Source organism: Moritella sp. F3, from assembly GCF_015082335.1.
In the GTDB taxonomy this organism is placed as follows: Bacteria; Pseudomonadota; Gammaproteobacteria; order Enterobacterales; family Moritellaceae; genus Moritella.
This window is the reverse complement of record NZ_BLRL01000021.1, coordinates 1-55,138: the sequence shown is the minus strand read 5'-3', so window position 1 is coordinate 55,138 and position 55,138 is coordinate 1. Positions and strand designations below refer to the sequence as shown.

51 protein-coding genes are annotated in these 55,138 nt (G+C 40.7%); 36 read left to right on the top strand and 15 right to left on the bottom strand.

From position 1 onward, the window contains the following. Positions 1-193: hypothetical protein (locus JFU56_RS22910; protein ID WP_206759252.1), on the top strand; the 193-nt coding region annotated here is incomplete at its 5' end. Between the two features lie 178 nt (positions 194-371). Here JFU56_RS22910 and hemG read toward each other — a convergent pair. From hemG to JFU56_RS21390, 3 genes are read right to left on the bottom strand one after another with little or no spacing between them, the layout of a single operon-like run. Then, entirely contained in the window at positions 372-887 is a 516-nt protein-coding gene (gene hemG, locus JFU56_RS21400; protein WP_198439272.1) for a menaquinone-dependent protoporphyrinogen IX dehydrogenase, read from the bottom strand. Positions 888-899: 12 nt separating this feature from the next. Continuing rightward, positions 900-2,357 (bottom strand): TrkH family potassium uptake protein, encoded by a 1,458-nt coding sequence (locus tag JFU56_RS21395; RefSeq protein WP_198439271.1) that lies wholly within the window; start codon positions 2,355-2,357, stop codon positions 900-902. Positions 2,358-2,378: 21 nt separating this feature from the next. Continuing rightward, positions 2,379-2,999, bottom strand: coding sequence for a YigZ family protein (locus JFU56_RS21390; protein ID WP_198439270.1), 621 nt, complete (start codon positions 2,997-2,999; stop codon positions 2,379-2,381). Between the two features lie 497 nt (positions 3,000-3,496). On the opposite strand from JFU56_RS21390, the gene fadB reads away from it, so the two are divergent. The 6 genes from fadB (at position 3,497) to yccS (ending at position 12,642) form a co-directional block, all read left to right on the top strand. Next, positions 3,497-5,641: a fatty acid oxidation complex subunit alpha FadB gene (fadB, locus tag JFU56_RS21385; RefSeq protein ID WP_198439269.1), complete on the top strand. Its 2,145-nt coding sequence runs from the start codon at positions 3,497-3,499 to the stop codon at positions 5,639-5,641. A 21-nt stretch (positions 5,642-5,662) separates the two neighbouring features. Beyond that, entirely contained in the window at positions 5,663-6,832 is a 1,170-nt protein-coding gene (gene fadA / locus JFU56_RS21380; RefSeq protein WP_198439268.1) for an acetyl-CoA C-acyltransferase FadA, read from the top strand. A gap of 151 nt (positions 6,833-6,983) precedes the next feature. Then, positions 6,984-7,697, top strand: coding sequence for a response regulator (locus tag JFU56_RS21375; protein ID WP_019442461.1), 714 nt, complete (start codon positions 6,984-6,986; stop codon positions 7,695-7,697). Then, on the top strand, positions 7,687-9,156 hold the full coding sequence (locus JFU56_RS21370; protein WP_198439267.1) for an ATP-binding protein: 1,470 nt from the start codon (positions 7,687-7,689) through the stop codon (positions 9,154-9,156). The genes JFU56_RS21375 and JFU56_RS21370 overlap by 11 nt, the downstream gene beginning before the upstream one ends. 65 nt (positions 9,157-9,221) lie before the next feature. Continuing rightward, positions 9,222-10,439, top strand: coding sequence for an ABC transporter substrate-binding protein (locus JFU56_RS21365; RefSeq protein ID WP_242066048.1), 1,218 nt, complete (start codon positions 9,222-9,224; stop codon positions 10,437-10,439). Between the two features lie 40 nt (positions 10,440-10,479). After that, positions 10,480-12,642: a YccS family putative transporter gene (gene yccS / locus JFU56_RS21360; RefSeq protein WP_198439265.1), complete on the top strand. Its 2,163-nt coding sequence runs from the start codon at positions 10,480-10,482 to the stop codon at positions 12,640-12,642. 64 nt (positions 12,643-12,706) lie between these two features. On the opposite strand, the gene JFU56_RS21355 is transcribed toward yccS, so the two are convergent. Then, complete coding sequence (locus tag JFU56_RS21355) at positions 12,707-14,557, bottom strand: beta-ketoacyl synthase (protein WP_198439264.1); 1,851 nt, start codon at positions 14,555-14,557, stop codon at positions 12,707-12,709. 190 nt (positions 14,558-14,747) lie between these two features. On the opposite strand from JFU56_RS21355, the gene JFU56_RS21350 reads away from it, so the two are divergent. Next, positions 14,748-15,725, top strand: coding sequence for a GlxA family transcriptional regulator (locus JFU56_RS21350; protein ID WP_198439263.1), 978 nt, complete (start codon positions 14,748-14,750; stop codon positions 15,723-15,725). Positions 15,726-15,788: 63 nt separating this feature from the next. Continuing rightward, the gene (locus tag JFU56_RS21345; RefSeq protein ID WP_198439262.1) at positions 15,789-15,983 is read left to right on the top strand and encodes a (2Fe-2S)-binding protein; all 195 of its coding nucleotides are present in this window, start codon (positions 15,789-15,791) and stop codon (positions 15,981-15,983) included. A gap of 24 nt (positions 15,984-16,007) precedes the next feature. Here the strand turns inward: JFU56_RS21345 and bfr (JFU56_RS21340) are convergent, their stop codons facing one another. The 3 genes from bfr (JFU56_RS21340) to JFU56_RS21330 form a co-directional block, all read right to left on the bottom strand. Then, the gene (gene bfr / locus JFU56_RS21340) at positions 16,008-16,472 is read right to left on the bottom strand and encodes a bacterioferritin (protein ID WP_198439261.1); all 465 of its coding nucleotides are present in this window, start codon (positions 16,470-16,472) and stop codon (positions 16,008-16,010) included. A gap of 23 nt (positions 16,473-16,495) precedes the next feature. Beyond that, on the bottom strand, positions 16,496-16,969 hold the full coding sequence (gene bfr / locus JFU56_RS21335) for a bacterioferritin (RefSeq protein WP_019442469.1): 474 nt from the start codon (positions 16,967-16,969) through the stop codon (positions 16,496-16,498). Between the two features lie 121 nt (positions 16,970-17,090). Beyond that, entirely contained in the window at positions 17,091-17,315 is a 225-nt protein-coding gene (locus JFU56_RS21330; RefSeq protein ID WP_198439260.1) for a hypothetical protein, read from the bottom strand. Between the two features lie 154 nt (positions 17,316-17,469). Here JFU56_RS21330 and tusA point away from each other — a divergent pair, with 154 nt between their 5' ends. The 3 genes from tusA (at position 17,470) to glyS (ending at position 20,916) form a co-directional block, all read left to right on the top strand. Then, complete coding sequence (gene tusA / locus JFU56_RS21325; RefSeq protein ID WP_017223427.1) at positions 17,470-17,718, top strand: sulfurtransferase TusA; 249 nt, start codon at positions 17,470-17,472, stop codon at positions 17,716-17,718. A 205-nt stretch (positions 17,719-17,923) separates the two neighbouring features. After that, positions 17,924-18,835, top strand: coding sequence for a glycine--tRNA ligase subunit alpha (glyQ, locus tag JFU56_RS21320; protein ID WP_198439259.1), 912 nt, complete (start codon positions 17,924-17,926; stop codon positions 18,833-18,835). An 8-nt stretch (positions 18,836-18,843) separates the two neighbouring features. Next, complete coding sequence (gene glyS, locus JFU56_RS21315) at positions 18,844-20,916, top strand: glycine--tRNA ligase subunit beta (protein ID WP_198439258.1); 2,073 nt, start codon at positions 18,844-18,846, stop codon at positions 20,914-20,916. Between the two features lie 148 nt (positions 20,917-21,064). On the opposite strand, the gene JFU56_RS21310 is transcribed toward glyS, so the two are convergent. Next, complete coding sequence (locus tag JFU56_RS21310) at positions 21,065-22,483, bottom strand: hypothetical protein (RefSeq protein ID WP_198439257.1); 1,419 nt, start codon at positions 22,481-22,483, stop codon at positions 21,065-21,067. Between the two features lie 5 nt (positions 22,484-22,488). Then, positions 22,489-24,108 (bottom strand): AAA family ATPase, encoded by a 1,620-nt coding sequence (locus JFU56_RS21305; protein ID WP_198439256.1) that lies wholly within the window; start codon positions 24,106-24,108, stop codon positions 22,489-22,491. A 342-nt stretch (positions 24,109-24,450) separates the two neighbouring features. Here JFU56_RS21305 and JFU56_RS21300 point away from each other — a divergent pair, with 342 nt between their 5' ends. Continuing rightward, entirely contained in the window at positions 24,451-25,728 is a 1,278-nt protein-coding gene (locus JFU56_RS21300; RefSeq protein WP_198439255.1) for a valine--pyruvate transaminase, read from the top strand. 118 nt (positions 25,729-25,846) lie between these two features. Here JFU56_RS21300 and gyrB read toward each other — a convergent pair whose 3' ends face one another. From gyrB to dnaA, 4 genes are all read right to left on the bottom strand, one after another. After that, positions 25,847-28,264 (bottom strand): DNA topoisomerase (ATP-hydrolyzing) subunit B, encoded by a 2,418-nt coding sequence (gene gyrB, locus JFU56_RS21295; protein ID WP_198439254.1) that lies wholly within the window; start codon positions 28,262-28,264, stop codon positions 25,847-25,849. Between the two features lie 23 nt (positions 28,265-28,287). Further along, positions 28,288-29,373, bottom strand: a complete 1,086-nt coding sequence (gene recF, locus JFU56_RS21290) for a DNA replication/repair protein RecF (RefSeq protein ID WP_198439253.1) — start codon at positions 29,371-29,373, stop codon at positions 28,288-28,290. A 5-nt stretch (positions 29,374-29,378) separates the two neighbouring features. Further along, positions 29,379-30,479, bottom strand: coding sequence for a DNA polymerase III subunit beta (dnaN, locus tag JFU56_RS21285; RefSeq protein WP_198439252.1), 1,101 nt, complete (start codon positions 30,477-30,479; stop codon positions 29,379-29,381). Between the two features lie 65 nt (positions 30,480-30,544). Then, positions 30,545-31,927 (bottom strand): chromosomal replication initiator protein DnaA, encoded by a 1,383-nt coding sequence (gene dnaA / locus JFU56_RS21280; protein WP_198439251.1) that lies wholly within the window; start codon positions 31,925-31,927, stop codon positions 30,545-30,547. A 262-nt stretch (positions 31,928-32,189) separates the two neighbouring features. Between dnaA and JFU56_RS21275 the strand changes: the two genes are divergently transcribed. The 8 genes from JFU56_RS21275 (at position 32,190) to mnmE (ending at position 38,526) form a co-directional block, all read left to right on the top strand. Continuing rightward, entirely contained in the window at positions 32,190-32,942 is a 753-nt protein-coding gene (locus JFU56_RS21275) for an amino acid ABC transporter substrate-binding protein (RefSeq protein ID WP_198439250.1), read from the top strand. Then, complete coding sequence (locus tag JFU56_RS21270; RefSeq protein ID WP_256432193.1) at positions 32,943-33,608, top strand: amino acid ABC transporter permease; 666 nt, start codon at positions 32,943-32,945, stop codon at positions 33,606-33,608. Between the two features lies 1 nt (position 33,609). Next, positions 33,610-34,344, top strand: coding sequence for an amino acid ABC transporter ATP-binding protein (locus tag JFU56_RS21265; protein ID WP_198439249.1), 735 nt, complete (start codon positions 33,610-33,612; stop codon positions 34,342-34,344). 372 nt (positions 34,345-34,716) lie between these two features. After that, positions 34,717-34,851, top strand: coding sequence for a 50S ribosomal protein L34 (gene rpmH, locus JFU56_RS21260; protein WP_006034071.1), 135 nt, complete (start codon positions 34,717-34,719; stop codon positions 34,849-34,851). A gap of 42 nt (positions 34,852-34,893) precedes the next feature. Next, positions 34,894-35,217 carry a ribonuclease P protein component gene (rnpA, locus tag JFU56_RS21255; protein ID WP_017223413.1) on the top strand — a complete coding sequence of 108 codons (324 nt, stop codon included), beginning with the start codon at positions 34,894-34,896 and terminating at the stop codon, positions 35,215-35,217. After that, a complete protein-coding gene (gene yidD / locus JFU56_RS21250; RefSeq protein WP_198439248.1) occupies positions 35,184-35,435 on the top strand; it encodes a membrane protein insertion efficiency factor YidD in 252 nt (83 codons plus the stop codon). The genes rnpA and yidD overlap by 34 nt, the downstream gene beginning before the upstream one ends. Positions 35,436-35,442: 7 nt before the next feature. Beyond that, the gene (gene yidC / locus JFU56_RS21245; protein ID WP_198439247.1) at positions 35,443-37,086 is read left to right on the top strand and encodes a membrane protein insertase YidC; all 1,644 of its coding nucleotides are present in this window, start codon (positions 35,443-35,445) and stop codon (positions 37,084-37,086) included. Positions 37,087-37,161: 75 nt separating this feature from the next. Then, complete coding sequence (gene mnmE / locus JFU56_RS21240; protein ID WP_198439246.1) at positions 37,162-38,526, top strand: tRNA uridine-5-carboxymethylaminomethyl(34) synthesis GTPase MnmE; 1,365 nt, start codon at positions 37,162-37,164, stop codon at positions 38,524-38,526. Positions 38,527-38,791: 265 nt separating this feature from the next. Here the strand turns inward: mnmE and JFU56_RS21235 are convergent, their stop codons facing one another. Continuing rightward, positions 38,792-39,829 carry an HDOD domain-containing protein gene (locus JFU56_RS21235; protein ID WP_198439245.1) on the bottom strand — a complete coding sequence of 346 codons (1,038 nt, stop codon included), beginning with the start codon at positions 39,827-39,829 and terminating at the stop codon, positions 38,792-38,794. Positions 39,830-39,917: 88 nt separating this feature from the next. On the opposite strand from JFU56_RS21235, the gene mioC reads away from it, so the two are divergent. The 15 genes from mioC (at position 39,918) to glmU (ending at position 53,933) form a co-directional block, all read left to right on the top strand. Further along, positions 39,918-40,367, top strand: coding sequence for an FMN-binding protein MioC (gene mioC, locus JFU56_RS21230; protein WP_198439244.1), 450 nt, complete (start codon positions 39,918-39,920; stop codon positions 40,365-40,367). 388 nt (positions 40,368-40,755) lie between these two features. Then, entirely contained in the window at positions 40,756-42,639 is a 1,884-nt protein-coding gene (gene mnmG / locus JFU56_RS21225) for a tRNA uridine-5-carboxymethylaminomethyl(34) synthesis enzyme MnmG (protein ID WP_198439243.1), read from the top strand. Positions 42,640-42,830: 191 nt separating this feature from the next. Further along, positions 42,831-43,451 carry a 16S rRNA (guanine(527)-N(7))-methyltransferase RsmG gene (gene rsmG, locus JFU56_RS21220; RefSeq protein ID WP_198439242.1) on the top strand — a complete coding sequence of 207 codons (621 nt, stop codon included), beginning with the start codon at positions 42,831-42,833 and terminating at the stop codon, positions 43,449-43,451. Positions 43,452-43,463: 12 nt separating this feature from the next. Continuing rightward, positions 43,464-44,267 (top strand): ParA family protein, encoded by an 804-nt coding sequence (locus JFU56_RS21215; protein WP_198439241.1) that lies wholly within the window; start codon positions 43,464-43,466, stop codon positions 44,265-44,267. After that, positions 44,264-45,160, top strand: a complete 897-nt coding sequence (locus JFU56_RS21210; RefSeq protein ID WP_198439240.1) for a ParB/RepB/Spo0J family partition protein — start codon at positions 44,264-44,266, stop codon at positions 45,158-45,160. The genes JFU56_RS21215 and JFU56_RS21210 overlap by 4 nt, the downstream gene beginning before the upstream one ends. Positions 45,161-45,548: 388 nt before the next feature. Then, positions 45,549-45,938, top strand: a complete 390-nt coding sequence (locus JFU56_RS21205) for an ATP synthase subunit I (protein WP_198439239.1) — start codon at positions 45,549-45,551, stop codon at positions 45,936-45,938. Positions 45,939-45,941: 3 nt separating this feature from the next. Further along, positions 45,942-46,718: a F0F1 ATP synthase subunit A gene (atpB, locus tag JFU56_RS21200; protein WP_198439238.1), complete on the top strand. Its 777-nt coding sequence runs from the start codon at positions 45,942-45,944 to the stop codon at positions 46,716-46,718. A gap of 50 nt (positions 46,719-46,768) precedes the next feature. After that, complete coding sequence (gene atpE / locus JFU56_RS21195) at positions 46,769-47,011, top strand: F0F1 ATP synthase subunit C (protein ID WP_017223402.1); 243 nt, start codon at positions 46,769-46,771, stop codon at positions 47,009-47,011. Positions 47,012-47,047: 36 nt separating this feature from the next. Beyond that, positions 47,048-47,518, top strand: coding sequence for a F0F1 ATP synthase subunit B (atpF, locus tag JFU56_RS21190; protein ID WP_198439237.1), 471 nt, complete (start codon positions 47,048-47,050; stop codon positions 47,516-47,518). A gap of 14 nt (positions 47,519-47,532) precedes the next feature. After that, complete coding sequence (gene atpH, locus JFU56_RS21185; protein WP_198439236.1) at positions 47,533-48,066, top strand: F0F1 ATP synthase subunit delta; 534 nt, start codon at positions 47,533-47,535, stop codon at positions 48,064-48,066. Between the two features lie 12 nt (positions 48,067-48,078). Next, entirely contained in the window at positions 48,079-49,620 is a 1,542-nt protein-coding gene (gene atpA, locus JFU56_RS21180; protein ID WP_019442495.1) for a F0F1 ATP synthase subunit alpha, read from the top strand. Positions 49,621-49,668: 48 nt separating this feature from the next. Next, positions 49,669-50,535, top strand: a complete 867-nt coding sequence (atpG, locus tag JFU56_RS21175) for a F0F1 ATP synthase subunit gamma (RefSeq protein WP_198439235.1) — start codon at positions 49,669-49,671, stop codon at positions 50,533-50,535. A gap of 29 nt (positions 50,536-50,564) precedes the next feature. After that, entirely contained in the window at positions 50,565-51,950 is a 1,386-nt protein-coding gene (gene atpD, locus JFU56_RS21170) for a F0F1 ATP synthase subunit beta (RefSeq protein WP_019442497.1), read from the top strand. Between the two features lie 15 nt (positions 51,951-51,965). Further along, positions 51,966-52,391 (top strand): F0F1 ATP synthase subunit epsilon, encoded by a 426-nt coding sequence (locus tag JFU56_RS21165; RefSeq protein ID WP_019442498.1) that lies wholly within the window; start codon positions 51,966-51,968, stop codon positions 52,389-52,391. Positions 52,392-52,568: 177 nt separating this feature from the next. Beyond that, the gene (gene glmU / locus JFU56_RS21160; RefSeq protein ID WP_198439234.1) at positions 52,569-53,933 is read left to right on the top strand and encodes a bifunctional UDP-N-acetylglucosamine diphosphorylase/glucosamine-1-phosphate N-acetyltransferase GlmU; all 1,365 of its coding nucleotides are present in this window, start codon (positions 52,569-52,571) and stop codon (positions 53,931-53,933) included. Between the two features lie 76 nt (positions 53,934-54,009). Here the strand turns inward: glmU and nadE are convergent, their stop codons facing one another. Then, positions 54,010-54,846: an ammonia-dependent NAD(+) synthetase gene (gene nadE, locus JFU56_RS21155; RefSeq protein ID WP_198439233.1), complete on the bottom strand. Its 837-nt coding sequence runs from the start codon at positions 54,844-54,846 to the stop codon at positions 54,010-54,012. Positions 54,847-55,138: the final 292 nt, after the last annotated feature.

The window sequence follows — 55,138 nt, the reverse complement described above, 5'->3', positions numbered from 1 at the left end:
CATTGATATAATATTTGGTCATTATATCTCTGCAAGTGCTCACACAGATTGCTTGAATAAATTGTTAAAGAGCATTGACCTTGACGTCTTTCGTCGTAGTCAGGCTGCGTATTCTACGCAAACCGAATTTGAAGTCAAGCACATATTTGCGCTTTATTCAGGACGCTTAAAAAGTAACCTAAGTCGTTTTTAAACACCTTTTACTTAGCGGCTGTTGCCGTGTCAGTGGCGCCATTATAGGCAAAACGAATTGATAGGCAAGTGTTTCATTACCCGTGCTTCAAAATACATAAACATGGGCAACTAATCGACACCCTCAGGTTAAATTTGATACTAAGCGTGAGTTCAGTACTATATATAAGTCAATAAACCTATAAGGTTTTCGCAAACAACGCCACTTTACTCCAATCAGTAAACTCAATATCTTTGCTTTTATCTGTACTACCACCGGTTATCTTCATAATCAGTTGAATGATGAGAGTCTGCCACCAGTTATACTTTGAGTATGACAACGCGCCAGCAAATACAGCTTGTTGTTTTGGTATCCAATCCGACTTAACTAAAAACGCCTGCATGTATGCATTTGTTTCCGGCGTATTCTTCTCTGCTTTTCTCGCGGTTAAATTAACACAGAAGAAACCATTATCTTTCGCTTCTAATTGCGCTTTATTAGCCGCAATAAATTGATAGAGTTTTTTATTCAAATGGCCATAACGAACAGATGCGCCAATAACTACTTTATCAAAGATAGCCATATCGATATGCTGACATTCATCAATATTAATGACTTCGCAAATATACTCATGAGTAATAGTCGCTTCGATTGCTTTAATTATTTTGAGCGTCTGACCATCAACGGTCGAATACAGAACTAGCATTTTTTTCATTATAGGTTCCACTTAACTACGCCAGAAAGCTGGGGTAAATAAAATTAATAAGGTAAATACTTCTAAACGACCGAATAACATAGCAACTACCAAGATCCATTTAGCACTGTCATTCACGTCTCCAAAATGCACCGCGACTTGGCCAAGTCCCGGCCCTAAGTTATTTAACGTTGCCACTACAGCTGAAAATGCCGATAATTCATCCATCCCAGTTGCGATCAAAGCCAGCATACAAATAACAAATACTAAGGCGTATGCTGAAAAGAACCCCCAAACGGCATCGATAACACGATCGGGTAATACTTTCTTGCCTAACTTAATCTTATAGACTGCACGCGGATGCACTAAACGTTTCATTTCACGCATACCTTGTAAGTAAAGCAATAAGATACGCACAACCTTCATACCACCACCAGTAGAACCAGCACAGCCACCAATAAAGCTCGAAAACACTAATAGCACCGGTAAAAATAATGGCCAATCTTGAAAACTCGTCGTCGTAAAACCTGCAGTGGTTGAAATAGATACAGCTTGGAATAACGCTTTATCTAATGCCATCTCTGGAGAATCGTATACACCTTTGGATAATAGTATAAAGAAACAAATTGCAACCAGTGCTAACTGTACGAATAAAAAGGCGCGTAATTCAATATCCTGAAAATAAGAGCCCGGTTTAAACCCTTTAATTGAAAAGGCGGCGAAGTGTAACGAGAAGTTAATCCCCGCAATAATTAAGAACACCACAGTGATCAGGTTTATCACCGGGCTATCAAAATGCCCCATACTACTATCGTGGGTAGAAAAACCACCAATCGCGATGGTAGAAAAACTATGTGATATCGCATCAAACATCGTCATCCCTGCCAACCAAAACGCCATGGCACAGACAACGGTAAGACATAAATAAATATACCAAAGCGCTTTCGCGGTTTCGGCTATGCGCGGTGTCATCTTCGAATCTTTCACTGGTCCAGGTGTTTCAGCTCGGTACAACTGCATACCACCAATACCTAATACAGGCAGAACAGCAACAGCAAGAACAATGATCCCCATTCCGCCTAACCACTGTAGAAACTGGCGATAAAACAATAACGCTTTAGGTAATTCGTCCAAGCCAACAATAACGGTTGCACCGGTTGTGGTTAAACCCGAGAAGGATTCAAAGAAAGCCCCTGCAACACTCAAATTTGGTTCTTCTGAAAGGATAAAAGGTAATGCACCAATACTGCCTAGAACCGTCCAAAATAAAACCACAATTAAAAAACCATCTTTGGCTTTTAATTCTTTTTTATAATTACGGTTTTTGTACCATAGGATACTGCCTAATACGATGCAGAAAACAAAGGAGTTAATGAAAACAAGACCACCACCATCCTTGTATATTGCCGCGATCAGTGCGGGGAATATCATGGTTACACTAAAAAGAGTAACCAATATCCCTACAATTCTTAAAATTGCCCTGAATTGCATTATTATTTTTATCCCTAAATATTAATCGACCACAGTGACATTAACTTGGCCATTGGTTTTATTTTTAACAGCTGTTATAAAGGCTTGAGTATGCCTTGCATCAACATCAAGCTGCATGACGACTTGTGCACCATATTCGGCATGGTTTAATTTACCATTATATACTGAAAATAAACTCTCTATTGCAGCTATTTGGGCATAATCACATGTTAAGTTCAGTTCTACATATATAAGGCATTCTATCGGTTCGACTAATTTTAATATTTGTTGTACACCGCCAGCATAAGCACGCACTAATCCACCGGTACCTAATTTGATGCCGCCATAATAGCGTACAACCACGGCTGTCATTTCACCTATATTACTTCCCAATAAACAATTAAGGATAGGTTTACCTGCTGTACCTGAAGGTTCACCATCATCACTAAACCCATATTGCTGTCCATCACTTGGTCTACCAGCAACAAATGCCCAGCAGTGATGACGTGCATCAGGGTGTTTTGCTTTAATATCTCGCACAAACTGCTCGGCTGCTTGCCGCCCTTTCGTTGGTGTAAGATAAGTAATAAAACGGCTCTTTTTTATTTCTTCGGTATATTCATAAGCCTGTTCTAAAACAAAATAAGGGCTAGTCGCTGTCATTTCTATCCTGTGTATATTCTACTATAAAGGTGCTCATCACCATTCTACTGTTATATCCTGATTGATAATAGCAGGTTCAGGATCACAATTTTTAAAAGTTAAGTAACGCTCAATTTATTTTTATTAAACATTCATCAACAAACATCTAACAATTAAAAACAAGTGTAAGCTGAACACTTTAAAGGTTATTGAACCATAAAATAACAGGAATAAAGAATTAAACTCCAACCTAAAGTTTAAATTAAGTACCTAGCGCCAAGTTTACAGCCAAATAACTTATTTTAGTAGAGTAACTACACTCTCTCCCCTTATCATTAACTATACTACTTAGTAGATACACAAACCTCGTATCCTAGATATTAATTTAAACGGTCGTTTAAAATAAGTGTTGAAATATTGTTAGTTTATCGACAGAATGAGATCAACCAGTACCCTACATAGCTGGTAAATAGCAAACGGAGCTGATGATCACCATCGCTTTAGCAAGGAGAAACGTAATGATTTACCAAGCCGAACAACTCTCGGTCACTCTATTAGAAGATGGCATCGCAGAATTAAAATATGACGCGAAAGGCCCTGTTAATAAATTTGATCAAGCAACATTACAAGCATTAACTGAAGCTGTAAAAGTATTACAGACTAATTCAGATATTAAAGGACTAATTCAAACATCAGGCAAAGGTGCGTTCATCGTTGGCGCTGATATCACTGAATTCCTCGATCTATTTAAACTACCAGACGCTGAACTACTCGGTTGGTTGGAACAAGCAAATGCAGTATTCAATGCGATTGAAGACCTGCCATATCCAACTATTTCGGCAGTTAACGGTCATGCACTTGGCGGTGGTTGTGAAGCAATTCTTGCTACGGATTTCCGTGTAGCAGACACAACAGCACGTATCGGCTTACCTGAAACTAAATTAGGTATCATGCCTGGTTTTGGTGGCACAGTACGTTTACCACGTCTAATCGGTGCAGATAATGCAGTTGAATGGATCACAACAGGTAAAGATTATAAAGCACCTGCAGCCCTCAAATTTGGCACTGTAGATGCAGTTGTAGCACCAGAAAAATTACGTGATGCAGCACTCTCTATGATTAAAGATGCGATTGCAGGCAAACTAGATTGGCAATCACGTCGCGCGCAAAAACAAGCGCCACTAGGTCTAAACAAAATTGAAGCGACAATGAGCTTCTCGACTGCACTTGGTATGGTATATGCGAAAGCAGGTAAACATTACCCAGCACCAACCGCAGCAGTGAAAGCTGTTGAAGCAGCAGCAAGAATGGATCGTACTGGTGCACTTGGTGTTGAAGCAGCAACCTTCATTAAACTTGCGAAAACAGATGCAGCACAAGCATTAGTTGGCTTATTCTTGAGCGACCAAGCATTAAAAGCGGGCGCAAAGAAAGCAGCAAAAGCAGGTAAAGCAACAAATAAGGCCGCTGTACTTGGCGCTGGTATTATGGGTGGCGGTATCGCTTACCAATCAGCAGTTAAAGGCACGCCAGTGATCATGAAAGATATCAACGATGCTGCATTAGATCTTGGTATGGCAACGGCATCTGGTTTATTAACAACGCAACTTAAACGTGGTCGTATTGACGGTACCAAACTTGCGAAAGTTATTTCTTCAATCACCCCAACGCTAAGCTATAACTCAGTTGATGAAGCTGACATTATTGTTGAAGCGGTTGTTGAAAATCCAAAAATTAAAGCGGCTGTACTGGCTGAATTAGAAGATAACGTGAGTGCTGACACTGTCATTACTTCGAACACATCTACTATCCCAATTAATGTACTTGCGAAGAGTCTAAAACGCCCAGAACAATTCTGTGGTATGCACTTCTTCAATCCAGTACACAAAATGCCATTAGTTGAAATCATCCGAGGTGAGAAATCATCAGATGAAACAATTGCAACGACTGTTGCATATGCAGCTAAAATGGGTAAAACGCCTATCGTTGTAAACGACTGCCCAGGTTTCTTCGTAAACCGCGTATTGTTCCCTTACTTCTTCGGTTTCTCAAAACTAATCGCTGATGGTGCTGATTTTGTGGCTGTTGATAAAGTAATGGAAAAACAATTCGGTTGGCCAATGGGTCCTGCATACTTACTTGATGTTGTAGGTATTGATACAGGTCATCATGCAGCAGCTGTAATGGCAGATGGTTTCCCTGAACGTATGGCGAAAACAGGCAAAGATTCTATCGATGTGATGTTTGAAGCAACACGTTATGGCCAGAAAAATGGTGTTGGTTTCTATTCTTATGCAAAAGACCGTCGTGGTCGCGTACAGAAAACACCAGATGCGAAAAGCTATGAACTACTTGCTGAAGTAGCGAGCGAAAAAGCTGATTTTACTAAAGATGAAATCATCGCTCGTTGTATGATCCCAATGATTAACGAAGTTGTTCGTTGTCTTGAAGAAGGTATTGTTGCTACACCAGGTGATGCTGATATGGCACTTATCTATGGTATTGGCTTCCCTCCATTCCGTGGTGGTGTGTTCCGTTACCTAGATACTATGGGTCTGGATAAATACATTGAATTAGCTGATTCACTTGCTGATTTAGGACCACTTTACCAAGTAACTGATGGCTTGCGTCAACGCGCAGCTGACGGCAAAACTTTTTACTAAGACACGAACGAGGATAATAAAATGAGAGATGTAGTTGTAGTCGATTGTCTACGTACACCTATGGGTCGTTCTAAAGCCGGTGCATTCCGCCACGTTCGTGCTGAAGATCTATCTGCAAAATTAATGCGAGGCTTGCTTGACCGTAACCCTGAAGTTGATCCAAATGACATCGAAGATGTTTATTGGGGTTGCGTTCAGCAAACGCTAGAGCAAGGTTTCAATATCGCCCGTAATGCTTCATTACTTGCTGGTATCCCAATCACAGCAGGCGCAACAACAGTTAACCGTCTATGTGGTTCATCAATGCAAGCTATCCATGATGCTACACGTGCTATCGCAATGGGCGACGGCGATGTGATGATCATTGGTGGTGTTGAGCACATGGGTCACGTACCGATGAATCACGGTGTTGATTTCCACGTTGGTCTGGCTAAATCTACTGCGAAAGCAGCGGGTATGATGGGTCTAACGGCTGAGATGCTAGGTAAAATGCACGGTATTACACGTGAGCAACAGGATGCATTTGCGGTTCGTTCTCACAAGCTGGCACAAGCTGCGACAGAATCAGGTCGTTTCAAGCGTGAAATACTACCAATTGAAGGTCACGATGCTGACGGCGTATTAAAATTGTATGATTTCGATGAAGTAATTCGTCCGGAGACATCAATGGAAAGCCTAGGTAACTTACGTCCAGTATTTGATCCTGTTAACGGCACTGTAACAGCGGGTACTTCATCTGCATTATCAGATGGTGCTTCTGCAATGTTACTTATGTCTGCAGACAAAGCGAAAGAACTGGGTCTTAAGCCTCGTGCTCGCGTTGTATCTATGGCTGTAGCTGGTTGTGATCCATCAATCATGGGTTACGGCCCTGTACCAGCAACGAAGAAAGCGCTTAAACGTGCAGGTCTAACAATTGATGATATCGATGTATTCGAATTAAACGAAGCATTCGCAGCGCAGTCTTTACCTTGTGTAAAAGACTTAGGCTTAGAAGATGTTGTTGATACTAAGATTAACCTTAACGGTGGTGCTATCTCACTAGGTCACCCACTGGGTTGCTCTGGTTCACGTATCTCGACTACGTTAGTGAACGAACTTGAAGTGCAAGGCGGCAGATATGGTCTAGCGACTATGTGTATCGGTCTTGGTCAAGGTATCGCGACAGTATTTGAGCGTATCGAAGACTAATAACGACTGTACAAAAAATACGGTTCTTTAATCTATATCAAGCCAACTATCCTATAGTTGGCTTTTTTATGTCTTCTTAAAATGTTCTTCTTGAAATTTTACCCGCCAAGCTGTTCAATAGACATTACGCACTGTAAATAATGGATTGAGCATGAGTACCAAAAAGCAAATTTTAGTCGTTGACGATGATGTAGAGATCAAAGAGTTACTCAGTGAATATCTCGATCAAGCTGGATTTTCAGTGCTCACGGCGGGTGAAGGCAAAGAAATGCAACGCGTACTCGCAACCAATACCCCCGATCTCATCGTTTTAGATGTGATGATGCCAGGTGACGATGGCTTTACCTTATGCCAAAAAATTCGCCGTACTTCGCAAGTACCTATCATCATGTTAACCGCCAATTCAGATGAAGCCGACCGCATTGTAGGGCTAGAAATTGGTGCCGATGATTACATGGCTAAACCTTTTAGCCCGCGCGAATTACTGGCGCGAATTAAAGCGTTATTACGTCGTTCAAGTTATACCAAGCCGACCCAAGGTCGCTATTTTGTGTTTGCCAATTGGAAACTCGATACCTTAACACGCCAATTAATCAACTTAACCGATAACAATGCCACCGAATTATCCGGTAGTGAATTCAATATGTTGAAGTTATTTGTTACCAACCCAAATCAAGTTTTGAGTCGTGATAACTTATCCGATGCTACCCGAGGCCGAGAAGCGCTACCACTTGAACGCGGTATTGATATTCAGCTCAGCCGTCTACGTCAAAAACTCGGCGATAACAGTAAAACACCAACCTTAATCAAAACGATTCGTGGGCGTGGGTACGTGTTGATTACTGAAGTGTCTTATGACGATTAAAGAACATATTTACCGCCAATTACCGAGTTCACTGGTCTCGAGAATGTTATTGCTGACGCTATTATCCATTGCAACAGCACAGTTTATTTCAACCAGTATTTGGTACAATTTCAGTAAAGATCAAGAGCTCGATGGATTAAAAAATACCGCCGAAGGCATGGCACAAAATATCGCGTCAACGGCGACATTTTTTAATTCACTACCATTACAATATCGCCATATCGTCTTAGAACAATTGCGAGACTTTGGCGGCAGTCGCTATTTTGTATCCTTAAACGAAGTCGAAATAACGATCGACCCCGTTGAAAATAGCGAAATGAAACGGGTGGTTCTCGACGAGTTTCAACGTGTACTCGGTGATAAACTCGGTAATAATATCGTCATTAAAACGGAGTTTTCCCACCCAAAAACCTTGCATGTTCTCAACAATGATACCCTGCTATCGGATTTACCACGCTCTTGGGCGCACTATTCACTCACTTTAGAGCCGCTCAATCCACCGGTATTAGTGATCCAAATGATGCTAGCCCCTGATGAGTGGTTATATATTGCCGCGTTATTACCCGCACCTTATGTATCACTCAACGATAACTTAGTCAGTAATGAACAATTGTTTTTCATCTTCTTGATCACGGCGAATTTAATGTGGATGATTTACGTATTAGTGCGCTGGCAAACCAAGCCATTAAAAAGACTCGCAGCGGCCGCGGCAACATTGAGTCAAGATTTAGACCAACCCCCTTTAGCTGAAACCGGGGCATCTGAATTAGTCATCGCCACCAAAGCATTCAACCGTATGCATTTACGTATAAAACGCTATATCGACGATCGTGAACGCTTATTTCGTTCTATTTCTCATGATTTAAAAACACCGATCACCCGCTTACGTTTACGCGCGGAATTACTTAATGATGATACCAAGACAGCCAAGTTTAATAAGGATCTAGATCAGTTAGAAATGATGGTCAAAGGCGCGCTACAATGCGTTAAAGACACTGATATTCATGAAAATAATGAAATCATTGATATCCAAGAGCTGCTCTACGAAATTACCGAACACCATAATTGCCACGAAGAAAAAGTGACGTTTGAGTTTCCCAATATCGCCATTCAATACCCAGGAAAACCACTAGCGATCAAACGCTGCTTAACCAACCTAGTTGAGAACGCCATTAAATATGGTGATTTCTTACACCTCATAGTCGAACAACAACAGGAACATATCGTTATTTGCCTTATCGATTCGGGTCCCGGTATTCCAGAAAATATGTTAGAAGATATATTCACGCCCTACACGCGCATAGCCCAAGATACTGATGGTTCGGGCTTAGGATTAAGTATTGCGCGGAATATTGCCAGTGCCCATGGCGGTACACTCACCCTCCACAATCGAGAGAATTCAGGACTTAAAGTGATCTTACGACTTCCCCATAAACCTTCATCACGAGCATTGTCATGATCACCCTTAGCCACAGCCATAGAAATAGTCATAACCGAATCCCACGGCTGTTGATATTATTAAGCATGCTATGTACATATTCAGCCACAGCAAGCCAAGTCGAAGTATTGCATTGGTGGACATCGGGCGGCGAGCTCGATGCACTCAGTGAATTACAAGAAAAAGTAAAACAAACCGATAATACCTGGCTCGATTTTGCCATCAAAGGTGGTGGCGGTAATAGCGCATTAACAGTATTACGCTCTCGCGCCGTATCAGGTAATCCGCCAACAGCAGCATTAATTAAAGGTCACAACATTCAAGAATGGGCAAAGTTAGGTTTTCTTACCTCGTTAGATGATATTGCCAAGCGTGAACAATGGGATAGTAAATTGCCAGAGTTCATTCAACCGGTGATGAAATATAAAGGCCATTATGTTGCCGTACCCATTAATATTCATCGCATTAATTGGTTATGGCTGAATCAAGCGGTATTCAAGCAAGCCAAAATTGCGATACCGACTAATTTAAATGAACTAATCACAGCATTACCGCTATTGGAAGCCGCTGGTTATTTACCGATAGCGCACACCTCAGAGCCATGGGCAGATGCGATCTTATTTGAATCAATTAGCTTATCAATACTGGGGGCCGAGCAGTACAAACAAGCATTTGTTGAACTCAATCCGCAAGTTCTCACCTCACCAGCGATGATCGACGCCTTTGCTCAATTACGAAAAATATCGTTGTATATTGATAAAAATGCTAAAAATCGCACTTGGGAACAATCAACCAGACTGCTTATTGACGACCAAGCTGCGATACAAATCATGGGGGATTGGGTGGCTGGTAAATTACTGCAAGAAAAACAGCAATTAAATACCAAGATCCGCTGTATCGAATTTCCAGGCAGTGAAGGTATATTTAGCTACAACGTCGATAGTTTTGCTTTTTTTAAATTGAAAAGTGTCTCTCCAGACGTTAAAAAAGCGCAGAACACCTTAGCAAGCATCATCTTAACCCCCGAGCTACAGCGTGATTTCAATGCCAAGAAAGGCTCTCTACCGATAATCAATACGATGGATAATAACAATTTAAATCCCTGCAGTAAGCAAGCGTATGACGACTATCAACAAGCAACAAAAAACCATACGTTAGTGCCGACATTCTCACAAGCAATGGCAACCACAACCTATGTGCAATCAGCAATCACACGGGTTATTAGTAATTTCATTTATGATAAAAGCATCAGTAATGAAACCGCCGTGGTCCAATTAACTAACGCGATAAAAGCAGCACAGTAGCAATGATGATTTATCTCACCTTATTTGGAGCCCAATACACATGCTGATATTATGGCAAAAGCTGACTTATTTGACGGCCAACAGTAACTTTTTTATTGCCTTAAAAGCATTTCTTGCTTCAATTACATTACTGATCCCGGGTTATTTTCTGGGTTTTTCTGAATTTGCCGTGACCGCAGTACTGGGGATTGTAGCGGCCGTTATTTCTGAGGGTGACGACAGTATTAAGCAGCGTATGATTAATAGTTTGTTAGCGCTGGTTTGCTTTACTTTATCGTCATTATTGGTCAGTTTATTATTCCCCTACCCACTGCTATTTTTACTGGGCAGCTGTCTATTTAGTTTTGCGATCATTATTTTAGGCTCGCTCGGTAAGCGTTATGTCACCATCAGTTTTGCGACGTTAATGATTGCCGTTTATACCATGCTCAGCTTAAGCCATGATGCTGAATCGGCTACAACACTTAGTAGCCATGATTTTAACCCCAGCTCATTGTTACTTATTGCTGGTGCAGGATGGTATTTCATCATCTCGACAGTGCTGCTTAAAGTCACTTTATATAATCCAATCCGCGAACGCTTAGCTGATATTTATTTTTCCTTAGGTTTATACCAACAAGAGAAATCGAAGTTTTTTTCCCAAACCAAATATGATCATAAAACCATTCGCCATACTTTATCGACCTTAAATATTAATATCGTTAATGCGATGTCCGAGTGTCGAACCAATATTGATTACCATGTCGGTGAAAAAGATATTTCCCATGAACTCCAGCACTTGATCCATCTTTATCAAGAAGCTCAAGAACTGCATGAAAAAATGACCTCGAGCCATTTTCATTATGGGTCATTAAAACGTAATTTAAACAATGATTTAATTATTGCTGGTTTCGAGCAAGTATTAAAACAACTTGCCAGCGCCTGTACTCAACGTGGTCACGCGACTTTATACAAGCAAGCTTATCAACATGATCATGGTTTAACTTGGTCGTTAGCCATTTTAAAACAAGAATTACTGACATTGGAAACCTCGCTAGAATGGCAACTCTTTGGCCCCTTAAAACTGTTATTTCGGAATTTACGTAAAGCCGACGAATTATTAATTAACAGCGAACCACAAAACGATCAAGCATTCTTAGTCATGGCGCCACGTGAACAACTTCCGGTAATACAACGCCTCGGTAATGCATTGCATTTATCGAGTCCAGTATTTCGTCACGCGATCCGTTTAACCTTAGGTATCGCCTTAGGTATTGGCATTATTTTAGCGTCTGATTTGCATGGCTACTGGGTGGTATTAACAACATTATTTGTATTACAACCAAGTTACAGTGCCACGCGAGTAAAACTAAAGCAGCGTATTAGCGGTACACTGATGGGCATTATTATAGGTGCAACCTTGCTGTACCTGTTCCCAACAGAACGCAGCCAATTATTTTTATTAGCGATATCGGCATTTCTGTTCTTTTACTATTTACGTCAGAATTACAGCAGAGCAGTGACCTATATTACCTTACTGGTACTATTAGCATTTAACGTACTCTACCAACAAGGTTACGTTGTTACGATACCGCGGATCATCGATACCTTAACCGGTTGTAGTATTGCATTCTTGCTCGCAAAGTTAGTACTTCCTAACTGGCAGTATAAGCAATTTCCGAAATACTTAGTCGAAGCGATTACTGCCAATCAAAACTATTTTCATGAGATCATTAAGCAATACGTATCAGGTAAAAATAATGATTTACCCTACCGAGTCTCCCGTCGTAAAGCCTATGTCGCCGACAGTCACTTGATCGCATCGTGGAAAGACATGCAAGTTGAACCCAACGATAAACGTCATAAACTAAATCATGTTTACGATATTTCACGTCGTAACCATGCCATGTTATCAGCATTGTCCGCGTTAGGTGTGCACAGAAATAAAATTATTGATCCGCGATTACAGCAAGATTTAGCCTTGGTCGCACAATTAATTAGCAGCGCGTTAGAACAGACACAAAATACGATCTTGTCGCCAGTCAACGTCGATAAGGCTTATATTAGTGAGATCGAATCGTTACTGAAACGCTATGAAAATGATGGCCATAAACATACGTTATTATTAATTCAAAAGCTGAAGCAAATAGTGGAGATCACAGAAGAATTACAAGTGATGGCAGATGATATGAATCTAGTCGCCTATCCCCTTGCCCGTGCTTAACGTACAAGGGAACAAATAAACTCACGATTATAGCGGTTCTCGCGATAATCGTGAGTTTTTCGTACTAGCTATAATCTTGATATGGGTTACTTTGTGCTAACTTGATGGCGTTTGCAAAACCTTGTAAACGCACTTCTTCAGTGCTGATGTTAACGCCCGCTTCATCAATCACCGCATTACCAAATGCATAACGGATGTTTTCATCGCCAGCACAAGCATTGCGATCAGCTGTTGCTGCCGTTTGTTGGATTTGGCTGTTCTTTTCTTGGTAAGTATTTACTACCGACGCACCGTACTTAGCTTTAAGCATCATCAAAGTTTGCTGAGGAGATAATACTAAGCCAGTCGCGTTGTTACCGCCAAACCCTTTCGCGTTCAACAATACCGCTTTCATCTCTTGGCCTTTATCGCCAACAAACTGATGGTCAGTTAAAATGTTAAGGTTAGCTTGGTGAACATCATCAGCAATATGATCGATAGTTTTAATACCTGGGATCCAACCATGCTGCCATACTCCAAGCGATGCCACTAATTGATCGCCAGCTGCGGCCCCCATTGAATGGCCAACATATGATTTAATGGCCGTAACAGGCCAATTAGTAATATTAAAGCTAGCCGCAACTTCACTCAAAATATGACTTTCAGTAACGCGGTTTTGTGGCGTGCCTGTCCCATGCGCTTGGACAAAGGTATGCTGTAAACCACCTTCGCCTAAAATGGCTTTCGCTAATGCTGTTGCTTTCGCCACTGTCACGTAGTTACCAATACCTGGTGCTGAAATTGATTTTTTATTGGCGTCGGCATTAATGAATACATCAGCAACAGAACCGTAAATAGTCACACCGAGCTCTAAAGCTAATTCATCATCCATCAACACCACAAATTGTGCTGACTCCGCCATGGTAAAGCCTGCGTTAGATGAAAATGGACGACAAGCACGACGGTTATCCACGCTATCACTGTTATCCAATGCTTTAAGCTGATCATCTTCAGCTAATGCCCCCATCACGCGGAAACCTTCCATCACGCCAGTTTCAACAGGTGCTTCAGCGTTCCCCACGATCGCGACTTTTGACTTACCAGATTGGATATCTAACATCCCCTGACGCAAGTTATACAGGAAGCTAGCACAAGCGCCCATATTCGTCCCCGTTGTACCGGCACTGTTGATCACATAGCTATTAATAAAGTCTGCAGGCATTTCGGCTAATGCCATTGCCATCATTTTGGTACTAACACGGCCACCTTTGAAATAAGCAGACAGCATGCCGCCAAATGAATTTTCATCCACTTGACCAAGTGCACTACCAGCATAAACAGAGACTTCATCTGGATTAATTAATGTCAGGATTGAATCCCAATCAACACCCAATGAGTTAAGCGCATCTGACGCGCCGTATACCGTTAGTTTTAAACCGCGCGGATGTGAACGTGAATTATATAATTTATCGAGATCGAAACCGGTGGGAATATTACCCGCACTTGATACCGGATAATCGATAGCATCATTAATTAACACATCAAAGTCACCTTCAACGGTCACTGTCACGGTTTTATTATCAATATCAGTAAGTGACCAATTCGCCGGGATCGTATGTGGCAATTTCGATTTTTTTAATTGAAATGTAATTGGCTCAGCACCTGCCGTTAACTTTGCTTTACGCTGAAAAGGCACCGCTTTTGGATCAAACGTAGTGGCGTGACGTACTAAGGTACCCGCTTTAATTTGCGCAATAATATCAGCATTAATATCGCTCGAATCAAGTCCCATACGCTGTGCGAGATCTTGCCATGTACTGGCCATGACATCGTCTTGCAGCGCATCGCACACTAAACGTTTATAACTGTGGAAACCAGAACTACGTCCAGCTGCATTAATACCACCCAAACCAACAATTAACGGTAACTTCGCCATTTTATTACATCTCATTCAAATCTAAGCTATTGCTAGCTAGTCTAGCAAGTTATACTAACAATACACTTTCAACTGTGCCATTTACCCTGACACTTGTGCCACCGCGGTTTTTTAGTCTATAAAAGCAAGGCACTGAACCATAAATAAATAGATAGTCTAAATTTAGATTGTTATTGCATCGGAGTTTGCTGTGAAAATTGGATTTGTACTTTATGATAAAGCGTTAGTCACTGGCATCTCTTTAGCGGCAGAAATGCTCTCCGGTGCGTCACGCTTACGTGACCGCAAAACCCAGCATCAAGATCCGTTGGAAATAAAATTAATTTCGACTAGCTTAGCAGCAAAATCTCTCACCGCGGGGTTGCGCTTACAACCCGATTTAACCTTTGAATGTGAACACGAATTTGATCTAGTCATTCTCCCTCCTATGTGGGGAAACCCTTTAGTATCAATAATTAAGTACCCTCAAGTCATTCCTTGGTTACATCAACAATATAACCAAGGTGCAAAAATACTCTCAACTGGCACCGGCGTTTGCTGGTTAGCTGAAGCAGGTTTACTCGACGGCTTACCAGCCACCACACATTGGTATTTTTACGATCAATTTAGCCAACACTACCCACAAGTCAAACTTAATCGTCAGGCTTCAATTACCGCCGCTAACGGTTTATATTGTGCTGGTAGCATTAACTCACAATCAGAGATGATGTTGTTTTTAATCAATGAGATGTTTGGCAAGAAGATCGCTAGCGTGATTGAAAACCACTTTTCTCATGAAATATCACGCACCGAACAACAACCTTTCTATCAAATTGGTGGCCAAGTGCAATTCGATGAATCCATTGCCCTCGCGCAAGATTGGATGCAACGTAATATGGCAAAAGTGATCACCAATCAAATGATTGCCGATGTTTGCCAACTGCCGTTACGCACTTTCAATCGCCGCTTCAAAGAACAAGTTGGAAAAACGCCGAATCAGTTTTTATTAACCCTCAGACTCGAGACAGCACAAGTATTATTACGCGATTTTGGGCTCACTATGTGTGATGTTTCCGAACAGGTTGGTTTTCGCGATGCATATTATTTCAAAAAAAAATTCGAGCAACACTTTGATATGGCTCCAAAACAATATCGAGACATGGTAAAGGCCAAAGTTTTCGCCCCATAGCGTCTTGATAATCATTCTCATTCATATTAACATCATCATAAATTCAGCTCGGAATAACAATTTATGTACGTATGTATTTGTCGCGGTATTACCGATAAGCAGTTAATAAAAAGTATCGATGAAGGTGCTACAACCATGAAAACATTAAGCACTGAACTGGGTATTGGTAGCCAGTGTGGAAAATGCTGCCAATGTGCAAAAAAAATCTTAAACCAGACCTTAATTAAACAAGCACAACAACAGCCACTAGTCGCTTAATGATTCAAACCAACACGTTTAACGCTACATCTGTGACTGTAGGTAATTATCTAAACCAGCATGGCGGATAAGATACTCTTGGCTTTCAACCCAATCGATTTGCTCTTCAACCTCTTCTAAAATTTCAGCCGCTATATCACGACTAATGTAATCCTGACTGTTTTCACATTCAGCAATCAAGGTTTGTAACACCACGCGAATACTCAGTTCCAGTTCCATATTAAGGTGCAGCATTTCTGGCGTATCTTCACCAATAGCCAAGCGTCCTAAATCTTGTAGATTGGGTAAACCTTGTAAAAATAAAATCCGATTTATGAACTTATCGGCTTGCTTCATTTTCAAAATAGACTGTTTATAATCTGCTTTATCAAGTTGCTCTAGCCCCCAATTTCGATACATACGAGCATGTAAAAAATACTGATTAATTGCCACTAATTTACAGCCTAATGCTTTATTTAGCAGCATTATAATTTGGTTATTGCCTTGCATAAGTAACTCCGAATATGAGTCGGTTAAACACCGATATGAGATTGGATATAGTTCGCTAAGCTAATTTTTTGGATCAAACCTAATTGCTGCTCTAACCAATAAACATGGTCTTCTTCGGTATCAGCAAGTAAAGGCAGTAACACCTGCCGAGTTTGATAGTCGCCTTCATCTTCACATAATTTAATACTCGCTCTGATGGCAGCGACAACTTCCATTTCCAGTACCAAATCATTTTTGAGCATGCTAGGAACATCATCACCAATGAGTAAATCACGGCGATCTTTTAAATTAGGGGTGCCTTCAAGAAATAAAATACGTTTGATCAACGCATCAGCATGCGTTATCTCTTCTTCCATTTCATGATTCATTTGTTGATAGAGTTTTTCTAAACCCCAATCTTGGTACATACGAGAATGGGTAAAATATTGATCTATAGCTGCTAGTTCATTGTGTAATAAGCCATTTAAGCTAGCGATAACTTGAGTGTTACCTTTCATAATTAACTCCAATATACAGGTAGTAGAATTAAGCTTAGATAACAATTACAGTTTTACAATTTCAAGGGTAGGTATTGCAGGCGAGATAACAAAACAGAGGGTGGTATACCCTCTGTTATTTTTACTTCGTATCGTCTTTGTGTTCCGTTTTTTCGGTTTTATTTTCAGTGCTGTCTTCTTCGACGAAATAATCACTTAATTCAACCCAAACTGCGATACCAACAATGCTTAATACCCCGAGCCAAGTACCTGTATCGGCAATAGGAACTTCCATAAGCATGATTAGCAAAGAAAAAAAAGCGATTGAAGAATATACTTTTAGTCTGCCACTGGCTTGTAGTAACATACACACTCCTTGTTGATGGTTACTTGACTGCGCAAGATAAGTATCACGCGGTTATTAACAATTTAACAACATAATGGTGATTATCCAATATATAATTACCGCTACTCATTAATATTAGCCTATTTACGTATATTGACCACATAGAGAAAACCTGATGAACCCATTATTTTCGAATCCAGAACATGAACTAGATGCCCTAGGTTTACGCTGTCCAGAACCCGTTATGATGGTACGAAAAACAGTAAGAAAACTCGATGATGGCCAGACATTACTGATTATTGCAGATGATCCTGCAACGGTACGTGATATTCCTAGTTTTTGTCAGTTTATGGATCACACGTTAGTCGCGAGCCAAACAGAGCAATTACCGTATCAATATTTGATTAAAAAAGGCGTTAATTAGTCCGCTTTAAGCCGCGAATATACAGATAATATATTCGCGTATTCACCGCCTCTTCAGCCACTTTTCTAGCCTTAAATTACTGCGCCAACCCAAATAGCTGAAAAAAACGCACTAACCAAGTCAAATTTTGTAATTTATCCTATATTCATATCTGCTCAGCAGGTATACTTTAGCTATTATTTCTTTGCTTTATTGTGCAGATATCATGTCAAATTATAACGTTAAAACTTTTCAAGGGCTGATCCTAGCACTGCAGGATTACTGGGCTCGCCAAGGTTGTGCGATCGTACAACCATTCGATATGGAAGTAGGTGCCGGCACCTCTCACCCAATGACGTTCTTACGTTCATTAGGTCCAGAGCCAATGGCTTATGCTTACGTTCAACCATCACGTCGTCCTACCGATGGCCGTTATGGTGAAAATCCAAATCGTTTACAACACTACTATCAGTTTCAAGTAGTGATCAAACCGTCTCCAGCGAATATCCAAGAATTATACTTGGACTCACTGAAAGAAGTTGGTCTTGATCCATTGGTTCACGATATTCGCTTCGTAGAAGATAACTGGGAAAACCCAACATTGGGAGCCTGGGGTCTAGGTTGGGAAATCTGGCTAAACGGTATGGAAGTATCGCAATTTACTTACTTCCAAGCAGTTGGTGGCCTTGAATGTACGCCAGTTACTGGTGAAATGACTTACGGTCTTGAACGTCTTGCGATGTATATCCAAGAAGTAGACAGCGTATACGACCTAGTATGGACCGATGGTCCACTTGGTGTTGTTAAATACGGTGACATTTTCCACCAAAATGAAGTTGAGCAATCAACTTATAACTTCGAACATGCTGATGTTGATTTCCTATTCACTCTGTTTGATGAAAGTGAAAAAGAAGCGCAAAAGCTACTCGATTTAGAAGTGCCGCTACCACTACCAGCATACGAACGTATTCTTGATGCTGGCCACGCATTTAATATGCTCGATGCGCGTCATGCTATCTCAGTGACTGAGCGTCAACGTTATATTTTACGTATTCGCACCCTTTCTAAAGGTGTAGCTGAAGCGTATTACGCATCTCGTGAAGCACTAGGCTTCCCGCTATGTAAAAAAGACAAATAGGAAGTAGCATGGCAACTGAAAATTTATTAATCGAAATTGGTACTGAAGAATTACCACCAAAATCGTTACGTACTTTAGCTGAAGCATTTGCAGCGAACTTCCAAGCCGAGCTAGAAAAAGCCGGTTTAGAATTTACTGACGTTAACTGGATGGCTGCACCTCGCCGTTTAGCATTAACAGTCTCATCACTTGCTGATGCACAAGCTGATAAAGTCATTGAAAAACGCGGTCCTGCTGTTACTGTTGCGTTTGATGCTGACGGTAACGCGACGAAAGCGGCACAAGGCTGGGCACGCGGCAACGGTATTACTGTTGAGCAAGCAGGTCGAGTAAAAACAGACAAAGGCGAATGGTTACTGCATAAGTCAGAAGTTAAAGGGAAAGCCACTCAAGCACTTGTTGCTGATATGGTTGCTACTTCTTTAGCTAAACTGCCTGTTAGCAAGCCAATGCGTTGGGGCGATAGCCCGATTCAATTCATTCGCCCAGTACATACTATTACGATGTTATTTGGTGCTGAAGCACTTGAAGGCGAAATCTTAGGTATTAAAGCGGCACGTACTATTCGCGGTCACCGTTTCCTCGGTAAAGGTGATTTTGAATTACCACACGCTGACAACTATGTTGATATGCTTGAAGATCACTGCATGGTAATGGTTGATTACGAGCGTCGTAAAGATGTTATCCGTAAACAAGTTATTGCAGCGGCAAGCGAGCACGGCGGTGTTGCTGAAATCGAAGAAGACCTACTTGAAGAAGTAACGTCTCTAGTAGAATGGCCAGTAACATTAGTGGGTAACTTTGAAGAACGTTACCTAGACGTACCAGCGGAAGCTTTGATCTACACGATGAAAGACAACCAAAAGTACTTCCCAATGTTAAGCACTGACGGCGAGCTTTTACCTAAGTTTATCTTTGTGTCAAACATCATCAGTAAAGATGTTCGACAAGTAATTGAAGGTAACGAAAAAGTTGTACGCCCTCGCCTAGCAGATGCTGAATTCTTCTTTAACACTGATAAGAAGCGCACTTTAGAAAGTCGCCTTGCTGATCTAGAAACTGTTTTATTCCAAAAACAACTAGGTACGTTAAAAGAGAAATCACAACGCATTGCCAATTTAGCAGCAGCGATTGCTGGTAAAATTTCTGCAAATACTGAGCACGCACAACGCGCAGGTCTATTAGCTAAAGCTGACTTAATGTCAGACATGGTTGTAGAATTCCCTGACGTACAAGGTGTTATGGGCATGCATTATGCTCGTAACGACGGTGAAGCAGAAGAAGTGGCAGTTGCACTTAACGAACAGTATATGCCTCGTTATGCTGGTGACCGCCTACCTGAATCATTGGTTGCTTGTTCAGTAGCACTGGCTGACAAACTTGATACACTAGTGGGTATCTTCGGTATTGGTCAAATCCCTAAAGGTGATAAAGACCCGTTTGCACTTCGCCGTGCAGCGATTGGTACACTACGTATCATTATCGAAAAAGACTTACCGTTAGATCTTGTTGATTTAGTTGATACTGCAAAAGCATTATTCGGTGACAAGCTATCAAACCAAAATGTATCAACTGATGTTGTTGCGTTTGTACTTGGTCGTTTCCCTGCATGGTACAGAGATGCTGGTATCAGCGTTGATGTGATTCAAGCAGTACTTGCTCGTCGCCCAACTAAACCAGCTGACTTTGATAAGCGTGTTAAAGCAGTAAATCACTTCCGTGGTTTAGACGCTTCAGCAACATTAGCTGCAGCAAACAAACGTGTTGGTAATATCCTCGCTAAATTTGAAGGTGAACTAAACGCAACGGTTGATGTGTCACTACTGCAAGAAAATGCTGAAAAAGCATTAGCTTCTGCTGTAGCAGCTAAAGTTGAATTACTCGCACCATTATTCGCCACTGGTGATTATCAGCAGGCACTAACAGAGTTATCAGAACTGCGTGATGTTGTAGATACATTCTTCGACAACGTAATGGTAATGGCTGATGATGAAGCGCTTAAAATTAACCGCTTAACACTGCTTAATACCCTGCGTAACCAATTTTTAAATGTAGCTGACATCTCTGTTCTACAGAAGTAATTGTTAATTTAAAATTGCACGATCAAAAAAGCCAGTATCATTGATACTGGCTTTTTTATTATCTAACTTTTTTATGAGCAAATTTTTTATTAGCAAATAATCTATCCACATAATACAACGTAAATAGATGTTCCACGTGGAACATCCGTTATTTTATTTTCTTCAAACGCCCCGTTAAACCAGCGGAATAACGCCAAACATGATCAAATATTGTCATCAACTCCGGGTTACCTTGTGAGGATAATGAAATAGCATGATAACGATTTTGCTTCGCCTTAATCGCTCTGACTTTATCAGCCACATGGGTTGGTAATTTCTGGGCTATAAAATCAGAAATTACCAAGGTATCCGCATTTTTATATTGTGCAGAGTTCATTAGCTCAAGGGACTTTTCAATCACAGGTTGTAAGTCCGTTCCCCCACGAAAACTCGATGATAAAAATGTCAGCATAGTAGATAAACTGGTACTTTTAGTCACAGGGAAAGTAACAACCTCATTGGAAAAAATCATTAAGTAGCATTGGCGATCTTGCTGGAAGGCAACCTGTAACAGAGCATAACAAATCGATTTAGCCGTCAATTCCGGAAAGCCCTGCATTGAGGTGGAGCTATCAACACAGATAATAAAAGGCCCGCCCGTCTGCTCATCTGCATCAGTAATATCTCGATACTGAGTAACTTTTTTATACTGCTGCAACGCACCTTGATACTGATAAGTTAATAAATGCCGCTCCAGGTAGCGTTTATAGAAAATGATCTCTAATTCTGGGAACGTGAGATTAACCGCTTCAGTTTGCAACATACGCGATATTTCATCACTGTAAGTCACGCCCTGCATGTCATCAGGCACATTGTCTTGATAGCTATTATCTAACACCCAGGTTTCATAACTGTTAGGCGTTTCTTCTGGGTTAATGTGTGCTAGCGCCATACGTCCGAGTTCAGAGGCAATTTGTTTTACATCTTTATTCTTACGTAAATTAGTCGCATAACGTTGCAATAGTTTAGTATCCAGATGGGTCAATTTACCTTTGGCTAAATCCCATAAACGTTCGCCATTACATAATAAATCACTATCAAGCACATCTTCTAACTGCTCTATCGTTTCCTCGCGCTCAGCAAGTTCAATCAACAACTGTTCGCGTTGCTCTTCGATTAACAAACTTTGTAGCTGATATAATTGCAACTCAATAGCTTGCTGCCAGCTATCTAAAAACACCGCAAAGAACACATCATCCGACATCGTTCTATTTTGCTGATAGATAGTTAAGCCAGTATCATAAAATGACGAGTCCATTTTTATCTTACTGAGGATCCCTTCAACTTTATTTCTAAAATTAATCGGACTCAATAATCTAGCCGTTTCACATAAATGTATCTCATTACTTAAGCCAGGCGATAATGGCATGTCCGCTAACAAGCTCGTGACCTGCTGTTTCCAGTCATTAATATAAGCCGATTTTATATCACTGGTCACTCGATCGTGAGCAGTAATATCCAATACGGCATCATCAACCAACTGACGCATAACTAGAGTTACCGAGCTGTTATTATGAGGATTAGCCATGCCAATTAGCCTTGTTCAAATAAATGCGCAATGGCATTTAAGCGATTTAATAATGACGCTTTATGCTGAACTAAGTTATTTAACTCTAGCGATAATGATCCAAGACTGCTTGCTACATCATCCATAAAGTCATCACTGACAAAAATATTATGATTAGTTAAGCTAAACTCACGCTGGCTTTTTTTCAATTTGTCAGCAATCGCCGTGATCTCTTTATCGATATCAGCTAAAGGTTGTAACCAATTTTCGTTAATATTCAACGCGGCATCGGCAATAATAACAGCCACAGGGATGCTCTTATTGGCAAAGTTTTGTACCTGTAGATGTTGATTAGCATCGACAGAAAAGTTTAACCACACATCGTTACGATGGTCATTCACATAGCCTTTAACCAAACAAGAACCTGTCTTTATCTGCTTTTGGAAATCATCAAGACCAACATGTACCCATTTTGCCGTTTCTTGTGAGCCCTGCTCTAATACATCATATTCCCCCAATAGTGCAATTTTACACAAACCAGGAATACCATTAAGGCTAGATGTACGCACAAATTCACGATCTAATTTATAGCGTAACTTAGTCAGTAATACATCTGAAGTTAAACGAGTCGCAAAGCGGTCGATAAACTCATCATCAAGTTTAATCAAACGACTCTTGATACTGGCTAATGCCAAGTTCACTTCATCTTGGTCGCAGAATCGTTTACTGGCAAATTGGTGCGTGGCTTCAATAATCACATCTCGTGATTCTAGATCGTGCCAAATACAGTCTTTAAGAATAAATAAATCGGTCTCGGTAACTTCATCACGACCATTGAAATAAGCACAGGCTTGCAACAAGCGCATTGATTTTTTCCAACGACGATCTGAGACGTAAACAACATTTTCGATCATCTCACCAGTGGTATTACGTTGTTCTAAAAATAACTTCAACTCATAGATTATTTCAAAACAATGCTCACTCAAACGAACTTGATTAATCTCTTGCTGCCAAAGTTCGAACTCATCATTGCTCACTTTGAGGATTTTCTCATTGATTTGGCGTAGTGGTTTTTGGATTAACATGGCTTTGAAATTACGCTTATCTTGAATTGGTTCGAGATATAAACGCAATAACATACGGTCGTATAAAGCCTCTAAGCCAGAGTCGGCACTGGGTAGTTCATTTGATGCCGAGACGATAACGCGCATAGGCACTTTCTGGTGATCAATACCGTTATGAAAGGTACGTTCATTAATCACCGTCAATAGCGTATTTAGAATTGCAGGGCCCGCTTTCCAGATCTCATCCAGAAATACCACTTCCGCTTCAGGTAAGTAACCTTTCGTTAAACGAACATACTTACCTTCATCCTTTAGTGCTTTAATGGATAGCGGACCAAAAATCTCTTCCGGTGTTGAGAAACGTGTCATTAGATATTCGAAGTAACTTTCATCTTCAAAAATTTCTATCATACGTTTAGCAATTAAACTTTTAGCAATACCGGGAGGCCCTAATAGGAATACACTCTCGCCACTCAGGGCTGCTAATAAACATAATCTTATGGCATCTCGGCGTTCATAAATACCATAAGAAAGATGATCTATTAGTGTTTCAATGCGTTCTGATAACAAATTTCTTTGCATAGTAAAATCTCTTCGTACCTTTTTAAAGGTTATTATAAGAATGATTGAGTTAACCTTACCTTATCTACCCCGTACAATAAATACATAATTAGTCGACTGATTTTTTTGTTATTAATCGTTAATAATTCAGTTCTTTTTGCTATAAGTATTTCTTATTTTCAACCATGTTCCACGTGGAACATTGCACATACATGACATATATAAACAAAGTAAAATAAGGATGTTTCACGTGAAACATCCCCTGCAATAAAGTTTAATTTGCCTACATCAGACTATCGACAAGCATGCCAAGTTCAGCTATGTTGGTTGTTTACCCTTTAAATAATTACAAGAAGTGCTGATATGGAATTCTCATTGTTTGGTCAAAGATTTACTCAATTCTCAGGGATCACGCAGCTAATGCATGATTTAAATGAAGGTATCCGCAGTGGTGATGATGTCATCATGCTCGGTGGCGGTAACCCTGCTCAAATCCCTGAAATGCTGGCGCGATTTAACAGTGAAGCACAACAATTATTAAGCAGTGGGGATCTTGTCGCAGCGATGTCGAATTACGATGGCCCACAAGGAAAAAACAGTTTCACCACAGCGCTAGCTGCATTACTCAATAAAACCTATGGCTGGGAGTTAACCGATAAAAATATCGCCCTCACCAACGGTAGCCAAAATGCCTTCTTTTATCTATTCAACTTATTTGCTGGTGACTTCGCTGGTAATAAGAAAAAGAAAGTACTGTTCCCGCTAGCGCCAGAGTATATCGGTTATACCGATACCGCTCTTAGTGATGATTTCTTCGAGACAGTAAAACCTAAAATTGAACTGCTTGATGATGGTTTATTTAAGTACCATGTGGATTTCGATAACCTGCATCTTACCGACGATATCGGTTTAATCTGTGTATCACGTCCAACCAACCCGACGGGTAATGTATTAACAGATGAAGAAATGCAGCGACTTGATGCGCTAGCAAAACAGCACAACATTCCCCTACTGATCGACAATGCTTACGGCACACCGTTTCCCAATATTATCTTTGAACCGGTAGAGCCAATTTATAACGACAACACAATATTATGCATGAGCCTATCTAAGCTCGGTTTACCAGGTACGCGTTGCGGTATCGTGATTGGTAATGAGGAAGTGATTTCAGCTATCTCTAACCTAAGCGGAATTATCAATTTAGCACCAGGCAGCTTGGGGCCGATGCTAGCACAAAGCCTCGTCGAATCAGGTGATATTATTAGCTTAAGTGAAGACGTGATCAAACCGTATTATCATGGTAAAGCACTGCAAGCCGTTAACTGGTTACAACAAAGTATTGTCGATGAGCGCTTCCGCATTCATAAACCTGAAGGCGCTATCTTCTTATGGTTATGGTTTAAAGACCTACCAATCAGCAGCCAAGAGCTTTATGAACGCTTAAAATCCCGTGGTGTGCTCATTGTATCAGGTCATCACTTCTTCCCTGGTCTAGACGAAGAATGGCGCCATACCCATGAATGTATCCGCATGAATTATTCACAACCAGATGATGCTGTACAACGTGGTATCAAAGTCATTGCTGAAGAAGTACAAAAAGCTTACGCTGAAACGATAGTTATAAGCACTGCGACAGCCTAATCGATTGTAATAAATGACTGTACTAAGCAACGAGCGCAACTAGCTAAATGACAGATACAAAAAAAGGAGCCTAACGGCTCCTTTTTATTATGCTAAAAATTCATGTTCACAAATCAGATTAGAAATCTAAGTTAGCTACTTTCAATGCATTTTCTTCAATGAAGTCACGACGAGGTTCAACATGATCACCCATTAAGGTAGTGAACAATTGATCCGCTGCAACAGCATCTTCAATACGTACTTGTAACATACGACGCGTTTCAGGATCCATGGTTGTTTCCCATAACTGACTTGGGTTCATTTCACCTAGTCCTTTATAGCGCTGGATATAACTACCACGTTTTGATTCAGCCATTAACCAATTCAATGCGTCAACAAAATCAGTTACTTCACGGCTCTTCTCGCCACGCTTAATATAAGCACCGTCTTCAAGTAAATTCGCAATACCTAAACCAGTTAGCGTTGCGTATTCTTTTGAATTAAAGAAGCCAGGCGTAAAGTCATAATCAGTATCTAAGCCGTGTTGACGAACAGAAAGCACAGGGTAGAATAATTTGCTCTCTTCATCTTGCATAATACGAGCAGAATACAGAGTACCCGTCACTTCTTTCGCTGTTAATGTGGCGACTAATTCATCAGCCCATGCTTGTGTTGATGCTTGATCTGTTAGCATTTCCGCAGTGATTGGTGCTTGGTAAATCATTTCGTTAGTGAACACTTTTGGTAAGCTACGGTTTAACTTAGCCATTAAACGCTCAACTTTACGGTAACCATTCACTAATTCTTCTAACGCCGCACCTTGAATTGCAGGCGCATCTGGATTAACAAATAAGCCAGCACCATCGAGTGCAATAGTTGTTAGGTATTGCGTTAAGTCCGCATCATCTTTGATATAGCGTTCTTGTTTACCCTTTTTCATTTTATAAAGCGGTGGTTGAGCAATATAAATATAACCACGCTCAATAAGTTCCGGCATTTGACGGAAGAAGAAAGTTAACAATAATGTACGGATGTGTGAACCATCCACATCGGCATCGGTCATGATAATGATTTGATGATAACGCGTTTTATCTGGGTTATATTCATCACGGCCAATACCACAACCCATTGCTGTAATCAGTGTTGCAACTTCTTGTGAAGATAACATCTTGTCAAAACGCGCTTTCTCTACGTTTAAGATCTTACCTTTCAACGGTAGAATTGCTTGGTTTTTACGATTACGCCCCTGCTTAGCTGAACCGCCAGCAGAGTCACCTTCCACAATATATAGTTCAGAAAGTGCAGGATCTTTTTCCTGACAATCGGCTAATTTACCCGGTAAACCAGCTAAATCTAACGCGCCTTTACGACGAGTCATTTCACGGGCTTTACGTGCAGCTTCACGTGCGCGAGATGCATCAATAATTTTCATGACTACCGTTGATGCTTCTTTGGGATTCTCAAGTAAGTACTCAGCTAACTTTTCGCCCATCGATTGTTCAACAGCAGATTTAACTTCCGAAGAAACTAATTTATCTTTTGTTTGCGAAGAGAATTTTGGATCAGGTACTTTCACTGAAATAACCGCAGTCAAACCTTCACGCGCATCATCACCAGATGCAGATGTCGTTTTTGCTTTTTTCAGGAAGCCTTCTTTTTCCATGTAGTTGTTTAACGTACGCGTTAATGCACCACGGAAGCCAGCAAGGTGAGTACCACCATCGCGTTGCGGGATGTTATTCGTAAAGCAATGGATGCCTTCTTGGAAACCATCGTTCCACTGCATCGCAACTTCAACAGTAATGCCATCTTCACGTTCTACTGAAAAGTGGAAAGCATCTTTATTAATTGGCGTTTTGTTTACGTTTAAGTAATCAACAAATGCTTTAATACCACCTTCGTAAACGAAGTGATCTGATTTACCATCTTCACGTTCATCAATTAATTTAATTGATACACCTGAGTTTAGGAAAGATAATTCACGTAAACGTTTTGCTAAAATATCGTAGTGGAATAATGTATTCGTGAACGTTTCATGACTCGGCCAGAAACGTAATTCAGTACCCGTAGTATCAATATCACCTATCACAGCGATCGGCGCTTGTGGTTCACCATGACGATAAATTTGTTGATGGATATGACCGTGACGGTGAATAGTTAGTTCTAATTTTTCTGATAATGCATTTACAACAGAAACACCAACACCATGCAAACCGCCCGATACTTTATATGAGTTATCATCGAATTTACCACCGGCATGCAGCACGGTTAAAATAACTTCAGCAGCAGAGACACCTTCTTCTTCATGAATATCAACAGGAATACCACGGCCGTCATCGCTAACCGATACAGAACCATCGTCGTGTATCTTGACCACAACATCAGTACAGTGACCCGCTAACGCTTCATCAATCGAGTTATCTACAACCTCAAATACCATGTGGTGTAAACCTGAACCGTCATCCGTATCACCAATATACATACCTGGGCGCTTACGCACCGCGTCCAAGCCTTTCAGTACTTTAATACTTGAAGAGTCGTAATTATTTTCAGACATAGTTAGCTCTCGCGCCTTTATATTTAAAATTCAATTAATTTGCCATGTTCCACGTGAAACATTTTACAGCCTTCAGTGAGAAGTGCTGTTACCTGACTTTTCTCAATAGCCGTAACAAATACTTGAGCCTTACTCTCAATCAGATACTGCGCCAGCAACTTCCGTTTACTGTCATCAAGCTCTGAGGAAAAGTCATCGATTAAAAAAGTGCATCGCTTGTTGCTATGCTGACTTAAAAAAAGTCCCTGACTTAATCGCATTGCGCACACGGCCAATTTAAGTTGACCTCTTGATAAAATATCGTGTGCCGGTACTCCGTTCGCTCTAATTCGGATATCCGCTTTTTGCGGACCTAAGCTAGTGTAACCTAACTGTTGATCGCGCATAAAATTTTGTTTTAATAAATCTGCTAACTCAATATCGCTATCCCACCCTGGGTGGTAACGAATATCAAAGTCATATTCGGGTAAGAAGTCTGCCAGGGCAGATTTAATTATCGGATTAAGCTGCTCAAGGTAACGACCACGCATTTGCGCAATAATAGTCCCTTGAGCTGCAAACTCCTTATCCCAATATGCTAGCTCGGCATAACGTCTACCTGATTTTAAAATCGCATTACGCTGTTTTAATAATCGCGTTAACGTTGCCCATGTTGCAAAAAATTCCGGTTCCACGTGGAACACACCCCAATCAACAAATTGTCGACGTAATTTAGGGCCACTTGAAAGCAACGTAAAGCTCTCAGGGTGAATCAGTTGCAATGGTAATATGCCAGGTAACTCAGCAAGCCGTTCCGCTTTTTGCCCGGCAATTTTTAATTCTGTATCACTATTTTTTGATTTTTTTAAACCAATCGTGGTTATCTTTTCGTCATTTAAGAGTTGCTGACACTGTGAAAATAGCGTGAAGTCTTTCTCACCATGTTGCACAACGCGACTGGTTAAATGAGTGCGAAACGAACGCCCTAACCCTAAGTAATGAATCGCTTCTAATACACTCGATTTACCACTGCCATTCTCACCAATAATAATATTAACGCCCGCAGCCGGTTGCATGGATGCATATTTAATATTACGAAAATCAGTGATATTTAATTTAACCAGTCCCATGAAACTTATAACCGCATCGGCATAACAACATACAAAGCTTGATCAGATTGTTCATCTTCAATCAGAGCACTGCTATTTGCATCCAATAATGACACTTTAATTTTGTCACATTTTAGCGTGTTCAATACATCTAAAACATAGCTCACGTTAAAACTGATCTCGAGTTCGTCATGACCAAATTCAACATCAAGCAATTCCTCAGCTTCTTCTTGCTCAGGGTTATTAGCAGTGATCTTCAATAAGCCTTGATTCATATTCAGGCGAACACCACGGAACTTCTCGTTCGATAAAATAGCCGCACGTGAAAACGCTTGTTTTAATTCTTCACGTCCTGATATTAACATCTTATCAGCATTCTTTGGTAATACCCGACGGTAATCAGGAAAACGTCCATCAACCAATTTACAGGTAAAAACAAAGCCGCTAGTGATAGCACGAATGTTATTCGATCCAAGTTGGATCTTCACCATGTCTTCTTCACTGTCGAGTAGACGGACAAGTTCTAGTACACCTTTACGCGGTACAATCACTTGCTGTTGCGCTAAATTTGCATCATGTTCACAACTCGCGACAGCAAGACGGTGACCATCTGTGGCGACGGTACGTAATATATTACCTTCGGTTTCAAACAGCATACCGTTAAGATAATACCGCACATCCTGACTTGCCATCGAGAACTGTGTATTATCAATCAATCGACGTAATGAACCTTGCAGCAGTTCAAATTCAATATCGTTATCCCAATCTTCAATGTTTGGGAATTCCGTTGCCGGTAATGTCGATAACGAAAAACGACTACGGCCTGATTTAACGACGATGCGATCGCTCGCATAACTGACTTGAATTTGCGCGCCATCAGGTAAACCACGACAGATATCGAGGAATTTTTTCGCTGGTACCGTTGTACGCCCTTCGCTATAGTCACCTTCAAGATTAACTTGACCAATTAGCTCAACTTCCAGGTCGGTACCCGTTAACGATAATTTACCTTCTTTCGCATCAAGTAACACATTACCTAAGATCGGTAATGTTGGACGATTGCCTAAGGCACCTGATACCAACTGTAATGGTCGCAATAACGCTTCGCGATTAATTGTAAACTGCATTTAATATAACCTTTTTTTCGACGATTTTTTACGACGTATTTTACGATGCGCTTTACGACGCTTCTTTATGAAGATAAGGTTCTAATCAAGTTCGAATAATCTTCTTTAATATCGTGACTTTCTTCTTTAAGCTGCACGATCTTACGGCATGCATGTAATACCGTCGTATGATCACGACCACCAAACGCATCACCGATTTCCGGTAAACTGTGATTGGTTAACTCTTTCGCTAACGCCATCGCTACTTGACGAGGTCTTGCTACAGAACGGCTACGACGCTTCGATAATAAGTCCGCGACTTTAATCTTATAATATTCAGCAACCGTCTTTTGAATGTTATCAATCGTCACTAATTTTTCTTGTAGTGCGAGTAAGTCACGTAGTGCTTCACGGACAAAATCAATATTAATCGCACGACCAGTAAAGTTAGCATTGGCAATCACGCGATTCAATGCCCCTTCCAACTCACGAACATTTGAACGTAAGCGTTTAGCAATAAAGAACGCGACTTCATCTGGTAAATGGATATTACTTTCTACCGCTTTACGCATTAGGATCGCCACACGCGTTTCCAGTTCCGGCGGTTCAATAGCAATCGTTAAACCCCAACCAAAGCGCGACTTCAATCGGTCTTCTACGCCATCGATTTCTTTTGGATAACGATCTGACGTAAGAATAATCTGTTGATTACCTTCGAGTAGTGCATTGAAGGTATGAAAAAACTCTTCTTGTGAACGTTCTTTTTTCGCAAAAAATTGGATGTCATCAATCAATAATGCATCAACACTGCGGTAATAATTCTTAAACGCTTCAATGGCATTATTTTGCAGGGCTTTCACCATATCCTGAACAAAACGTTCAGAGTGCATATAAATTACTTTCGCATTGGCTTTTTGCGCTTTAATGCCGTTACCTACCGCGTGTAATAAATGCGTTTTACCTAAACCTGTGCCACCATATAAAAACAGTGGATTATAAGCACCACCAGGATTGCTAGCGACTTGCTGAGCAGCAGCACGTGCCAATTGGTTAGATTTACCTTCAACAAAGTTTTCAAAGGTGTAGGTTAAATTAACATTGCTACGGTGATTAATCGCGGGTTGCTGTGGTGAGCTTGATTCCCACGGATCCAATTGTGGTCTTGAAACCACTTTGGCTGTCACGACGCGATCAATCTTCGTTGCCGGTTGCGTAACAGTCGTTGGTTTACCACCAATATCAAAACGTAGAATTGGCGCATCAGCACCACAAAACTCATCGAATAATGCGGTAATTGAGTTGAGGTACTTATCACGAACCCAATCAAGTACAAAACGGTTCGGAGCATACAAGGTGAGAGTACTATCGGTAAGTTCGGCTTTCAGAGGGCGTAACCACATACTGAATTCAGTCGCAGAAAGCTCATTTTGTAAGCGCGAAAGGCATTGCTGCCAAAGAGAAACTGACACTCTCCACACTCCAGATTAATAATAAAGAATAATGCATTATTTTACTGCTAATTGTGCATAAGCGCTAGCATGAATAAACAGTTATCCACACAAAAGTAAAATAAAAACCGATAACGTGTCAATACGAACAATAAAACCGGTAAATATAATTAATCACGCTATCTTTTAGCAATTACTTATAACTAAACGCTATTTATAATTCAATTTACATTAGAATATCATGCATGCATTAAACTTATAATTCGCGTCAACAGGATGGACCATGAAAAAACTATTATTAGCTGCTGCAGTACTTGTGAGCTCAACACTAACAACCTTTGCACAGGCACAAGAAACCATTAAAGTCGGCATGTCAGGCAACTACTTCCCGTTTACTTTTTCAAAAAATGATCAGCTACAAGGTTTTGAAGTTGATTTATGGAAAGAGATCGCGAAACGTAATGATGCAAAGGTAGAATTCATCACGGTTAATTTTTCCGGCCTATTTGGTATGCTAGAAACGGGTCGAATTGATACGATTTCAAATCAAGTAACGATTACCCCTGCACGTACTGCTAAATATGCATTTAGCCAAACTTATGTTTATGACGGTGCTCAAGTTGTCGTGAAAAAAGGCAATAAAGACATTAACGGTATTGATGACTTAGCAAACAAAACGGTTGGCGTAAATCTAGGGTCTAACTTTGCTGATTTATTACGCAAATACGATACTGACAAAAATATTACCATCAAAACTTACGACACAGGTATCGAACGTGATGTAGCATTAGGTCGTACCGATGCGTTTGTGATGGATCGTTTATCATCACTTGAATTAATTAACAAATCACCATTACCGTTACAACTTGCGGGCCCAACGTTTGAAACGATCGAAAATGCAATGCCATTTTTGAAAACAGAAAAACAAGAAGTATTGCGCCTAAAAGTAAATACAACGCTGGATAGCATGCGTGCAGACGGCACACTAGCAGCTATCTCAGAAAAATGGTTCACAATGGATATCACTGTAAAATAAATGCAATTTAATTTTGAATACATGCTGAATCTGTTCCCAATACTATTTAAGTATTTGGGAACAACCATGCAGATGGCGCTTATCGGCGTCGTCTTTGCGCTTATATTAGCCATTGGCTTAGCGGTTGTGCGTACGTTTAAAGTACCCGTGCTCAATCAATTAGCCATGTTATTTATTTCTTTTTTCCGTGGCACCCCACTCCTTGTTCAGCTGTTTTTATTGTATTACGGTTTACCGCGTGTATTCCCGATATTGATTAACATGGATGCTTTTACTGCGTCTGTAATTGGCTTAACACTGCACTTTGCTGCCTACAAGGCAGAAAGTATTCGCGCTGCTATCATGGCTGTGGATAAATCACAGCTGGAAGCAGCCTTAAGTACCGGTATGACCACCAGTCAGGCTATGCGCCGTATCGTACTGCCACAAGCAGCACGTATCGCGACGCCTTCGTTGATGAATTACTTTATTGATATGATCAAAAGTACCTCATTAGCGTTTACGTTGGGCGTGACAGAAATCATGGCGAAAACCCAAATGGAAGCTTCATCAAGTTTTTACTTTTTCGAAAGTTACCTTGCCGTGGCATTAATCTATTGGGGTGTGGTGATGATATTCACACAGCTACAAGTATATTTAGAACGTTATTTGAATAAGGCGTATTAACATGATCAAAGTGACTAATTTAAGTAAGAGCTTTGCTGATAACGTGGTATTACGCCAAATTGATTTAGATATTAAAGAAGGTGAAACCACCGTCATTATTGGCCCATCAGGTACCGGTAAATCGACGCTATTACGCTGTCTTAATTTTCTAGAGCAACCAACGACAGCCAATATCACCATTGATGACTTAGTCGTTGATGCTAATACGGCAACCAAAAAACAAATAACAGAATTACGTAAAAAGACCGCGTTCGTGTTTCAAAACTATGCCCTGTTTGCCAATAAAACGGCTCTTGAGAATATTACTGAAGGCTTAGTTACCGTCAGAGGCAAATCAGCAGCCATCGCTAAACAAGAAGCGCAGGCTATCCTGAAAAGTATTGGTTTAGCAGATAAGCAAGACTACTACCCTTCAGCGTTGTCAGGCGGCCAACAACAACGTATTGGCATTGCACGCGCAATGGCGGCACAAAGTAAGGTTATCTTGTTTGATGAACCGACATCAGCGCTAGACCCTGAATGGGTCGGTGAGGTACTTGGATTGATGCGTCAATTGGCGCAACAAAAGCAAACCATGCTGATTGTGACGCACGAAATGCAATTTGCAAAAGAAATCGCAGACCGGGTGATTTTCATGGATCAAGGCCAGATTGTTGAACAAGGATCCGCGGATATGATCTTTAATAACCCGCAAGATCCTCGTACTCGTATATTTTTACAGCGAGTAAATCAATAATCAGGCACTATAAAGTGGATAAATTAGCAGCGCTGACTTGTTAGTTAGTAAATAGCCTGTATAATTCCCCGCTTGATCCCTTGTGATCAGATTGGAATAACAGCAATTATTAAACCAAATTATAATTTTTATCCATAAGGATAAGAATTTAGCCTATTATTTCATGTATCCAATCGCATAATAATCGGTCGAGAATATCGAATTTAAGTAAGATAATGCTATTTTCACGAGGCGAAAACTGATTAATTATTGACTTGTTTTGCAACAATGATTAAAATTCCGCCTCTTTTTGTGTTAGTCAAGTTGACGACCGGTCATTATTTCTTGACTGACTCAACATAACTGTACAGTTAATATATAACGGATAAAGCTATGAAACGTACTTTTCAACCAAGTAACCTTAAGCGTAAACGTTCACACGGTTTCCGCGCACGTAAAGCAACTGTAGGTGGCCGTAAGGTTCTTGCACGTCGCCGTGCAAAAGGTCGTAAGACTTTAAGCGCTTAATTATCAGACGTGATAGATAAGAGCTTTCCTCGGGAGTTACGTTTGTTAACTCCCGAACACTTCAAAAACGTATTCGCAGACCCTGTGCGATCAGCCTCACCTCATATAACTATACTTGCCAAAAATAACTCACTTGGACACACTCGTCTTGGTTTAGCTGTACCTAAAAAAGCAATTAAACTTGCTGTCGGCCGTAATCGAGTTAAGCGTCTAATTAGAGAAAGTTTTCGGACACGCCATCATGATTTTCCCAATGTTGATATCGTGGTTATCGCTAAATCTGGTATTGCAAACTTAGAAAATGCAGAAATCGATGCATTATTGGAGAAGTTATGGCGCAAACTTTGTCGCCGTTGCAATGGTTAGGCACCAAATTAATACGAGGTTACCAATTATTCGTTAGTCCGATGATTGGTCCTCGCTGTCGCTTCACTCCAACGTGCTCTCAATACGCGATAGAATCAATAAAACTCCACGGATTTACAAAAGGTTGTTGGCTAACGGCCAAACGTCTATTAATATGTCATCCTTTTAGTAATAAACATGGTTACGATCCTGTACCTGAACCCAAACAAAGAGATTAAATAGATTATGGAATCCCAACGTAATTTACTTGTCATCGGATTATTGTTTGTCAGCTTTTTGCTATTCACCGAGTGGCAAAATAAAGACAACCCGGTTGCAGTACCAACAACGACTCAAGCGATCACAAATGGTTTAACTGGCGATGTACCGGCAGGCAGTGACGCAACAACTGACGCACCGAATTCAGAGCAATCAAATAAATTGATTACTATCAGCTCAGATGTGCTTGAACTAACCATCGACACTGTTGGTGGCGATATTGTTCGTGCAGATTTACTCGATCATGCGACAGAACTTGATGCTGAAGAACGTTTCACATTATTACAAAATGACGCAACGAATGTGTACATTGCACAAAGTGGTCTTATTGGCGCAAATGGCCCAGATGCAAATACAGCTGGTCGTCCACAATACAGCACGACTGCAACTAGCTTCACTATCTCAGGCGATACATTAAGTATTCCGCTTTCATATACAGATGCAAACGGCGTTCAGTTTACTAAAGTGTTCATGCTAACACGTGGTAGCTATGACGTTGAAGTGAGCTATCAAGTAAATAACCAATCTGCTAATGCAATTTCAGTGCAAATGTACGGTCAATTGAAACAAAATATTGACCTAAGTACTGACGAAGGCAGCAGCATGATGATGCAGGCTTACCGTGGTGCAGCACTTGGTACAACTGATAAACGTTATGAAAAATACGATTTCAGTGATATCAGCGATGCAAACCTAAGCCGCACAACTACTGCTGGTTGGGTTGGGATGTTACAGCATTACTTCGTATCCGCTTGGATCCCTGGTGATAGCCAAAACCATTTCTACAGCTTGAACATTGGTCGTACTGACTTCACTAAAGGTCAAGCGATTATCGGTTTCAAACAACCTGTTGAAGTCATTGCTGCGAACAGCGAAGCGACTATTTCAGCGAAACTTTGGGTTGGTCCAAAATTACAAGATCAGATGGGCGAATTAGTTGAAGGCCTTGACCTTACAGTTGATTACAGCTGGTTATGGTTCATCGCACAACCGCTATTCAAATTACTACAGTTCTTCCACGGTTTAGTGGGTAACTGGGGTATTGCCGTAATCATGATCACGTTTACTGTACGTGGTGCTATGTATCCACTAACGAAAGCGCAATATACGTCAATGGCGAAAATGCGCTTGCTACAGCCAAAACTGACTGCACTACGTGAAAAATGTGGTGACGACAAACAAAAAATGTCGCAATCAATGATGGCATTGTATAAAGAAGAGAAAGTAAATCCATTAGGTGGTTGTTTCCCAATGATCATCCAAATGCCTATTTTCATCTCTCTATACTGGGCATTAATGGAAAGTGTGGAATTACGTCACGCACCATTCGCATTGTGGATTAACGATTTATCAGCACAAGACCCGTACTACGTATTACCGCTATTAATGGGTGTTACTATGTACATGATCCAGAAAATGTCTCCGACACAGGTTCAGGATCCAATGCAGCAGAAAGTAATGCAGTTTATGCCTGTTATGTTTACTTTCTTCTTCTTGTGGTTCCCTGCAGGTCTAGTTCTATACTGGTTAATGAGTAACGTAGTTACAATTATCCAACAAACTATTATTTTCCGAGCTCTGGAAAAAGAAGGTTTGCACAGCAAGAAGTAAGCTTGCTAATCTTATCAAGGCGGCCCTTGTGCCGCCTTTTTTCATCTAAAAAATATACTATCTTCGGGTAATCACATGCTAACTAATGAAACTATCATTGCACAAGCCACACCGCCAGGACGAGGTGGTGTTGGTATTATTCGTATCTCTGGACCGAAAACAGAGTTAGTCGCGCAAGCAATTTTGAATAAAATTCCCACCGTGCGTAAAGCCGATTACTTATCTTTCTTGGATGAAGAACAGCAAACAATTGACCAAGGTATCGCAATCTTGTTCAAAGCACCCAATTCATTTACCGGTGAAGATGTTTTAGAGTTACAAGGTCACGGGGGTCCCGTGATCATGGATATGCTAATGCGCCGAATTCTTAAAATTGACGGCATCAGAATGGCGCGTCCAGGTGAATTCTCAGAGCGTGCATTCCTCAACGATAAAATGGATTTAACCCAAGCAGAAGCCATTGCCGATCTGATTGATGCAACATCAGAACGCGCAGTAAAATCTGCCATGAATTCACTGCAAGGTGAGTTCTCTAAAAAAATTAATATCCTAACTGAAAGTTTGATTCATTTACGTATTTACGTTGAAGCAGCCATTGATTTTCCAGAAGAGGAAGTGGACTTCCTTGCCGACGGTAAAATTGCCCAAGCACTGTATAACATAATGGATAACTTAGCGGCGGTACAAAAAGAAGCCAAGCAAGGCGCGATTATTCGTGAAGGCATGAAAGTGGTTATTGCTGGTCGTCCTAATGCTGGCAAATCAAGTTTACTCAATGCATTAGCGGGTAAAGAATCAGCGATTGTCACCGACATAGCCGGAACGACACGTGATGTATTACGTGAACATATCCACATTGATGGCATGCCACTGCATATTATCGATACCGCAGGTTTACGCGATAGTCCTGATCGTGTTGAACAAATTGGTATTGAACGCGCATGGGAAGAAATCAACAACGCGGATCAAGTGCTATTTATGGTTGACGGTACCACGACAGATGCCACGGATCCAGCCGAAATTTGGCCAGACTTTATTGATCGATTGCCAACCTCGATCGGCCTGACAGTGATCAGAAATAAGATGGATCTTACCGGTGAATCACCAACCGTCGTTAAAGATCAAGGTCATTCGATCTTCAAAATATCAGCAAAAGAGAACCTTGGCTTAGATGAACTTAAAGATCATTTGAAAGAGTGCATGGGCTATCAAAGCAATACCGAGGGGGGCTTCATCGCACGTCGACGCCACTTGGATGCTATTGAGAAGGCTGATGAGCACTTGCAAATAGGTAAGATGCAAATGGAAGTATACATGGCGGGAGAGCTGCTTGCAGAAGAGCTGCGCCTAGCCCAAGAACAACTATCAGAAATTACTGGTGAGTTCACTTCTGACGATCTTCTTGGCCGTATCTTTACCTCATTCTGTATTGGTAAATAAACTGTCGAATAAATGACGATCCTTAAACGGATCGTCCCTCACCTACCCCACAGTTACCTCATGATCAACAAGCATCATACTACGCGCTTTAAAACGCTTAGCTAACAGTAAAATCCAGTGCGTATTACAAGCCATCCACAGAGTTACCCACAAGTTAAACTTGATAAATAATAACTTTTAAGACGCCTAAGTCCATGTGGATAAATCCGAAATTAGCGCCATATTATGTGCGTGTAAATACAGAATAACTCGCTAATATCATGACTTATACTCCGGCGATACACGTTTGGATATCTAATTGATGCTCACTACAAAATGTACTAGCTTGTTCCTGTGAAATAGACCCTTGCTCCAATAATAGGTGTATCTCACTGTATAAGTTAGCTTGAAGCAATAACTTACCCGGCCCCGTATGTTGTAGCACAGTCGGACTTTCGGATTGTTCATGCAAGGCTTTTACCACAGAACCCGGTAATAACCACGCCTGAGCAATGAGCGCAGATAAGCGTAATGAGTGCTTCGTCATCATTTGACGGAATAACTTTGAACTGGGTCTAAATTGTGGGTCACTGGTATTCATTTCATCAACAATTAATTTAAACAGCGCAATTTTACCCACATCATGGATCAGGCCAAGGAAATAAGCTAAGTCAGGGTCTTCACCATGACTCTTTGCTAACATTTTTGCCCACAGGGCTGTTGTCAGTGAATGCTGCCATAAATACTGACCAAACAACTTAAAGTAGATAGGCTTTATATCGGTCATATTTTTCATCACGATCGTCAATACAATCGATTTAATCTGCAAACCACCTAAACGGACCACCGCCTCTTGTAAACAGGTAATCTCCTGAGTCCCCACTTGATAACCAGCCGAGTTAACTAATTTGATCACATCAGCAGCCAATACCGGGTCCTGAGTAATCAATGCCGCCAATTGTTCCGCTGTATAATTGTCACTATCAATTAATGCAGAGACCTTATGTAGTACAGCTGGCAGTCTCACTACATTTAGTGCGATGTTTTCAGGACGGCCAACACTCGCTTCAACTTTAAGTAAAATACTTTTCTCCAATGGATTTAATCCACTGTTTGCAGCCGTAATAGCATCCTTATTGTTAAACAACAAATCATAAAACAATGAGCTAGTATCAATTATCTCATCCGCTACACCGACATCAGGTATACTTAATACTGTTGTCGCAACATTATTGAACACGGGTTTATAAGAAGTATACGCCGTCTTTTTATTGGTTTTCGCATAACCAAATACAGCAAGAACGCGTTGAAATAATGAAGCCATAACTGCCTTAATAATAGTAAATTAGTATTGAATAAGACTACATTTTACAGCAAAAATAGTGACAACATTGTTTAAAAAAGAGGAAAGCATGTATACATTCGAATTAATTGTAGGCACAACGTTAGGATCCGCTGAATACACTGCTGATCATTTAGCAGAAAAACTCATTGATCAAGGTTTTCAAGTCAACATTCACCTCGATCCTAAACTAGAAAACTTACCGATCGACAAAAACCACCCCTGGATCGTTTGCACCGCAACGCATGGTGCGGGTGATTACCCTGAAAACATAGCTCCCTTTGCGCAGCAACTACAACAATCCAAACCTGATTTAAGCTTAGTGCAATACAGCGTGATCGCGCTGGGGTCAAAATCTTATGATCAATTCTGTTTTGCGGGTCATAAGATCGATCGTCAACTCGCCGAATTGAGCGCCAAAAGGATGACAAAAATAGTCGAAATTTGCACGTTAGAAACGCCGATCCCAGAAGATGCGATCGACGAATGCTATCCGCAATGGCTGAAAATCTGGCTATAATATGACCATGATCTAATTTTTTTATTTTTATTTTCTGTGGATAACTATAGATCTTTCTTGTGATCAACCTATAGTTATCCTTGTAGAATAAATTAGCCACCACAGCCCCTGTGTATAACTAGGCTATTTACACCCAACTTATACGTAACAAGCCCAAGCCTTACTAACAGTAAGTGATCTACGCTAAATACATGATCTTACTAGATCAAAGTGAGTTATCAACAGATCAAGGCGATCCTAATAATAGATCTTATAAGATCTCTTTTAAGATCTAAAGATCAACAGTTGGATCTAAATAAAAATATAATTAAGATCATTTGCATCTGTTAGAGAAAACCGTAAACTGTGCCGCTCTGAATATTTCCGCCAAACAAAACCGAGGTGATACATGGCATACCATGAACAATTTGAAGTTATCGTCGTAGGTGGCGGACATGCTGGCACCGAAGCTGCTGCAGCCGCTGCTCGTATGGGTCGAAATACATTATTATTAACGCATAACATCGATACGCTAGGGCATATGTCATGTAATCCAGCTATCGGTGGTATCGGTAAGGGTCATCTAGTTAAAGAAATTGACGCTCTTGGCGGTATAATGGGTCAAGCTACAGACCTCGGCGGTATTCAATTTAGAACATTAAATTCAAGTAAAGGCCCTGCCGTTCGTGCAACACGTGCCCAAGCGGATCGTCTGCTGTATAAATCAGCAGTACGCCAAAAACTTGAGAATCAGCCAAACCTAACTATATTCCAACAATCAGTCGATGATCTTATTATTGAGAACGATCGTGTTGTTGGTGTTATGACGCAAGCCGGTTTATCATTTAGAGCTAAATCAGTGGTATTAACCGTCGGTACTTTCCTTGACGGACTTATCCACATTGGCCTACAGAATTATCCAGGTGGTCGCGCAGGTGATCCTGCATCGGTATCATTGGCTGCACGTTTACGTGAATTACCGATTCGTACGGATCGTTTAAAAACGGGAACCCCGCCACGCATTGATGGTCGCACGATTGATTTTTCTGTGATGGAAGAACAACACGGGGATGCACCAACACCGGTATTCTCTTTCATCGGTAGCCGTAAAGATCATCCGCAACAAGTACCGTGTTACATTACTCATACCAATAATAAGACCCACGATGTGATCCGCAGTGGTATGGATCGTAGCCCAATGTACACAGGTGTGATCGAAGGTATTGGTCCTCGTTATTGTCCGTCGATCGAAGATAAGATCACGCGCTTTGCAGATAAAGAATCTCATCAAATATTTATTGAGCCTGAAGGCTTAACAACGCATGAAGTTTACCCTAACGGTATTTCAACGAGTTTACCTTACGATGTTCAGGTTGATCTTGTACGATCGATTCGTGGTCTAGAGAACGCCCATATTACGCGTCCTGGTTATGCGATCGAATATGATTACTTTGATCCCCGCGATCTTAAGTTAACGTTAGAGAGTAAATTTATCGAAGGTCTGTTCCTAGCAGGTCAAATCAACGGTACAACGGGCTATGAAGAAGCGGCAGCTCAAGGTTTACTTGCTGGTCTTAATGCTGCTCGTACAGCCCGTGAGGAAGATACATGGCATCCACGTCGTGATCAGGCTTACTTGGGTGTGTTAGTTGACGATCTTGCGACACTAGGTACTAAAGAACCGTACCGCATGTTTACAAGTCGTGCTGAATACCGTCTATTGTTACGTGAAGACAATGCCGATGCACGTCTGACAGAACAAGGTCGTGAACTTGGTTTGGTTGATGATCATCGCTGGGCAATATTCAACGAGAAAATGGAAGCGATTGAACTTGAGCAACAGCGTTTACGTTCAACTTGGATCAACCCAACGAAAGACTTCGCAGATAAGATCAATGCATTATTAGCAAAACCGCTTTCACGTGAACACACGTTAGAAGATCTTGTTCGTCGTCCTGAAGTAAGTTATGACGCTCTAATGACGATTGAAGAGCTAGGGCCTAAGTTAGAGCACGAAGCTGCAGCGGAACAAGTTGAAATCACCATTAAGTACGAAGGTTACATTAACCGTCAGAAAGCTGAGATTGAAAAGCAATTACGCCATGAAAATACGTTACTGCCAACAGATCTAGATTACGCATCAATTAAAGGTCTTTCTAATGAGGTTGTTGCTAAATTAATTGAAGTTAAACCGCAAACAATTGGTATGGCATCACGCATTTCAGGTATCACACCTGCTGCAATCTCAATTTTACTTATTTATTTGAAAAAGCAAAATCTACTAAACCAATAAATAATTAGTACTACTGCCACCGTTAACGCATTTAGCGGTGGCTATATAACCTCATTTTTGACATCATTCCCTAATTTACAATGCTACTATTTAACGAAGGTACCTTTACCTTTTTTAGTAGATTGTCTTTTTCTTTTTTCTACGATTAATATTAATTTAGATAATCACGTTTTACCGGAGTAAATCTACCCATGATCAACCGCCTCGATGCATTATTAGCTCAAACACCTTTGGTTGTTACTGATACCCAAAAACAGCAATTAGTGGCATTAGTTAATTTGTTACATAAGTGGAATAAGGCATATAACCTAACTTCGGTGCGTGATCCTGACGATATGTTAGTTAAACATATTATGGACAGCCTTGTGGTGAGCCCTTATTTAGAAGGCGAGCGTTTTATTGATGTCGGTACTGGCCCAGGTTTACCGGGTCTACCTTTAGCTATTATGAATCCAGATAAAGAATTTGTATTGCTTGATAGCTTAGGCAAACGAATTCGTTTCATTACACAGGCTGTACATGAATTAAAATTAACGAATGTAACGCCTGTACAATCACGCGTTGAAGAATACCAACCAGAAATTAAATTTGATGGCGTATTAAGTCGTGCGTTTGCTTCATTAGAAGATATGTTACATTGGTGCAAGCATCTACCAAAACAAGATGGTTTGTTTTACGCGTTGAAAGGGGTAAAACCAACGGGTGAAATTAAAACATTGAATACGAAATTCAAACTGGAAGTTGCACATAAACTAACAGTGCCAGAGTTAGAGGGCGAACGTCATCTAATCGTCATGTCAGAGATTAAATAATAGGGAACATTTGTGGGCAAAATCATAGCAATAGCTAACCAAAAAGGTGGCGTAGGAAAAACAACTACTTGTGTCAATTTAGCAGCCTCCATGTCGGCGACTAAACGTAAGGTATTGCTAATTGATCTTGATCCACAAGGTAATGCAACCATGGGCAGTGGCGTTGATAAATACAGCGTCGAATATTCTGCCTATGATTTATTGGTTGATGAAAAACCAGTAAATGAAGTTGTGGTTACTGAAACCTCAGGGAAATATCACCTTATTGCCGCTAATCAAGATGTCACCGCGGCTGAAATTAAATTAATGGAATTTTTTGCGCGTGAATTACGTTTGAAAAATGCATTAGCGGCTGTAAAAGATTATTACGATTATATTTTTATTGATTGTCCACCGTCATTAAACTTATTAACCATTAATGCGATGGCTGCTGCGGATTCTATTATTGTGCCAATGCAATGTGAATATTATGCCCTTGAAGGCCTCACTGCATTAATGGATACCACCACGAAACTTGCAGCAGCGGTTAATCCTGAGCTTAAAATTGAAGGCATACTTCGTACTATGTATGACCCGCGTAATCGCTTAGCATCTGACGTATCTGAGCAACTTAAGCAGCATTTTGGCGATAAAGTCTATCGTACCGTGATCCCTCGTAATATCCGCTTAGCTGAAGCGCCAAGCTTTGGTGCACCTGCTATGTATTATGATAAATCATCGAGTGGCGCTAAAGCCTATTTGGCACTAGCCGGAGAAATCATTCGTCGTCAAGAATTAGCCAACGAACAGAGCGTACAGGCAAAGGAACAAGCATGAATACGAAAAAACGAGGTTTAGGTAAAGGTCTGGATGCACTATTGGGGACAAGTGCGATTGCGAGAACGAAAGAACAAGCGATCGACGAGCTACCATCACCAGTATTATCTGTTGTTGAAAATGAGTTAAAAAAATTACCGGTCGAATGGTTATACCCAGGTAAATATCAACCACGTAAAGACATGGCAACGGATGCACTTGATGAGTTAGCGGCATCTATTACAGCCCAAGGAATTATTCAGCCCATCGTTGTTCGTGAGCTTAGTACGCAGCAATATGAAATTATTGCAGGTGAACGTCGTTGGCGTGCTGCACAACTTGCCGGTTTAAGCCAAGTACCTTGTATTGTTAAAAATGTCGCTGATGAAGCTGTCATGGCGATGGCGTTGATTGAGAATATCCAACGTGAAGACTTAAATGCAATGGAACAATCAACTGCATTACAGCGCCTCATCGAAGAGTTCTCATTGACTCATCAGCAGGTGGCTGATGCAGTCGGTAAATCACGTGCGTCAGTATCTAATTTATTACGCTTAAATAGCCTCAATCCAGATGTTAAAATCTTGCTTGAACATGGTGATATTGAGATGGGTCATGGGCGTGCTTTATTGGGTCTTGAAGGCGAATTACAGTCACAAGCTGCGAGCAATATTGCTCAGCGTGGATTAACCGTCCGTGACACTGAAAAATTGGTCAGAAAGCTCCTTGAGCCGAAGGCCGAAACTGCCTCTGTAAAGGCTAAAGATCCGGATGTAGCGAACCTAGAATATCGCTTATCAGAGCGACTAAAAGCTAAAGTTATCATTAAACAAGGTGCAAATGGCTGTGGAAAGTTAACAATTGATTATACTAGCCTTGCAGAATTGGATGATATAGTCTCAACTTTAGGTTAAAGATTGATCTTCAAGTGATAAAGATCAAATTAAGTTAAGATTTATAAAAGCGGTGTTGTGGGTCAGTAAATATACTTAGCTCAGTGAGATACGCTTTTCTGAACAATTATCTTCATTCGAAATATCAATGGCTTATATTTAACTGAATGTCAAAATAACTTTATTTCATAATAACCCCGTTGTTTAGAATTTAATATTATAAGGGCGCTACTCATTAGTGGGTAACGCCTGTCATATCTCATTTTTCAGAATATTCTACTTAGCTTTCCTTATCTAGGTTGCAATCAGTTGCATTAGCACCACTTCAACGTATAATTTATCCTGCTTTTAGAAGCGTTTTTGTATATTTTTTTTGAATGCTTCAAAAAGATTGTTTTAGGGGTTTATTGTGTCAAATAAATTAGCAATGAATGCGTTCAATCAAGCGATTAAGCTGATTGTGTTTCAGGTGCTATTAGTGGCCGTTTGCGCGTTAACCTTTTTGGTAATTGACGGTGAGCTTTCAGCTCGTTCTGCAGTATTTGGTGGCATCATTTATGTGTTACCAAATTATATTTTTACGCGTTTAGCTTTCCGGTTTATGGGCGCTAGACAAATGAAAGATGTAGTGTCGTCGTTTGCATTGGGTGAATCGTTAAAATTGGTTCTGACAGTTGTGTTTTTTATTGCGGTGTTAGGTTTCGTTAAGGTGAATTATCTTCCTCTTTACGTGACGTTTTCATTAGCGATAGGCTCACAATTATTTGCTCCTTATTTTATGAACAAAAAACTGGGATGAAAAATGTCTGCAACAGGTGAAGCACTAACGTCGACCCAATATATCCAACATCACTTAACTAATTTAGCGGTTGGTGAAGGATTTTGGACTTGGCACCTAGACACACTTTTCGTAACCCTCGCTTTAGGGATTTTATTCTTAGGGACATTCTATAAAGTTGGTCAGAAAGCGACAACGGGCGTACCGGGTAAATTTCAATGTTTCGTTGAAATGTGCATCGAGTTCGTAAACGACATTGTGAAAGAATCTTTTCACGGTCGTAATGCATTAATTGCACCGCTGTCATTAACTATCTTCATGATGGTTATTCTGATGAATACAATGGATTTAGTTCCTGTGGATTTCATTCCTGAAGCAGCAAAAGCAATGGGAATTGACTACATGAAAGTTGTTCCAACAACAGACTTAAATACTACTTTCGCTATGTCGTTAAGTATTTTTGCACTAATTGTTGGTTTCAGCATCAAGGTTAAAGGTTTTGGTGGGTTCACTCGTGAACTGACTATGAATCCATTTAACCATTGGGTATTTATTCCTTTTAACTTTGCACTGGAAATGGTTACTTTACTGGCGAAGCCTATCTCATTAGCGCTACGTTTGTTTGGTAATATGTACGCAGGTGAGCTGATCTTTATTTTGATCGCGCTTATGCCTTGGTACCTTCAGTGGGGACTAAGTGTGCCATGGGCGATTTTCCATATTTTGGTAATCGTTCTACAAGGGTTTATCTTCATGATGCTGTCTATGGTTTATCTAAGCAGTGCATGTGAAGATCATTAATTTATAAACACAAATTTTAATTAAAATTTTTTATCTTATTGGAGAATAAAATGGAAACTGTATCAGCTACTATTTTCGCTGTTGCTATCTTACTAGGTTTTGCTGCATTCGGTACAGCAATTGGTTTCGCTATCTTAGGTGGCAAATTCCTAGAGTCTTCTGCTCGTCAACCAGAGATGGCACCAGCACTACAAACTAAAATGTTCATTGTTGCTGGTCTTCTTGATGCGATCTCTATGATTGCAGTTGGTATCGCATTATTCCTATTATTCGCGAACCCATTCATCGCTTAATCAGCTTTCGGTCCACTACTAACCAGGAGGTTCGTTGTGAATATCAACGCAACTCTTTTAGGACAAGCGATTTCTTTCACGTTATTCGTACTATTTTGTATGAAATATGTATGGCCGCCATTAATCGCGGCTATCGAAGAACGTCAAAAGAAAATTGCTGATGGCCTTGCAAGTGCGGATAAAGCTGCTAAAGATCTGAAGCTAGCGGAAGCTAAAGCAACAGATCAATTGAAAGATGCTAAAGCGCAAGCGGCAAATATCATTGATGCAGCAAACAAGCGTAAATCTCAGATAGTCGATGAAGCTAAAGATGAAGCGAATGCGGAGCGAACTAAAATTCTTGCTCAAGCAGACGCTGAAGTTGAAGCAGAACGTAATCGTCTAAAAGAAGAATTACGCAAACAAGTAGCTGGTTTAGCTATTGCCGGTGCTGAAAAAATTATCGAACGTTCTATCGATGAAGCTGCTAACAGTGACATCGTAGACAAAATCGTTGCAGAACTTTAACAACTGGGGGGCTTATGTCTGATTTGACTACTATTGCTCGTCCATATGCTAAAGCTGCATTTGATTTTGCCGTTAAGGAACAGGCTATTGATAAATGGCAAGAAATGTTAGCGTTTACCGCGGAAATCGCAGTAAACAAAGATATTTCTAATTTATTAAATGGCGCTGTTGGTTCACAAGCTATCGCTGATATTTTTATTAACGTAGCTGATGAGCAACTTAACGAATCGGGTCAAAACTTTATTAAAGTATTGGCTGAGAACGTTCGTTTAAGCGCATTACCAAGCATTGTTACTTTATTTGCTCTTTACAAAGCGGAACATGAGAAATCTGTTGATGCTGATGTAACATCTGCAATGCCGTTAACGGCTACGCAAGAAGCAAACATTGTGATCGCGTTGGAAAAGCGTTTAGCACGCAAAGTTAAGTTAAATTGCAACGTTGATAACACTCTAATTGGTGGTCTGGTTATCCAGACTGGTGATTTAGTTATTGATGGCTCTGTACGCGGTAAGTTAAATAAACTTGCGGAAGCGCTACAATCGTAATTGGGGAATAGCATGCAACTGAATTCTACAGAAATCAGTGATCTGATCAAACAACGTATTGAAAAATTCAGCGTTGTTAGTGAAGCAAGAAATGAAGGTACGATCGTTTCAGTAAGCGATGGTATTATTCGTATTCATGGCCTTGCAGACTGTATGCAAGGCGAAATGATTGAATTACCTGGAAACCGCTTTGGTATCGCATTAAACCTAGAGCGTGACTCTGTTGGTGCGGTAGTAATGGGTTCTTACATGGGTCTTGCAGAAGGCCAAAAAGTACGTTCAACTGGACGTATTTTTGAAGTGCCAGTAGGTCGCAACTTATTAGGTCGTGTTTTAAACACACTTGGTGAGCCTATCGACGGTAAAGGACCTATCGACAATGATGGTTTCTCTCCTGTTGAAGTAATTGCACCGGGTGTAATGGAACGTAAATCTGTTGACCAACCTGTACAGATCGGTATCAAAGCGATTGACGCTATGATCCCAATCGGTCGTGGTCAACGTGAGCTTATTATTGGTGACCGTCAGGTTGGTAAGAGTGCTATCGCTATCGATGCAATCATCAACCAAAAAGACTCAGGCATCAAATGTGTATACGTAGCAATCGGTCAGAAAGCTTCTACCGTAGCTAGTGTTGTACGTAAGCTTGAAGAACATGGCGCAATGGAAAACACTATTCTTGTTGTTGCAACGGCTTCTGAAGCTGCGGCACTACAATACCTAGCACCATACTCTGGTTGTGCTATGGGTGAATACTTCCGTGACCGTGGTGAAGATGCACTGATCGTATATGATGATTTGTCTAAGCAAGCCGTTGCTTACCGTCAAATCTCATTACTTTTACGTCGTCCACCGGGCCGTGAAGCATACCCTGGTGATGTTTTCTATCTACATTCACGTCTACTAGAGCGTGCTGCTCGTGTAAACGCTGAGTACGTAGAAGCGTTCACTAAAGGTGAAGTGAAAGGTAAGACTGGTTCTTTGACTGCTCTTCCTATCATTGAAACTCAAGGTGGTGACGTATCTGCGTTCGTACCAACGAACGTAATTTCTATTACCGATGGTCAGATCTTCTTGACTACAGAGCTGTTTAACTCAGGCACACGTCCTGCTGTTGATCCAGGTATCTCTGTATCGCGTGTTGGTGGTTCAGCACAAACGAAGATCATTAAGAAACTATCTGGTGGTATTCGTACCGCACTAGCACAGTATCGTGAATTAGCAGCATTTGCTCAATTCTCTTCAGACCTTGATGATGCAACGCGTAAGCAGCTTGATCATGGCGCGAAAGTTACTGAGCTAATGAAGCAAGGCCAATATGCACCAATGAGTGTTGCAGAGCAGGCTCTATCTTTATATGCAGCAGAAACTGGTGCATTAGAAGATGTTGAAGTTAACAAAATTGTTAGCTTTGAAGCGTCTCTACAAGCTTATGCTAAAGCAGAACACGCTGATTTACTTGCTTCTATTAATGAAACAGGCGCGTATGACAAAGATGTTCAAGCTAAGCTAACAAGCTTACTTGCAAGCTTTAAGTCTACACAAACCTGGTAAGAGCGGTGGCAGCCTTTGCTGCCACAGTTAGCTTAATAGGAGAAGCAAATGGCCGGCGCTAAAGAAATTAAAAACAAGATCGGGAGTATTACTAATACTCAGAAGATCACCAGCGCAATGGAGATGGTTGCCGCGAGTAAAATGCGTAAAGCACAAGATCGCATGGCAGCTAGTCGCCCATACGCTAACACAATGCGCAGAGTGATCGGTCATCTCGCTGAAGGTTCTCTAGAGTACTCTCATCCGTACCTAGAAGAACGTGAAGCGAAACGTGTTGGTTATATTGTGATTTCAACTGACCGTGGTCTATGTGGCGGCTTGAACATCAACCTTTTCAAAAAGACTCTCTCTGATATGAAGGGATGGTCGGATAAAAATGTAGAAATCGATTTAGGGCTTATTGGCGCTAAAGCGGGTACATTTTTCGCTAACGTAGGCGGAAACGTGGTTGCTAATGCAGCAAACCTCGGTGAAGAACCTACGTTAGAAGACTTGATTGGTTCTGTTCGAGTTATGCTAGAAGCATACGATAACGGTAAGTTGGATCGCTTATTCGTTGTATATAACAAATTTGTTAATACAATGACGCAAGAACCAACTATCGATCAACTACTGCCGTTGCCTGCATCGGAAGAAAACGAAGCACTACCAAAGCATGGCTGGGATTACCTTTACGAAGGCGAACCTGCTGAGCTTCTAACTAAATTATTAGTTAGATTTATTGAATCTCAAGTGTATCAAGGTGTTGTTGAAAACGCAGCATCTGAACAAGCAGCACGTATGTTTGCAATGAAAAATGCAACAGACAATGCTGGTGACATTATTGATGAGCTGCAGTTAGTATTTAACAAAGCCCGTCAATCTGCCATTACACAAGAGATTTCTGAAATTTGTGCTGGTGCTTCAGCGGTTTAGGCAAACTTGTAAAGTTTAGAGGATTTAAAATGAGTACTGGTATTATTGTCCAGATCATCGGTGCTGTTGTGGACGTTGAGTTTCCACAGCAATCCGTACCTCAAGTGTACGATGCACTGACATTTGACGACGCTAACCTATCTGAATTGGTGCTAGAAGTTCAGCAACAAATCGGTGGTGGTGTTGTTCGTTGTATCGTTATGGGTTCAAGTGACGGCTTACGCCGAGGCCTTAAAGTAACTAACACTGGTAGCGCGATTAGCGTGCCTGTTGGTGACGAATGTCTTGGTCGTATTGTAAACGTTCTTGGTAACCCAATTGACGGTAAAGGCGCTATCCCAACAGATACGCGTTATGAAATTCACCGTACAGCGCCTTCTTATGAAGAGCAGTCACTTTCTAGCGAATTGCTAGAAACAGGTGTTAAAGTTATCGATCTGATTTGCCCATTTGCTAAAGGTGGTAAAGTCGGTCTATTCGGTGGTGCCGGTGTTGGTAAAACCGTAAACATGATGGAACTAATCAACAACATCGCTAAAGCTCACTCAGGTCTATCTGTGTTTGCTGGTGTTGGTGAGCGTACTCGTGAAGGTAACGATTTCTACTACGAGATGGAAGAAGCCGGCGTACTTGATAAAGTAGCAATGGTTTACGGCCAAATGAATGAGCCTCCAGGTAACCGTTTACGTGTTGCTTTGACTGGTTTATCAATGGCTGAACGCTTCCGTGACGAAGGTAAAGATGTACTACTATTCATCGATAATATCTATCGTTATACACTTGCGGGAACTGAAGTATCTGCACTGCTAGGTCGTATGCCATCAGCGGTAGGTTACCAGCCTACACTTGCTGAAGAAATGGGTATCCTACAAGAGCGTATTACTTCAACTAAGAGTGGTTCAATTACATCTATCCAAGCGGTATACGTACCTGCGGATGATTTAACGGATCCATCTCCAGCAACAACATTTGCTCACTTAGATGCAACAGTTGTACTGAACCGTAATATTGCTTCAATGGGTATGTACCCTGCGATCGACCCACTAGATTCTACTTCTCGTCAGTTAGATCCTCTAGTAGTTGGTCAAGAACATTACGACATCGCTCGTGGCGTTCAAGGTGTACTACAGCGTTATACTGAATTAAAAGACATTATTGCGATCCTAGGTATGGATGAGCTATCTGAAGAAGATAAGCAAATCGTATCTCGTGCTCGTAAGATCCAACGTTTCTTAACTCAGCCATACCATGTTGCTGAAGTATTTACTGGTGACCCAGGTGTTCTTGTATCATTAAAAGAAACTCTACGTGGCTTTAAAGGCCTGTTAGAGGGTGATTACGATGATCTTCCTGAGCAAGCGTTCATGTATTGTGGTTCTATCGACGATGCTGTTGAAGCTGCGAAGAAACTGTAAATAAGCGAGGGCACTATGGCTATGACTTTTGATTTGAATGTAGTAAGCGCAGAAGGTGTTTTATTTTCTGGGCGTGCTGAAAGCATTCAAGTTACCGGTTCTGGCGGTGAGTTCGGCATTTTAGCTGGACATACACCACTATTAACTGGAATAGTACCTGGCATGGTGCGCTTGGTTAAACAACACGGTGAAGAAGAAGTTATCTTTGTTTCAGGCGGTACTTGTGAAGTACAACCTGGCGAAGTTACCGTGCTGGCTGATACTGCGATTCGTGCAGAAGATCTAGATTTAGCCAAAGCGCAAGAAGCCAAAAGACAAGCTGAAGAACTACTGAGCAATTCTGCAACTAATCAAGATGTGGATTACACTCAAGTAGCTATTCAATTGGCTGATGCTATTGCTCAACTTCGTGTGCTTAAATTGGTTAAAAAATTCAACTAATTTAACTTAGGTTAGATTGAGTGAATCTTTAATTGATCACGTGTAGTTGTCAAAAAAGCGACCTTAGGGTCGCTTTTTTTATATCTTCATTAAACTATTCATATTGTTAAACCCATTTATTCCCTATAATCTAATTACTATTTATTTTAATTATTCATCTTTTGATAAGAGCCCATTATGCCTATTAGTGTTGTTATTCTTGCTGCTGGTAAAGGAACGCGTATGCGTTCAGATCTTCCTAAAGTGCTTCACCCAATCGCTAAAAAACCAATGGTTCAGCATGTTATCGATACCGTAAAACAGTTAGATGTTAACGATATCCATTTAGTCTATGGCCATGGTGCTGAATTACTCAAATCACGCATTAACGATGACAAGCTAGATTGGGTTCTGCAAGCTGAACAATTAGGGACTGGTCATGCCGTGCAACAAGCGGCTGATAAATTTAAAGCGGACGAACAAGTACTAGTGCTTTATGGTGACGTGCCATTAATTAGCCAAGAAACACTGACACACCTATGCCAGTCTCAACCCGAAGGCGGCATCGGTCTACTGACGGTGAAGCTGGATAACCCAATGGGTTATGGTCGTATTGTACGTGATGGTGAAACGGTCGTTGGTATTGTTGAGCAAAAAGATGCATCGGCAGAGCAGCTTAAAATCGATGAAGTAAACTCTGGCATATTAGTGGCTAACGGTGCTGATTTTAAGCACTGGTTATCCCTGTTAGATAATAATAATGCACAAGCTGAATATTACCTTACCGATGTGATCGCCCTCGCCCATCAAGCTGGACGCACCATTAATGCGGTACACCCAATCGCGAACATTGAGGTTGAAGGTGTTAACAACCGTATGCAATTGGCAGAATTAGAACGTGCATACCAAAAATTACAAGCGTACAAACTGATGGAACAAGGCGTGACTATGCTTGATCCAAATCGTTTTGATTTACGTGGCGAAGTCAGTGTTGGTAATGATGTGACATTTGATATTAACGTTATTATCGAAGGTAAAGTAACTATCGGTAGTGGCGTTACTATTGGTGCTAATTGTATTTTAAAAGATTGCCATATTGGTGCTAATTCAGAGATTAAGCCAAACTCAATTATTGAGTCTGCAACGATTGGTGTCGACTGCAGTGCAGGCCCATTTGCCCGTTTACGTCCTGACACTATATTAGAAGATGATGCCCACGTAGGTAATTTTGTCGAATTGAAGAAAACTACCTTAGGCAAAGGTTCTAAAGCAGGACATCTTAGCTATTTAGGTGACAGCGTTATTGGTGAGAAAGTAAATATCGGCGCCGGTACGATTACGTGTAATTATGATGGCGTAAATAAGTTTAAAACCATTATTGAAGATGGTGCTTTTATTGGTTCTGATAGTCAATTAATCGCCCCTGTCACTATTGGGAAAAATGCGACTGTGGCTGCTGGTTCTACAATAACGAAAGATGTTGAAGCAAACGATTTAGTAATATCACGTGTTAAGCAACGACATATTCGTAATTGGCCAAAACCAACGAAAATAGAAAAGTAATCATTGATAGATTAGTGATACAAAAAAGCAGAGATTAATCTCTGCTTTTTTGTTTTATAAATCAAGCCTGCAATAATTAAGTTGGTGTCGGTATCGCATTACGCTTATGCGTTGTCTTAGAGTATGTATCAATAATTTTTGCTTCAGCGTTTGCATCAATAGATTTACCTTCTAAGAAGTCATCTATTTGATCATAAGTGACACCGAGTGCTATTTCATCTTCAAGCTGTGGGCGATCTTCTTCTAAATCTGCTGTAGGTATTTTCAAGAATACGTCTTGCGAAGCACCTAAGAATTCAGCTAATGCTCTTACTTGGCGTTTATTCAAACCAAATAAAGGTGCTAAATCGCAAGCACCATCGCCGTGTTTAGTAAAGAAACCGGAAATGTTTTCAGCACTATGATCTGTTCCTGGTACTAAGCCTCTATATAAGCCTGCAATTTCATACTGTGCAATCATGCGCATTCTTGCTTTTACGTTACCTTTATTGAAATCTTGATTAAAGGCTGTTGTTTCTGGCAGTCCTGCTGCTTGTACAGATTTAAGTACTTCACTATGAATACTGTCTGAACCTGATTGGATGTTCACCGTGACAGATGTTTTTGGATTAATAAAGCTTAGCGCTTTTTGTGCATCATCTTCATCTGCTTGGATAGAATAAGGTAAGCGTACGGCAATGAAATTAAACTCATCACTGTGTTGTTCTGTATTTAACTCTTCGATAGCTAATTGGCAAAGACGGCCACAAGTTGATGAATCAACACCACCACTTATACCTAGAACTAAACTTTTTAATCCTGAGTTAGTTAATTGCTGCTTGATAAAGTTAATGCGACTACGAATCTCATCGGCAATATTAATACTCGGTTTAACTTTCATCTCGGCGATGATTTGGTTTCTAAGTTCAGTCATGGGTATATCTCCTTGGTTAATATCATTGTATCGCGATAAACCTACAATACTAGGGCTGTCGTTGGCTAAAGCACGACATTATTTAGCGCTGAACTAATGCTGTTGCTGTATTTGCGTACCAGAAAGATCGAAAAAAAACACTTTAGTGCTAATTTCGTACAGTAAAGCCTGTTTGTTTAGTTTATTGTCAAAATGACTTGCCAATAAACCTGAGTTCTCTATAATCGCTCCCACTGACACGGCAACAGTCGTTCAGTATGCTCTTTAACAATTTATTCAAGCAATCTGTGTG

Coding starts and splice junctions, on each gene's coding strand:
- hemG (WP_198439272.1), bottom strand. CDS start 887: ATGAAAAAAATGCTAGTTCTGTATTCGACCGTTGATGGTCAGACGCTC.
- JFU56_RS21395 (WP_198439271.1), bottom strand. CDS start 2,357: ATGCAATTCAGGGCAATTTTAAGAATTGTAGGGATATTGGTTACTCTT.
- JFU56_RS21390 (WP_198439270.1), bottom strand. CDS start 2,999: ATGACAGCGACTAGCCCTTATTTTGTTTTAGAACAGGCTTATGAATAT.
- fadB (WP_198439269.1), top strand. CDS start 3,497: ATGATTTACCAAGCCGAACAACTCTCGGTCACTCTATTAGAAGATGGC.
- fadA (WP_198439268.1), top strand. CDS start 5,663: ATGAGAGATGTAGTTGTAGTCGATTGTCTACGTACACCTATGGGTCGT.
- JFU56_RS21375 (WP_019442461.1), top strand. CDS start 6,984: ATGAGTACCAAAAAGCAAATTTTAGTCGTTGACGATGATGTAGAGATC.
- JFU56_RS21370 (WP_198439267.1), top strand. CDS start 7,687: ATGACGATTAAAGAACATATTTACCGCCAATTACCGAGTTCACTGGTC.
- JFU56_RS21365 (WP_242066048.1), top strand. CDS start 9,222: ATGCTATGTACATATTCAGCCACAGCAAGCCAAGTCGAAGTATTGCAT.
- yccS (WP_198439265.1), top strand. CDS start 10,480: ATGCTGATATTATGGCAAAAGCTGACTTATTTGACGGCCAACAGTAAC.
- JFU56_RS21355 (WP_198439264.1), bottom strand. CDS start 14,557: ATGGCGAAGTTACCGTTAATTGTTGGTTTGGGTGGTATTAATGCAGCT.
- JFU56_RS21345 (WP_198439262.1), top strand. CDS start 15,789: ATGTACGTATGTATTTGTCGCGGTATTACCGATAAGCAGTTAATAAAA.
- bfr (WP_198439261.1), bottom strand. CDS start 16,472: ATGCAAGGCAATAACCAAATTATAATGCTGCTAAATAAAGCATTAGGC.
- bfr (WP_019442469.1), bottom strand. CDS start 16,969: ATGAAAGGTAACACTCAAGTTATCGCTAGCTTAAATGGCTTATTACAC.
- JFU56_RS21330 (WP_198439260.1), bottom strand. CDS start 17,315: ATGTTACTACAAGCCAGTGGCAGACTAAAAGTATATTCTTCAATCGCT.
- tusA (WP_017223427.1), top strand. CDS start 17,470: ATGAACCCATTATTTTCGAATCCAGAACATGAACTAGATGCCCTAGGT.
- glyQ (WP_198439259.1), top strand. CDS start 17,924: ATGTCAAATTATAACGTTAAAACTTTTCAAGGGCTGATCCTAGCACTG.
- glyS (WP_198439258.1), top strand. CDS start 18,844: ATGGCAACTGAAAATTTATTAATCGAAATTGGTACTGAAGAATTACCA.
- JFU56_RS21310 (WP_198439257.1), bottom strand. CDS start 22,483: ATGGCTAATCCTCATAATAACAGCTCGGTAACTCTAGTTATGCGTCAG.
- JFU56_RS21305 (WP_198439256.1), bottom strand. CDS start 24,108: ATGCAAAGAAATTTGTTATCAGAACGCATTGAAACACTAATAGATCAT.
- JFU56_RS21300 (WP_198439255.1), top strand. CDS start 24,451: ATGGAATTCTCATTGTTTGGTCAAAGATTTACTCAATTCTCAGGGATC.
- gyrB (WP_198439254.1), bottom strand. CDS start 28,264: ATGTCTGAAAATAATTACGACTCTTCAAGTATTAAAGTACTGAAAGGC.
- recF (WP_198439253.1), bottom strand. CDS start 29,373: ATGGGACTGGTTAAATTAAATATCACTGATTTTCGTAATATTAAATAT.
- dnaN (WP_198439252.1), bottom strand. CDS start 30,479: ATGCAGTTTACAATTAATCGCGAAGCGTTATTGCGACCATTACAGTTG.
- JFU56_RS21275 (WP_198439250.1), top strand. CDS start 32,190: ATGAAAAAACTATTATTAGCTGCTGCAGTACTTGTGAGCTCAACACTA.
- JFU56_RS21270 (WP_256432193.1), top strand. CDS start 32,943: ATGCAATTTAATTTTGAATACATGCTGAATCTGTTCCCAATACTATTT.
- JFU56_RS21265 (WP_198439249.1), top strand. CDS start 33,610: ATGATCAAAGTGACTAATTTAAGTAAGAGCTTTGCTGATAACGTGGTA.
- rpmH (WP_006034071.1), top strand. CDS start 34,717: ATGAAACGTACTTTTCAACCAAGTAACCTTAAGCGTAAACGTTCACAC.
- yidD (WP_198439248.1), top strand. CDS start 35,184: ATGGCGCAAACTTTGTCGCCGTTGCAATGGTTAGGCACCAAATTAATA.
- yidC (WP_198439247.1), top strand. CDS start 35,443: ATGGAATCCCAACGTAATTTACTTGTCATCGGATTATTGTTTGTCAGC.
- mnmE (WP_198439246.1), top strand. CDS start 37,162: ATGCTAACTAATGAAACTATCATTGCACAAGCCACACCGCCAGGACGA.
- JFU56_RS21235 (WP_198439245.1), bottom strand. CDS start 39,829: ATGGCTTCATTATTTCAACGCGTTCTTGCTGTATTTGGTTATGCGAAA.
- mioC (WP_198439244.1), top strand. CDS start 39,918: ATGTATACATTCGAATTAATTGTAGGCACAACGTTAGGATCCGCTGAA.
- mnmG (WP_198439243.1), top strand. CDS start 40,756: ATGGCATACCATGAACAATTTGAAGTTATCGTCGTAGGTGGCGGACAT.
- rsmG (WP_198439242.1), top strand. CDS start 42,831: ATGATCAACCGCCTCGATGCATTATTAGCTCAAACACCTTTGGTTGTT.
- JFU56_RS21210 (WP_198439240.1), top strand. CDS start 44,264: ATGAATACGAAAAAACGAGGTTTAGGTAAAGGTCTGGATGCACTATTG.
- atpB (WP_198439238.1), top strand. CDS start 45,942: ATGTCTGCAACAGGTGAAGCACTAACGTCGACCCAATATATCCAACAT.
- atpE (WP_017223402.1), top strand. CDS start 46,769: ATGGAAACTGTATCAGCTACTATTTTCGCTGTTGCTATCTTACTAGGT.
- atpH (WP_198439236.1), top strand. CDS start 47,533: ATGTCTGATTTGACTACTATTGCTCGTCCATATGCTAAAGCTGCATTT.
- atpA (WP_019442495.1), top strand. CDS start 48,079: ATGCAACTGAATTCTACAGAAATCAGTGATCTGATCAAACAACGTATT.
- atpG (WP_198439235.1), top strand. CDS start 49,669: ATGGCCGGCGCTAAAGAAATTAAAAACAAGATCGGGAGTATTACTAAT.
- atpD (WP_019442497.1), top strand. CDS start 50,565: ATGAGTACTGGTATTATTGTCCAGATCATCGGTGCTGTTGTGGACGTT.
- JFU56_RS21165 (WP_019442498.1), top strand. CDS start 51,966: ATGGCTATGACTTTTGATTTGAATGTAGTAAGCGCAGAAGGTGTTTTA.
- glmU (WP_198439234.1), top strand. CDS start 52,569: ATGCCTATTAGTGTTGTTATTCTTGCTGCTGGTAAAGGAACGCGTATG.
- nadE (WP_198439233.1), bottom strand. CDS start 54,846: ATGACTGAACTTAGAAACCAAATCATCGCCGAGATGAAAGTTAAACCG.